The 57,671-nt window shown below is 72.6% G+C and carries 42 protein-coding genes (2 of these 42 cut by a window edge); 24 read left to right on the forward strand and 18 right to left on the reverse strand.

The genetic code is table 11. The features are described 5' to 3' along the window. The 8 genes in view from ACN27G_RS15695 to ACN27G_RS15730 are tightly spaced (at most 49 nt apart) and all read right to left on the reverse strand, a layout consistent with a single transcriptional unit that may run on beyond the window. Positions 1 to 2,793 carry the 5' portion of an amino acid adenylation domain-containing protein gene (locus ACN27G_RS15695; RefSeq protein WP_421493549.1) on the reverse strand. The gene continues 1,629 nt to the left of window position 1, outside the view, so 2,793 of the gene's 4,422 nt are visible here — the first part of the coding sequence; it begins with the start codon at positions 2,791 to 2,793; its stop codon lies beyond the left edge, outside the window. Positions 2,794 to 2,809: 16 nt separating this feature from the next. Next, positions 2,810 to 6,505 carry an ATP-binding cassette domain-containing protein gene (locus tag ACN27G_RS15700; protein ID WP_421493550.1) on the reverse strand — a complete coding sequence of 1,232 codons (3,696 nt, stop codon included), beginning with the start codon at positions 6,503 to 6,505 and terminating at the stop codon, positions 2,810 to 2,812. Positions 6,506 to 6,554: 49 nt separating this feature from the next. Next, positions 6,555 to 7,115, reverse strand: coding sequence for a DUF6817 domain-containing protein (locus ACN27G_RS15705; protein ID WP_421493551.1), 561 nt, complete (start codon positions 7,113 to 7,115; stop codon positions 6,555 to 6,557). Continuing rightward, positions 7,112 to 8,119: a TauD/TfdA family dioxygenase gene (locus tag ACN27G_RS15710; RefSeq protein WP_421493552.1), complete on the reverse strand. Its 1,008-nt coding sequence runs from the start codon at positions 8,117 to 8,119 to the stop codon at positions 7,112 to 7,114. The genes ACN27G_RS15705 and ACN27G_RS15710 overlap by 4 nt, the downstream gene beginning before the upstream one ends. Next, on the reverse strand, positions 8,116 to 8,352 hold the full coding sequence (locus tag ACN27G_RS15715; protein WP_421493553.1) for an MbtH family protein: 237 nt from the start codon (positions 8,350 to 8,352) through the stop codon (positions 8,116 to 8,118). Before ACN27G_RS15715 ends, ACN27G_RS15710 begins: the two co-directional genes overlap by 4 nt. Beyond that, positions 8,349 to 9,590: a cytochrome P450 gene (locus ACN27G_RS15720; RefSeq protein WP_421493554.1), complete on the reverse strand. Its 1,242-nt coding sequence runs from the start codon at positions 9,588 to 9,590 to the stop codon at positions 8,349 to 8,351. The genes ACN27G_RS15715 and ACN27G_RS15720 overlap by 4 nt, the downstream gene beginning before the upstream one ends. Further along, positions 9,587 to 11,374: a non-ribosomal peptide synthetase gene (locus tag ACN27G_RS15725; protein WP_421493555.1), complete on the reverse strand. Its 1,788-nt coding sequence runs from the start codon at positions 11,372 to 11,374 to the stop codon at positions 9,587 to 9,589. The genes ACN27G_RS15720 and ACN27G_RS15725 overlap by 4 nt, the downstream gene beginning before the upstream one ends. A 32-nt stretch (positions 11,375 to 11,406) precedes the next feature. Next, the gene (locus ACN27G_RS15730) at positions 11,407 to 12,102 is read right to left on the reverse strand and encodes a thioesterase II family protein (protein ID WP_421493556.1); all 696 of its coding nucleotides are present in this window, start codon (positions 12,100 to 12,102) and stop codon (positions 11,407 to 11,409) included. 236 nt (positions 12,103 to 12,338) lie between these two features. Between ACN27G_RS15730 and ACN27G_RS15735 the strand changes: the two genes are divergently transcribed. From ACN27G_RS15735 to ACN27G_RS15775, 9 genes are all read left to right on the forward strand, one after another. Then, complete coding sequence (locus ACN27G_RS15735) at positions 12,339 to 15,353, forward strand: BTAD domain-containing putative transcriptional regulator (RefSeq protein WP_421493557.1); 3,015 nt, start codon at positions 12,339 to 12,341, stop codon at positions 15,351 to 15,353. A gap of 284 nt (positions 15,354 to 15,637) precedes the next feature. Next, on the forward strand, positions 15,638 to 22,726 hold the full coding sequence (locus ACN27G_RS15740) for an amino acid adenylation domain-containing protein (protein WP_421493558.1): 7,089 nt from the start codon (positions 15,638 to 15,640) through the stop codon (positions 22,724 to 22,726). A 33-nt stretch (positions 22,727 to 22,759) separates the two neighbouring features. Beyond that, a complete protein-coding gene (locus tag ACN27G_RS15745) occupies positions 22,760 to 22,957 on the forward strand; it encodes an MbtH family protein (protein ID WP_421493559.1) in 198 nt (65 codons plus the stop codon). A 2-nt stretch (positions 22,958 to 22,959) separates the two neighbouring features. Beyond that, the gene (locus tag ACN27G_RS15750) at positions 22,960 to 26,085 is read left to right on the forward strand and encodes a non-ribosomal peptide synthetase (protein ID WP_421493560.1); all 3,126 of its coding nucleotides are present in this window, start codon (positions 22,960 to 22,962) and stop codon (positions 26,083 to 26,085) included. After that, the gene (locus ACN27G_RS15755) at positions 26,082 to 27,350 is read left to right on the forward strand and encodes a Zn-dependent hydrolase (protein WP_421493561.1); all 1,269 of its coding nucleotides are present in this window, start codon (positions 26,082 to 26,084) and stop codon (positions 27,348 to 27,350) included. The genes ACN27G_RS15750 and ACN27G_RS15755 overlap by 4 nt, the downstream gene beginning before the upstream one ends. 65 nt (positions 27,351 to 27,415) lie before the next feature. Further along, on the forward strand, positions 27,416 to 28,495 hold the full coding sequence (gene hppD, locus ACN27G_RS15760; protein WP_421493562.1) for a 4-hydroxyphenylpyruvate dioxygenase: 1,080 nt from the start codon (positions 27,416 to 27,418) through the stop codon (positions 28,493 to 28,495). A gap of 13 nt (positions 28,496 to 28,508) precedes the next feature. Next, positions 28,509 to 29,843, forward strand: coding sequence for a PLP-dependent aminotransferase family protein (locus ACN27G_RS15765; protein WP_421493563.1), 1,335 nt, complete (start codon positions 28,509 to 28,511; stop codon positions 29,841 to 29,843). After that, entirely contained in the window at positions 29,812 to 30,921 is a 1,110-nt protein-coding gene (locus ACN27G_RS15770) for an alpha-hydroxy acid oxidase (protein WP_421497335.1), read from the forward strand. Before ACN27G_RS15765 ends, ACN27G_RS15770 begins: the two co-directional genes overlap by 32 nt. 17 nt (positions 30,922 to 30,938) lie before the next feature. Continuing rightward, complete coding sequence (locus ACN27G_RS15775; RefSeq protein ID WP_421493564.1) at positions 30,939 to 31,397, forward strand: hypothetical protein; 459 nt, start codon at positions 30,939 to 30,941, stop codon at positions 31,395 to 31,397. 86 nt (positions 31,398 to 31,483) lie between these two features. Here the strand turns inward: ACN27G_RS15775 and ACN27G_RS15780 are convergent, their stop codons facing one another. Together ACN27G_RS15780 and ACN27G_RS15785 are read right to left on the reverse strand one after the other, a co-directional pair. Continuing rightward, positions 31,484 to 31,900 (reverse strand): YeeE/YedE thiosulfate transporter family protein, encoded by a 417-nt coding sequence (locus tag ACN27G_RS15780; protein WP_421493565.1) that lies wholly within the window; start codon positions 31,898 to 31,900, stop codon positions 31,484 to 31,486. Next, positions 31,900 to 32,592, reverse strand: coding sequence for a YeeE/YedE thiosulfate transporter family protein (locus ACN27G_RS15785; RefSeq protein ID WP_421493566.1), 693 nt, complete (start codon positions 32,590 to 32,592; stop codon positions 31,900 to 31,902). Before ACN27G_RS15785 ends, ACN27G_RS15780 begins: the two co-directional genes overlap by 1 nt. Before the next feature lie 613 nt (positions 32,593 to 33,205). On the opposite strand from ACN27G_RS15785, the gene ACN27G_RS15790 reads away from it, so the two are divergent. Beyond that, a complete protein-coding gene (locus tag ACN27G_RS15790) occupies positions 33,206 to 33,721 on the forward strand; it encodes a DUF421 domain-containing protein (protein WP_421493567.1) in 516 nt (171 codons plus the stop codon). Positions 33,722 to 33,866: 145 nt separating this feature from the next. Continuing rightward, positions 33,867 to 34,247 carry a DUF1622 domain-containing protein gene (locus tag ACN27G_RS15795; protein WP_421493568.1) on the forward strand — a complete coding sequence of 127 codons (381 nt, stop codon included), beginning with the start codon at positions 33,867 to 33,869 and terminating at the stop codon, positions 34,245 to 34,247. 24 nt (positions 34,248 to 34,271) lie between these two features. Here the strand turns inward: ACN27G_RS15795 and ACN27G_RS15800 are convergent, their stop codons facing one another. Genes ACN27G_RS15800 through ACN27G_RS15815 form a run of 4 tightly spaced genes read right to left on the reverse strand, consistent with a single transcriptional unit; the run spans position 34,272 to position 37,443 of the window. After that, positions 34,272 to 35,381 (reverse strand): ABC transporter ATP-binding protein, encoded by a 1,110-nt coding sequence (locus ACN27G_RS15800; protein ID WP_421493569.1) that lies wholly within the window; start codon positions 35,379 to 35,381, stop codon positions 34,272 to 34,274. After that, entirely contained in the window at positions 35,378 to 36,220 is an 843-nt protein-coding gene (locus ACN27G_RS15805) for an ABC transporter permease (RefSeq protein WP_421493570.1), read from the reverse strand. Before ACN27G_RS15805 ends, ACN27G_RS15800 begins: the two co-directional genes overlap by 4 nt. A 3-nt stretch (positions 36,221 to 36,223) precedes the next feature. Further along, entirely contained in the window at positions 36,224 to 37,021 is a 798-nt protein-coding gene (modA, locus tag ACN27G_RS15810; protein WP_421493571.1) for a molybdate ABC transporter substrate-binding protein, read from the reverse strand. Continuing rightward, positions 37,018 to 37,443 carry a TOBE domain-containing protein gene (locus ACN27G_RS15815; protein ID WP_421493572.1) on the reverse strand — a complete coding sequence of 142 codons (426 nt, stop codon included), beginning with the start codon at positions 37,441 to 37,443 and terminating at the stop codon, positions 37,018 to 37,020. Before ACN27G_RS15815 ends, modA begins: the two co-directional genes overlap by 4 nt. 180 nt (positions 37,444 to 37,623) lie before the next feature. Between ACN27G_RS15815 and metG the strand changes: the two genes are divergently transcribed. The 3 genes from metG to ACN27G_RS15830 all read left to right on the forward strand — a co-directional run bounded on the left by metG (position 37,624) and on the right by ACN27G_RS15830 (position 40,955). Beyond that, the gene (metG, locus tag ACN27G_RS15820) at positions 37,624 to 39,174 is read left to right on the forward strand and encodes a methionine--tRNA ligase (protein WP_421493573.1); all 1,551 of its coding nucleotides are present in this window, start codon (positions 37,624 to 37,626) and stop codon (positions 39,172 to 39,174) included. A 218-nt stretch (positions 39,175 to 39,392) separates the two neighbouring features. Continuing rightward, the gene (locus ACN27G_RS15825; protein ID WP_421493574.1) at positions 39,393 to 40,157 is read left to right on the forward strand and encodes a GNAT family N-acetyltransferase; all 765 of its coding nucleotides are present in this window, start codon (positions 39,393 to 39,395) and stop codon (positions 40,155 to 40,157) included. A gap of 69 nt (positions 40,158 to 40,226) precedes the next feature. After that, positions 40,227 to 40,955 carry a tetratricopeptide repeat protein gene (locus tag ACN27G_RS15830; protein ID WP_421493575.1) on the forward strand — a complete coding sequence of 243 codons (729 nt, stop codon included), beginning with the start codon at positions 40,227 to 40,229 and terminating at the stop codon, positions 40,953 to 40,955. Between the two features lie 161 nt (positions 40,956 to 41,116). On the opposite strand, the gene ACN27G_RS15835 is transcribed toward ACN27G_RS15830, so the two are convergent. Further along, on the reverse strand, positions 41,117 to 41,407 hold the full coding sequence (locus ACN27G_RS15835; RefSeq protein ID WP_421493576.1) for a flavin reductase: 291 nt from the start codon (positions 41,405 to 41,407) through the stop codon (positions 41,117 to 41,119). Between the two features lie 3 nt (positions 41,408 to 41,410). Then, positions 41,411 to 41,734 (reverse strand): hypothetical protein, encoded by a 324-nt coding sequence (locus ACN27G_RS15840; protein ID WP_421493577.1) that lies wholly within the window; start codon positions 41,732 to 41,734, stop codon positions 41,411 to 41,413. 248 nt (positions 41,735 to 41,982) lie between these two features. On the opposite strand from ACN27G_RS15840, the gene ACN27G_RS15845 reads away from it, so the two are divergent. The 7 genes from ACN27G_RS15845 (at position 41,983) to nrfD (ending at position 50,321) form a co-directional block, all read left to right on the forward strand. Then, positions 41,983 to 42,801, forward strand: a complete 819-nt coding sequence (locus ACN27G_RS15845) for a helix-turn-helix domain-containing protein (RefSeq protein WP_421493578.1) — start codon at positions 41,983 to 41,985, stop codon at positions 42,799 to 42,801. Continuing rightward, positions 42,761 to 42,952 carry a DUF397 domain-containing protein gene (locus ACN27G_RS15850; protein ID WP_421497336.1) on the forward strand — a complete coding sequence of 64 codons (192 nt, stop codon included), beginning with the start codon at positions 42,761 to 42,763 and terminating at the stop codon, positions 42,950 to 42,952. Before ACN27G_RS15845 ends, ACN27G_RS15850 begins: the two co-directional genes overlap by 41 nt. Positions 42,953 to 43,421: 469 nt before the next feature. Next, the gene (locus tag ACN27G_RS15855; protein ID WP_421493579.1) at positions 43,422 to 44,528 is read left to right on the forward strand and encodes a cellulose binding domain-containing protein; all 1,107 of its coding nucleotides are present in this window, start codon (positions 43,422 to 43,424) and stop codon (positions 44,526 to 44,528) included. 195 nt (positions 44,529 to 44,723) lie between these two features. Then, positions 44,724 to 45,062, forward strand: a complete 339-nt coding sequence (locus tag ACN27G_RS15860; protein ID WP_421493580.1) for a hypothetical protein — start codon at positions 44,724 to 44,726, stop codon at positions 45,060 to 45,062. A 25-nt stretch (positions 45,063 to 45,087) separates the two neighbouring features. Continuing rightward, positions 45,088 to 48,327, forward strand: coding sequence for a formate dehydrogenase (fdh, locus tag ACN27G_RS15865; protein ID WP_421493581.1), 3,240 nt, complete (start codon positions 45,088 to 45,090; stop codon positions 48,325 to 48,327). Between the two features lie 3 nt (positions 48,328 to 48,330). Then, the gene (locus ACN27G_RS15870) at positions 48,331 to 49,302 is read left to right on the forward strand and encodes a 4Fe-4S dicluster domain-containing protein (protein WP_421493582.1); all 972 of its coding nucleotides are present in this window, start codon (positions 48,331 to 48,333) and stop codon (positions 49,300 to 49,302) included. Continuing rightward, a complete protein-coding gene (gene nrfD, locus ACN27G_RS15875) occupies positions 49,299 to 50,321 on the forward strand; it encodes an NrfD/PsrC family molybdoenzyme membrane anchor subunit (protein WP_421493583.1) in 1,023 nt (340 codons plus the stop codon). Before ACN27G_RS15870 ends, nrfD begins: the two co-directional genes overlap by 4 nt. 192 nt (positions 50,322 to 50,513) lie before the next feature. Here the strand turns inward: nrfD and ACN27G_RS15880 are convergent, their stop codons facing one another. Then, entirely contained in the window at positions 50,514 to 50,990 is a 477-nt protein-coding gene (locus tag ACN27G_RS15880) for a hypothetical protein (RefSeq protein ID WP_421493584.1), read from the reverse strand. Between the two features lie 310 nt (positions 50,991 to 51,300). After that, a complete protein-coding gene (locus tag ACN27G_RS15885; protein ID WP_421493585.1) occupies positions 51,301 to 52,980 on the reverse strand; it encodes a B12-binding domain-containing radical SAM protein in 1,680 nt (559 codons plus the stop codon). Positions 52,981 to 53,271: 291 nt separating this feature from the next. Here ACN27G_RS15885 and ACN27G_RS15890 point away from each other — a divergent pair, with 291 nt between their 5' ends. The 3 genes from ACN27G_RS15890 to ACN27G_RS15900 all read left to right on the forward strand — a co-directional run. Then, positions 53,272 to 54,393, forward strand: coding sequence for an enolase C-terminal domain-like protein (locus tag ACN27G_RS15890; protein WP_421493586.1), 1,122 nt, complete (start codon positions 53,272 to 53,274; stop codon positions 54,391 to 54,393). 342 nt (positions 54,394 to 54,735) lie between these two features. Further along, positions 54,736 to 56,403, forward strand: coding sequence for an alpha/beta hydrolase (locus tag ACN27G_RS15895; protein ID WP_421493587.1), 1,668 nt, complete (start codon positions 54,736 to 54,738; stop codon positions 56,401 to 56,403). A 232-nt stretch (positions 56,404 to 56,635) separates the two neighbouring features. Continuing rightward, positions 56,636 to 57,671 carry the 5' portion of an MSMEG_0569 family flavin-dependent oxidoreductase gene (locus tag ACN27G_RS15900; protein ID WP_421493588.1) on the forward strand. 353 nt of this gene lie beyond the right edge of the window, so the window shows 1,036 of its 1,389 coding nt (coding positions 1–1,036); it begins with the start codon at positions 56,636 to 56,638; its stop codon lies beyond the right edge, outside the window.

Genomic DNA, 57,671 nt, shown 5'->3' on the forward strand with positions numbered 1-57,671 from the left:
CTGCCGCGGTTCGTCGTCACCGTCGACGACGAACCAGGTACGCAGCGACGGGTGCCGCCGCACGAGGTCCTGGACGGCGGCGCCGAGACCGGGCACGTCGAGCCGGCCCTCGAGCGTCAGGACGAGCGAGACGTTGTAGAGGGGATTACCCCGCGCGAGCCGGTCGAGGAACCACAGGCGCTGCTGTGCGTGGGAGAGCCGCCACGGGCCCTCCCCGGACGTCACCAGCGGCGGCTGCGTCTCCGCCCTGCGCGCCGTACGCAGCCGGGTGGCCAGGCCGGCCACCGTGGCGGCGTCGAAGAGGTCCCGGATGCCGAGCCGCACCCCGAGCTGCGCACCGAGGTGGGCCACGACCCTCGTCGCGAGCAGGGAGTTGCCGCCGAGCGCGAGAAAGTCGTCGGTCGCCGAAACCGACGTGACGCCGAGAGTGTCGGCCCAGACCCGGGCGACGAGCTCTTCGGTCGCGTCCCGGGGTGCCACGTGCAGTTCGGCGTGGACGGCGTCCGCCTCGGCCGGCGCGGGGAGCGCCCGGCGGTCCACCTTCCCGTTCGGGGTGAGCGGCAGCTCGGTCAACGGCACGTACCAGGTCGGGACCATCGCCTCGGGAAGCACGGCGGCGAGGTGGCCGCGCAGCACACGCGGCGCGACCGCGCGTCCCTGCTGCGGTACGACGTAGGCGGCGAGCCGCTTGGCGGCACCCGTGCCCCGCGCCTCGACGACGGCGGCGCGCACGTCCGGATGCGTGCCGAGGACACTCGCGATCTCCTCCGGCTCGATCCGCACGCCGCGGATCTTCACCTGGGTGTCGAGGCGACCGAGACACTCGAGCACACCGTCCACCCGCCAACGGGCCAGGTCTCCGGTCCGGTACAGCCGCTCCCCCTTGCCGAACGGGCTCGGCACGAAGCGCTCGGCCGTCAGGTCGGGCCGGCCGGCGTAGCCACGCGCGAGACCGCTGCCGCCGATGTACAGCTCGCCCGGCACCCCGACACCCGTCTGCCGGCCCCTGCCGTCGAGGACGTACAGGGTCGTCTCCGGGATCGGGCCGCCGATGGGCAACCGGGCCGCGGCGGCGTCGACGTCTCCGGCGGTGAAGGTGCTCGCGAAGGTCGTACACTCGGTCGGCCCGTACCCGTTGACCAGGCGCACGCCGGGCGCGACCGCGCGCGTCGCGGCCACCCGCCGGGCGTCGGCGGGCTCGCCGCCGAAATAGAGCGCACGCAGCGGCGCGAAGGTCTCCGGCGCGATGTCCGCGTGCATGTGGAACACCGATGTCGACAGGAACATCGCGGTGACGGCACGCTCCCTGAGGCGCTCGCCGAGCAGGGCGGTGGAGAGCACGTCGTCCTTTGCGATACCGGCGAGCCGGGCGCCGTTCAGCAGCGCTCCCCAGATCTCCAGCGACGCCGCGTCGAACGCGGGGCTCGACGCCTGTGCCACCACGTCCGTGTCGTCGCAGGCGAAGAAGGGTGCGTCGCAGACGAGGCGGACGATGCCGCGATGGGTGGTCGCGACGCCCTTCGGCCGTCCGGTGGAGCCCGACGTGTAGAGCACGCACGCCCGCTGGTCGGGATGCACGTCCCGGTGGTCGAACCGCACGGCTGCGGCCCCCTCGGTCAGCCCGGCCATCCGTAGCACCGGCGCCGGCGGCGTCCAGGACAGCTCACCGCCGGTCAGCACCAGGCACGCGTCGCTGTCCGCGACCATGAGCGCGAGCCGCGCTTCCGGGTACTCCGGGTCGAGCGGCAGGTAGGCGGCGCCCGCGGTGACGACGGCGACCATGGCGACGACGAGCGCCGCCGACCGCTCCATCGCCAGCCCCACCGTGGACTCCGGACCGACACCGGCCCGGACGAGCGCGGCCGCCAGTTCCTCGGAACGGCGGAGCAGCTCGCCATAGCTGAGGGTCTCGTCGTCGAAGACCAGCGCCACGGCGTCCGGCCTCTCCCGCGCCTGGCGGTGGAAGCCCTCCACCAGGTTGCGCGGGCGGTCCGCGCTGGTGTCGCCGCCCCACTCGGCGAGTTCCGCCCGCTCGCCGGAGGTCGTGCTCACCAGATCGTCCACCGGAGTCTCCGGAGCGGCGAGCGCCGAGCAGAGCAGCGCGGTGTAGTGACTCGTCAGTTGCTCGACGGTCGCGCAATCGAAGAGCGTGCCGTCGTACCGGACCGTGCCGCGCAGCCCGCCGGGACCGTCGGGCCGCCAGGTCACCGCCAGGTCCAGCGCACCCAACGGCACGTCCGCCATCGCGAGCGCCACCCGCCACGGCGGCTCCTCTGCCGGCTGCCCGGCGGCGGCAGCCATCCCCTCGGGCGGGAGGCCGCCGTGCTTCTCCGCGTCGAGCACCGCCGCGCGGACGCGGCCGAGGAACGCGGCGAAGGTCGGCCCGTCCGCCCAGGAGGCCCGGATCACCGTCATGTTCGCGGCCGCACCGTCCGGCAGGTCCGCGAGGGACCCGTCCGACAGCCCGGTGGCGGTCCCGTCCGGTCCCGGTCCCGGTCCCGGTCGACCCGGGCTGGCAACGCCGACGTCGCGTACGTTGCCGTAGCGGCCCATCAGCAGCTGCCACACCGCGACGAGTGCGGTGAACCGGCTCACCCGGTGCTCGGCGCAGAGGCCGTCGAGCCGCGCGGTCACGCCGGGATCCAGCGTCAGTGCGACGCTCGACTCCACCGGTCGCCGTCCGGCGCCGCGTGCGCGATCGGTCACGAGCTCCAGTACGGGCAGGCCGTCGAGACGCTCCCGCCAGTACGCCACGCCGGCGTCGTCCATGTGTCTGTGTCGGTCACTGCTCATGACGCACTTCCTCGGCCTAGACGGTTGCCTTGCGGGGTTCGACCGGCGTGACCGTGGCGACCCGCCCCGCGTCGAGCGTCACGACGCGGTCGGCGTCCACGAGCGTGTCGCGCCGGTGGGCGATGCAGAGCACGGTGGCGCCCGCGAGTTCCGACCGGAGAGTCCGCTGGACCCGCGCGTCCGTCTCCATGTCGAGGTTCGCGGTCGCCTCGTCGATGAGGACGACCTTCGAGTTGTGCAGCACGGCCCGGGCCAGGCAGAGCAGCTGCCGCTCTCCCGCGCTCAGCCGCGCCCCGCCGATGGTGAAGACGTGCTCCAGCCCGCCGGGCAGCGCGAGCAGCCTGTCGTCGATGCCGACCGTCCCGAGGGCGGCGAGGATCTCGCCGTCGGAGAACTCCGTGAAGGGATCCAGGTTCTCCCGCAGCGTTCCGGGGAGCAGCACGGGATCCTGCGGGATCACCGCGACCCGGCTCCGCAGGTCGGTCAGGCGGATCGTGGCCACGTCGACGCCGTCGACGAGGATGCGGCCGCGGTCGCACTCCACGAACCTCAGCAGCGCGGCGAAGAGGCTCGACTTGCCGCTGCCGGTGCGGCCGACGATGCCGACCTTCGTCCCCGCCGGAACGGCGAACGAGACGCCGTCCAGCGCGGGCGGCAGGTCGTGGGCGTACCGCAGCACGACGTTCTCGAACCGGACCTCGCCCGCCGCCGGCCAGCCGGGCGGCGCCGGATCGCCCGCGGTCGTCTCGACCGGCAGCTGGGTGTAGGCGTGGACCCGTTCGAAGCCGGCCAGCCCGAGGTCCAGCATGCGGAGGCTGAGCAGGCTCATCGCGAGCGCGCCGACCAGTGCGTACGCGAAGGTGATGCCGGCGCCCGCATAACCGGGGCCGACGCCCTCGACGACCAGCAGGCCGGTGACGCCGAAGAGCACGACCGCGCCGAGCAGGTCGAGCCGCAGGTTGAAATAGCGCGACAGCGAGTTGACGGTGTAGTCGGCATGGTGGGCGACCCGCACGCGCTCGCGGAACTCGTGTTCGTATCCCGCCACACGCCGGGGCCTGCCCTCGATGGAGGTGGCGCCCTCGACGACCTCGGTGAGTGTGGAGATCACCGGCTCACGTGCCTGCTTCGACAGGCGGGAGGCCTCGACCGTGCTCGACCGGGTGCGCCGCTGCCAGCGCAGGTAGACCACCAGGACCAGGACGGTGACGATCACGGTCGGCGGTCCCAGCAGGACCAGGGCGACGGCGGGGACGACGAATCCGACGACGACCTTGAGCAGGTCCATCGTGAACTTGGGGAGTTCGAGGTCGACGGTCTCCATGTCCGCGGAGAACCGGGTGAGGATCCGCCCCGACGGCGTCCGGTCGAAGAACGTCAGGGGTGCCCGCAACACGCGCCGCAGCATGCCGTCGTGCAGGGTCATCCCGGCCGTGACGCCGCGCGAGAACGCGAACGAGAAGAGGTTGCGGTCGAGGACCAACGCGGTCAACCCGATCGCGGCGTAGACGCCCGCGTAGAAGAGGGTGTTCTCCTCCGGTCGCTCGGTCCATCGACCGAGCCACAGCGATCCGGAGCTGAGCACACCCTCGGCGAGCAGCGCCAGCCCGATCAGCACCGCCAGCAGCAGGCCGGGGGCCAGCACCCCCAGATAGTCGCGATAGGTCTGGTTGGTGATCCGCCCGGTCCGCACCGGCTCCTCGGCCGGGGCCGGCGACGCGACGGCGGCAGGCGTCTCCGGTGCCGGCGCGACCGCCGGCGCGGTCTGCGCGGCCTGCGCGGCGATGACCGGCAGCAGCTGCGGTGCCGTCGCCACGATCTCGTCGTAGCGACCCACCGCGACCACCCGGCCCTCGTCGAGCACGACGACCCGGTCCGCGCGACGGGCGTAGTCCAGCCGGTGGGTCGCGATGACCCGGGTCCGGCCGTCGAGCACGCCGGTGAAGAGCTCGTCGAGCATGGTGGTGGCCACGGCATCGTCCACCGCGCTGGTCGGGTCGTCGACGAGGTAGACGTCGCCGTCCTCGTAGCCGGCCCTGGCGAGCGCGACCCGCTGGCGCTGGCCACCGGAGAGGTTCGCGCCCCGGTCGCCGACGATCGTCGCGTCACGCGCGGGCATGACCGAGAGGTCGGCGTCGAGCGCCGTCGCGCGCAGCACCGCCGCGTAGCGCTCCGGGTCCTCCGGCGAGAAGCACCGGATGTTCTCCGCGATGCTCGCCTGCATGGTCCAGGGCCGCTGCGGGACGTGGACCACGCTGCCCGGCACCCGTAGCGTGCCGGCGACCTGGCGCAGTGTCCCGGCGAGGGCACCGAGCAGGGCGGACTTGCCGCTGCCCACCCGACCGAGCACACAGACCAGCTCGCCGCGCCCGATCGTCAGGTCGACGGGGCCGAGGCAGGGCTCGGCGTCCGATCCGCCCGGCCAGGTGAAAGTGGCGCCGGAGAGCGTGACGGACCCGGCCTCGGCACGCCCGCCCCCGGCGCGACCCACCGCTTCCGGCGCACCGAGTTCCGGCGCACCGAGTTCCGGCGCACCGAGTTCCGGCGCACCGACTTCCCGCGCATCGATCTCCGGCGCGTCGAGAAACGCGGCCACCTTGCCGACCGCCACCCGCCATTCGTTGCGCATGTCCAGATAGCGGACGAGCTCGGGCAGCTGCCCACGGAGGTTGGTCAGTACGGTGATCGCGGCGAACACGTCGGCGGCGCGCAGGGTGTTGCCGAGCGCGACGTACGTCACCAACGTGCTGGTGATCATCAGTATCGGGGCGGCCGCGTTGACGAGATAGAGCGTCGCGAGACGTCGCTGCCGCCGGATCAGGAGCTCGTTGAGCACCGCCCGCTCCCGCGTCACCACCCGCTCGGCAAAGCCCTCCCAGGCGTGCGAACGCAGACCCCGCGCCGCGCCGAGAAGCTCGGCCACCAGGCCGATGCGGGTACCGTTGGCGGCCCGGATCTTCGGCACCAGCCGGTAGACGCGGTTGTTCACCACGTTCGACAGGAACACCCCGCCGATCAGCACCGCGATGCCGACCAGCCCGGCCCAGCCGAGCAGCAGGCAGAGGATCGTGCACGAGCCGGCGATGCCCAGCGGCACCGCCCAGCCCATGTGGAAGAAGGACGTCTGCCCGACCCGGGGCGTGTCCGCGGTCGCCAGCGTGATCACCTCGCCGGACGGGTACGCGGCGCGCGCCGACCGGTCCATCCGGAGGTACTTGCGGAGCACCTGGGTACGCAGGAGCGCGGTTGTCGACTGGGCGGACTTCCACGCCTCCGACCACTGATGCTTGTGCGCGACGCCCTCGGCGACCTGGTAGGCGCCGAGGCCGGCGGCGATCAGCAGGCCCTGGGCTATCGCGGTACCGTCCTCGAACCACGAGATGAGCCAGCGGATGAGCAGCGGCCCGGCCGTCGACAGGGCGGTGTAGGCGAGGAAGACCAGCGCCGCCCACCAGAACCGCCGCCGGTAGGTGTCGTAGAGCGCCCTGCGCAGCCCGTCCCTGCCCGCGCGCCGCTCCCGGTACGCCCGCTCGAACGCGGGCCCGGTCCGCTCGAGGTGGTCGTACGGCGGCGGCACCAGGCTGTCGGAGAGCTCGATGCTCCGCCTCGTCCCCGTGTCGACCAGGGCCGACGGCCACCGGATGAAGACCCGCGAGAGAATGCCCGCGGTTCCCTCCCGGCTCGCGCCGCCGTCCATGCCCGTGTGCACCATGGACTCTCTCTTCCGTTTTCCGCGTTCCGGCACGTCAGAACCCCGCGGCCTACTCCGTCGGGCCGGTCAGCGGGGCGAAGCCGTACGCGTCTTCGAGCGCGTGCCGCGCCGCCGCAGACAGGTAGCCGCGCATCACCCCGAACTCCCGCTCCCGGCTGCGCCGTCGCGACTCCGCGAACCGGGGACGCTGCTCCAGCCAGTTGGCGACGGTCACGGCGGCGAGGTCGGCGTACTGCGCGTCGGTGACGCCGACGGTCTCACCCGCCCGCGACTCGAGCAGGAAGGGCGGGCCGTCGAAAGCGGCGTCGAAGATGCTGCCCCGGGTCAGGGTCCCGAACAGGTAGGCGATGATCTCCGCCTCTTCCCCGATGAGAGCACGGACCTCGGGCCGCTCCCCGTGCTCGACCGTCCCGGTCGGGAAGATGTCGGTGCCGTACACGGAATGGAAGAGGCCGGCGTCGCACAGTGCCGCCCGCTCGCCCCAGCTCAGCAGCAGGTCGTGCACCCCCTTGAGGTGTGCGAGGAGGTCGGCGCCCGAGTGCGCAGTCTCGCCCGTACCGTGGCGTTCGAGAAACGCGATCTTGTCCGGGTAGCTCGCGGCCGTGGTCACGTCGTCCCCGGTGCCGCGGCGGCGGACAGGTTGTCGTAGCAGGCCGCTCCCATGGCGACCAGCAGTTTGCGCGGGCCGACGAAGCTCGACCGGCCGTGCGACATCGCCATGTTGTCCACCAGCAGGACGTCCCCGGTCCGCCAGGGAAAGGCGACGGTCTCCTCCGCGTACGCCTGCCGGATCGCCGCGAGATCGGCCGCGTCGATCGGGCTGCCGTCGCCGAGATAGGCGTTACGCGGCAGGTCGGCCTCGTCCATCATGTCGAGCAGGGCGACGCGGGTCGCCTCCTTCAGGTTCGACACGTGGAAGAGGTGCGCCTGGTTCATCCACACCGGCCTGCCGGTCTCGGGATGGGTGGCGACGGCCTGGCAGGTCTCGACGGTGCGCAGCACGCCGTCGTCGAGCCACTCGAAGGCGATGTTCCGCCGGCGGCAGAAGTCCTCCACCTCGGCGGGCTCGCGGGTGGCGAACGCGTCCTGCCACGAGACGCCGAGACCCGCACGGTAGTTGCGCACGTAGCGCACGCCGTGCCGGGTGAACCGCTCCCGCACGCCGGCCGGGATGCGGTTGTGCACCGCGTGGCTGTCGGCCAGCGGCGTCTCGCCACCGCCCCGGGCCGGAAGGACCGAGTAGAACCAGATCCGCAGCGGCCACGTCGTCGTGTAGCTCATCTCGTTGTGCTGCGGGATGACCTCGCTCGCCGGGTACTCGGTGGAGGTGTAGACGTCACCGACCTTGCTGCGCGGCGTCGAGCCGTAGGTGTACTCGGCCAGTTCGTCGTCGAAGACCCGGACCACCCGGGCGAAGACCGACTCGTCCGGTACGTCGAACCCGCGCAGCAGGCAACCGCCCGCCGTACGCAGCCGGTCGCGTACCAGGTCGGCGTGTGCCGTGGCCCACCCGACGGGGTCCGTCCCGGGCCCGATCGCCTCGAAGACGGCCACCCTCCGGCCCGGAAAGAGGAATGATTCGCGCACGGTGTGCGCGTCGCCGCCACCGGTCACGACTCTTCCCCGGATCCGGTCGAACCTTGCGCCGCCATGTGCGCCACGAGACTGCGCGGCCGCATGTCCGTCCAGTTCGCGTTGATGTAGTCGATGCAGGACGTCCGGTCGGCCGCACCGTGCACGACGGTCCAGCCCGGCGGAACCGGCCCGATCTGGGGCCACAACGAATGCTGACCCTCGTCGTTCACCACGACGAAAAACTGTCCATCCGGATCGTCGAACGGATTCATGACGACGCCCTACCTCGTTTCGGGATCAACTCGACAGGCAAGCTGCCGTAGCCACGAAGAAATGTGGAGTACAGCGGTGTGGGTTCGCCGCGCGACTGGACGCTGTCGACGGTCCTGCGCAACGTCGTGAGCACGGCGCCTACCTCGGCCCTGCCGAGGTAGGCGCCGAAGCAGAAGTGCGGGCCGTATCCGAGCGAGAGGTGCGGGTTGGGTGCGCGCCCGAGATCGAAGGTGTCGGGATCGGCGAACACCTCGGCGTCCCGGTTGGCCGAGGTGTTCCACCCGGTGACGATGTCGCCCTTTCGCACCGTGTGACCGCCGACCCGGACGTCGGTACGGGCGATGCGCCCGACGTGCATCACCGGTGTGGTCCAGCGGAGCACCTCGTCCACGGCGGTCGCCATCCGCACCCGTCCGGAGCCGAGCGACTCCCACTGCTCGGGGTGGCCGGTCAGCGCGAGTACCCCACCGACCATGGCGAGCCTGCTGGTCTGGTCGCCGGCGAGGATGAGTCCGTAACAGTTGACCACCAGTTCGTCGATGGTCATCGGCCGGCCGTCGACGACGCAGCTCGCCATCGCGCCCATGAGGTCGTCCGTCGGACGGCGGCGGCGTTCGTCGGCGACGTCCTGGCAGTACAGCAGCAACTCGTTGCGCGCGGCCCAGGCCTGTTCGTCGGTCTGGTCGGCCTCGTCGGAGCTGAGCGCCTCCCGGCTGAGCCCGAGCAGCATGTCGTGGTCGGCGGCCGGGATCCCGATCAGGTCGCAGATGGTGCCCATCGACACCCGTTCCGCGACGTCCCGGGCGAAGTCGACCTCGCGCCTCTCCGCCGCCTCCCGGAGCAGCGCGTCGACACGATCCTGAAGCCGGTTGACGATGAGTTCGCGGCTGCGCGGGCTGAACGCCTTCACCAGGATCGCGCGCATCGCGCTGTGCCGGGGCGCGTCGGTGAGCGCCAGCATCATCCCGGCGGCCGGATCGCCGTGCGGCTTGTGCAGGGAGGTCAGCATGTTGCCGTGGTGGGAGCTGAACCGCTCGTCGTCCTGGTAGAAGGCCCGGACGTCCGCGTGCCGCGAGAGCACCCAGAACGGCGGGCCGTGCCCGGTCTCCGGGTGCAGGTGGACCGGGGCCTCGGTCCGGAACCGGCGCCACATCTCGTCGGTGTCCGAGCGGACGAACGTCTCGGGATCGGCGAGGTCGATCGCGGAGAGATCCCCGTCGAGGAGGCCGGGTGTCATACCGGGTCCCCCTCTCCCGCCGACGACAGCACCTGTGCCGGGGTCGGCGCCGTGAACAGGCTCCGTACCGGCAGCTCCAGGCCGATCTCCTTGCGCAGCCGGCTGACCAGCCGGATCGCCTTGAGGGAGTTGCCGCCGAGGTCGAAGAAGTTGTCGTCGATGCGGACCTGTGGCACCGCGAGCACCTCCGCGAAGATCTCGCAGAGCGCGGCCTCGCGGGGTGTACGCGGCAGCCGGCCCGACGCCGGTGACGGGGCGGCCCCGGTCGGCTCCCTCCGGAGGCCGGGCAACGCCCGGCGGTCGACCTTTCCGTTGGGCGTCAGCGGAAGCCGATCGAGCCGGACGACCGCGGTGGGCACCATCCACTCGGGAAGCGTCGCGCCGGCATGCGCCCGCAGCGCCTCGGTCGGCAGGCCGGCGCCCTCCGCGGCGACGACGTACGCGACGATCTGCCGCTCGCCGTCGACCTCCTCGGCGAGCACGGCCACCTCCCGGACGTCGGGGTGCCCGGCGACCACGGTCTCGATCTCGCCGAGTTCGACCCGGTAGCCACGGATCTTGATCTGGTCGTCGGCCCGCCCGAGGAACTCGAGCTCGCCGTCCGGCCGGGTCCGGGCAAGGTCGCCGGTGCGGTACATCCGCTCGCCGGGCGGCCCGAACGGATCCGGCACGAACCGTTCCGCGGTCAGCCCCGGCCGGTTGAGGTAGCCGCGGGCCAGGCCGGGACCGGCGAGGTACATCTCGCCCGGCACGCCGACCGGGACCCGGGCACAGGACGGGTCGAGCAGGTACACCCGCATGTCCTGCCTCGGGCGGCCCAGCGGCGCGGGCCGGTCGGGCCGCCACTCCGGGGTCAGCACCGCATGCGTCACGATCAACGTCGTTTCGGTCGGCCCGTACATGTGCCGGATCACCGTGTCCGGGCATCGTTCGCGCACCCGGGCCAGCGCGCCCGGATTGACCACGTCGCCGCCGGTCGAGACCTCGCGCAGCGGAGCGAACACCTCGGGCGCGGTGTGCGCGACGGCGGCGAAGAGGCCGGCGGTGAGGCTGACGGCGGTGAGCCGGTGTGCCTCGATCAGCGACCGCAGCACGTTGGCGTCGACGTATCCGGGTGGAGCCACCACGACCTGCCCGCCGTTGAGCAGCGGAACCCACAGCTCGTAGGTGGACAGGTCGAACGCGTGCGGGGAGTGCAGCAGGACGCGCCCGTGGCTGCTGCTCGGCTGCCAGCAGGGGTCGGCGGCGAAGTGGGCGACCGCCGCCTGGCTGATCGCCACCCCCTTCGGCGAGCCGGTCGAACCGGAGGTGTACATGACGTACGCCAACTGGGCGGCTGCCGCCCGGCCGTGCGGGCGGGGCGGGACGGTGCCCTCGGGCACGGTGCCACCGCACTCGTCCACCTGGCACAACCGTGCGGAGTGCCGGGGAACCGCCGGCAGCATCGCGCGGTCGACCAGCAGCACCTCGGCGCCGACATCGGCGAGGATGAACTCCATGCGGGTCGCCGGATAGTCGGCGTGCAGCGGCACGTAGACGCCGCCGGCCTTGAGGATCGCGAGGAGTGACACGACGAGGTCGGCCGAGCGCTCCTGGAGCACGGCGACCATCGACTCCGTACGGACCCCGAGGGTGGCGAGCCTGGCTGCCAGCAGGTCGGCACGGGCGTCGAGCTCCCGGTAGCTCAGCGTGACGTCTCCGGCGACCACCGCGACCGCGTCCGGCGTCCGGCGGACCTGAGCCGCGAACGTCGCGGCCAGTCCGGCTTTCTCGCGCGTACGCACCGATGCTCCGTCGCCGGCCGGTGCCACGGGGCTCACGTGCCGACCGCCTTCGCGATCACGGTGAGCAGCTCCTCCGCCTCGTCGATGAGGTACATGTGCGGACCGTCGAACTCGATCAGGGCGAAGCTCCCGGTGCTGGCCCTGCTCCAGCCGCGCGCCTCGCCGGCGCTCACCACCGGGTCACGCCGACCGCGCAGCGCGGTGACCGGGACGCCGAGCGGCTCGCCCGCCGGGGCGACGTACCTCTCGTGGCTCTCCATGTCGGCCCGCAGCGCGGGAAGGATCAGCTCGCGCAGCTCCGGCACGGCGAGGGCCTCGTGGTCGTAGCCGATGTCCTCACGGACCCGGCGCACCAACTCGTCGTCGGAGCCGGTCGCCCACCGTGCCCGCGGCGCCCACGGGCTCTGCGAGCCGCTCGGGAACAGGTGCACGAGCTGCGGACCGTCGGCACGGGACAGCCGCCGGGCGAGTTCGAACGCCACGATGGCGCCGAAACACTGCCCGAAGAGCGCCACGCGCTGCCCGGCACCTGCCGAGACGACCTCGGGGAGCAGCATCTCGACGGCTGCCCCGACATCGCCGGGTGGATCCTCGTCGATCCGCCACTCGCGCCCCGGCAACTGCGGTGCGAGTATCTCCAGGCCGTCCGGGGCGATCTTCCGCCAGGGATGGAAGAACGACGCACCCGAACCGGCAAATCCCAGGCACACAAGGATCGTGTGACTCAATCCTGCCCCCGTTGTACTGTCGAAATGCCTTACCGTGATCGTGGCGGCGACCTTGCCCGCACGGATCCGTGTGTGCGGCACCGTTGCACGGCGCTCTAACAGATTCCTAACAACGCACCCCCGGACGCGTTAAAGATCGTGATCCCGCCGCAGGGGCACACACGGACGCAGGTTGGGGTATAGGCTCCCGACCCCGAAACCTCAGGCGATCTATTTGATCTTCAGTGGAGTTACCAGTGCGTTTCGGTCTGCTGGGGCCTGTCGAGGTTCGACGTGAGGGACGGCCGGTTGCCGTGGGGCGGGGGCGGGAACGCTCGGTGCTCGCGGCGCTGCTGCTCGACGCCGACAGGTTGGTCCCGACCACCCGTTTGATCGACCTCATGTGGCAGCGGCCACCCACCGCGGCCAAGGCCCAGGTACACAACATCATCAGCCGACTGCGTCAGCGCCTGGGTGTCGACGAGTTGATCGTGTCCCGGCCGGGCGGCTACGAGCTGCGGCTGGGCCGACACGAGCTCGACCTCGTCGAGTTCCGCCGCCTGGTCGAGCACGGGCGGCAGGCCGGCGAGGGCGGCCCGCCCGATCGGGCGGTCACCGTCCTGGGCGAGGCCCTGTCCCTGTGGCGCGGCCCCGCTCTCGCCGACGTGGTGGAGGAGTTCGCTGCGGACGTCCGGGACGCGCTCGCGGAGGAGCGACTCGCCGCGCTCGAGACCTGGCTGGGCGCGAAGGTGGCCATGGGCTCCTACGACGAGGTGATGCGGGTGATCGCCCCGTTGCTCCGTGAGCACCCGTACCGCGAACGGCTGCACGAGGTCAACATGATCGCACTGGCCGGCGCCGGCCGGCGCGCGGACGCGCTCGCCGCCTACCAGCAGGCGTACAGCACCCTGACCGAGGACCTCGGTGTGGAGCCGGGGCAGCCGTTGCAGGCCCTTGCCCGGCGGATCCTCTGCGGGGAGAACGTCGTACCGTCCGACACTCCCGAACGGCCGGTGCCCCGCCAGCTTCCGCCGGCAGCCGCCGCCGTCGCCGGTCGCGACGCGCTGATCGACGAGGTGTGCGGTGCGCTGCGACGGCCCGAACCGGCAGGGCCGGCGGTGGTGCTGGTCGGCCCGGGTGGCGTGGGCAAGACGACGGTGGCGCTGGCGGTCGCGCATTCGCTCGGGGACCGCTTCCCGGACGGCCAGCTCTTCGCCGACCTGCACGGGACCCGGCAGTCGCCGGCCGACCCGCACGACGTCCTCGGCCGGCTGCTGCGCGCCCTGGGGGTGGACGGGACCGACCTCCCGGACGACCGCGAGGAGCGGATCGCGACGTACCGCAGCCATCTGGCGGACCGGCGGATACTGGTGGTGCTCGACGACGCGGCCAGCGAGGCGCAGGTCCGGCCGCTGCTGGCCGGCGCATCCGGGTCCGCCACCCTGGTCACCTCCCGGCGGCAGCTCGGCGCGCTGGTCGGTACGGCGCGGTGGACGGTGCCGATGCTGTCACCGGAGTCCGTCATTCGGTTGCTCGCCCAGCTGATCGGTGTGGAGCGGGTCGCCGGTGCGCCGGAGACCGCCGCGGCGATCGGCAGGCTGTGCGGGCACCTTCCGCTGGGGATCTGCGCCGCCGCCGCCCGGCTCTCGCTGCGTCCCGAGTGGACGCTGGAGGACTTCCGGCGCCGGCTGGCCGGGCAGCACCGCCGGCTCGACGAGCTGACCGTCGGCGATCTGAACGTGCGGGGCAGCATCGAACTCAGCTACCGGGCGCTGGACGCGCCGGTACGCCGCCTGTTCCGGCTGCTCGGACTCGTCGAGGCGCCGGACTGGCCCGCCTGGGTGGCGCGGCAGCTGCTCGGGGCGGAGGCCCCGGTACCGATCGAGATGATGCTGGACACGCTGGTCGACGTGCATCTGGTCGAGCCGCTCGGCCGCGACGCGGTGGGCCAGCTGCGGTTCCGGCTGCACGACCTGGTCGCGGAGTTCGGCCGGGAACGTGCCATGGCCGAGGAGGGCCCGGCGGTGCTCGCCAGGGTGCAGTCGGCGCTGCTGTGCGGCTGGCTCCCCCTGGCCGCCGACGCCGACGAACGCGTGGACCACGGCGTGGCGCTGGACCACGGCGTGGCGCCGGCCGGCGGGCTGGCCTGCCCGCCCGCGTCCGGGGTGACGCGCGCCGAGGCCGCGGCGCCCCGGGAGATGCCGGCCGAGTGGTTCGAGGTCGAGCGGGTCAGCCTGGTCGCGGCCGTCGATCAGGCGTGCCGGCTCGGCGACGCCGGCCTCGCCGCCGGGCTCTCGTTACGGCTCGCCGGCTTCCTGACGATGCGGTCCTACGACGACGACCTCGAGCACACGCTCTGTGCCGCGGTCGCCTGCGCTCGGGCCAGCGGCCAGAACCGCCTCCTGGTACGCCTGCTCGGTGCCCTGTTCGTCATGCGGTCGCGGCGCCACCAGTACGGCGAGTTGCCGGCGATCGCCCTGGAGGAGCTGAGCATCGCGCGCCAGCTCGGTGACCGGGGAAGCGAGCTGCGGGCGCTCAACCACGCCGGGCTGGCGGCGCGGATGCTGGACCGGTTCGCCGAGGCCGCCGACTGGCTGCACCAGGCCCTGGAGGTGTCCCGCCGGGCCGACGTCGCGCCACGGCTACGGTCCGAGGCACTGGACGCCCTCGCCAGCCTGCACGCCGACCTCGGCCGGCCGGAGCGGGCGTTGCCGCTGCTCGAGGAGGCCCTGGCGCTGGGTTCGGCCACGAGCAGCCGGGCCATGGCGACCCACCTGCGCGACTACGGCCGCAGACTCATGGACGTCGGCCGCTTCGCGGACGCCGAACGCGCCCTGGCGGACGCTCTCGCCGCCAGCCGCAGGCTCGCGGACGACCGGGGTTCGGCGTGGGTCGAACAGGCGCAGGCCGACCTCGACATCAGGCTGGGGCGGTGGGCGGCGGCCGCGGCCCGGCTCGACCGGTCGCTGCGGGTCCAGCAACGGGTCGGCGACCGCGAGGGCATGGGAGAGGTGCTGCGCTCCAGCGGCGACCTCGCCGCCGGTCAGGGGGAGCCTCGGCGCGCCGTCGAACCCCTGCGCCAGTCCCTCGGGATCTGGCGCCGGCTCGGTGCCTCCCTCCAGGAGGCGGGCACGCTCGCTCGGCTGGACCGCGTCTTCTCCGCCATGGGAGAGCGGGAGGCGGCGACCGTCTGCCGCCGCGACTACCGGGACATCCTCGCCCAGCTCGGCCTCGACCAGACCGTGCTGCGCCTGCCGGCGCTGCCCGGTTAGCGAGGTCAGCCCCGCTCCGGCCGGCCTGTTAGCGCGCTGTTAGCGGCGCTGCGTAGCGTGCCGTCCCGTTGATCCACGAAGATCGCTAGTAGTCACGGGGTGTACGACGCGATGATTTCGTTCGATGGGTCCGGCGGCAGCGTGCGTGCCGTCCCGACCGCTTCCGCCCGACCCTCCTCGTCGCCCGACGTCCCGGGCACGACGAGGGAAAGCGCCAGATGACCGCCGGGCCGGAGGCGGAACCCACAGCTCCATCGCCCGCTTCGCCATCGCCCTCTCCCGGGGTGGGCCCGGACGCCCGGCTCGACGCCATGTCGCCGGCGAAACGGGCACTCTTCGAGAGGCGCCTCGCCCGCCGCCGTACCCGGCCGGACGACGAGATCGTCCCGGTGCCGAGAAGCGCGGAGATTCCGCTCTCCTCGGCGCAGCGGCGCCTCTGGTTCATGGACCAGCTCAGCCCGGGCAGCGCGATGTTCAACGTGCCGGTGGCGCTGCGCCTCACCGGGCCGCTGCGGCTCGACGTCCTCACCGACGCCCTGCGGACGCTCTTCGCCCGGCACGAGTCGCTGCGCACCGTCTTCGCCACCGGCGCCACCGATCCCGTCCAGCGGATCCTGCCCGAGCTGGAGGTCGACCCCACACCGGTGCCGCTCGATCCGGGCGCCGAGCTCGAGACCGTGCTGGCGGCGGAGGCGGCCCGGCCGTTCTCCCTGGAACACGGGCCGCTGGTGCGCACCAGGCTGATCCGCCTCGCCGACGCCGACCACGTCCTCCTGGTGACCCTGCACCACAGCGTCTGCGACGGGCTCTCCGTCGGCATCGTCGTCGGCGACCTGCTCGCCCTCTACCGGGCCGGCGCGACGGGCGCCGGGGCCGGGCTGGCCACACCACCGGTGCAGTACGCCGACTACGCCGGGTGGGAGGCGCGCCCGTCCCGGGCCGCGGCCCTCGCCGAGGATCTCGAGTACTGGCGCGGCAACCTGCGCGGTGCCCCGCCCGTCATCGAGCTTCCGCTGGACCACCCACGGCCGGCGACGCAGAGCTTCCGCGGCGCCTGCCACCGGTTCACGCTGCCGTTCGAGGTCTGGAAGCCCGTCCAGCAGCTCGCACAGAGCCGGCGGACCACACCGTACGTGGTGCTGCTCGCCGGGTTCGCGGGACTGCTGTCGCGCTATTCGGCCGACGACGAGGTGTGCGTGGCGACGCCGGTCGCCAACCGGCCGCGCGTCGAGCTGGAAAAGGTGGTCGGCTTCTTCACCAACTCGATCGCGCTGCGCGTCGACACCTCCGGCGACCCGACGTTCGAGGAGCTGGTCGACCGGACCCGCGAGGTGGTGCAGCACGGTCTCGCGCGCAGCGGCGTGCCGTTCGAACGCGTCGTCGAGGCCGTCGACCCGGTCCGCAGCCTCGGTCATGCGCCGGTGGCGCAGGTGAGCTTCGCGATGGTCGACGACCCGGCCTTCGACACCGAGGTCGGCGGCGTGCGCATCCGCCCGGTCGCGGTGCACACCGGTGCGGCCAAGTACGACCTCACGCTCGAGCTGTGGCCCGGCGCCGACGACAGGCTGCACGGCACCGTCGAGTACGCCACCGACCTGTTCGAGGAGGCGACCGTCGCCCGGCTGGTGGCGCACTTCGGGTCGCTGCTGGACACCCTTGCCGCCGCGCCCGACATGCCGGTCCCGCACGCCCGCCTGGTCTCCGACGCCGACATGCGCGAGCTGGTCGCCGCCGCCAACCGCGCGGTCGCCGGCACCGGACCCGCCGGCACCGGACCGTCCGCCACCGAGCTGATCGAGCGGCAGGCGCGGGAGACACCGGAACTCGCCGGGCAGCTCCGCTCGGCGGACCGGCTCGCGTGCGCGTTGCGCGCCGAGGGCGCCGGGCCGGGCACCAGGGTGGGTCTGCTGCTGGAGCGGGACACGAGGCTGGCGGTCGCCGCGCTCGCGACGCTCCGCGCGGGCGCGGCGTACCTCTGGATCGACGTCGCCGATCCCGAGGCACGGCGCGCGGAGGCTCTCGCCGACGCCGACGTACGGGTCGTGGTCACCGACCGTGCGCACGCCGGGTCGCTCCGCACGGACGTCCGCGTGGTGCCGGTCGACCACGTCGGCGACGGCGTGGTCGGACCGCCGGCACGGCCGCTTCCGGCACACCCGGCACACCTGCGGCACGTGCCGGGATCCGGGGCGCTCGTCAGCACCCACGGAGAACTCGCGCGCCACGTCGCGGAGGTCATCGGCACCGGAGACCTGCTCACGGCTCTCGTGCCACCGGGCCGGCTCGCCGGCACGTCACGCCTGGTGCTCGACCCGACGCTCACGCCCGTCGGCCCCGGCATGGTCGGCGAGCTCCACGTCGGTGCCGCAGGTGGCTACCACGACCGGCCGGCGCTCACCGCCGAGCGGTTCGTGCCCGATCCGTTCGCCACGACTCCGGGCGGCCGCCTGTACCGCACCGGCGAGATCGTCCGGCTGCGGGCCGACAACGGGATCGAACACCCGCCACGACCGGAGCGCGCCGCCGGCCCCGCCGACAGGACCCCGGTCGCCGGCTTCACGGCACCCGCGACGCCCCTCGAAGAGCGCATCGCCGCGGTCTGGGCGGAGGTGCTCGGCGTGCCCTCGGTGAGCCGGGACGCGAGCTTCGGCACGCTGGGCGGCCACTCCCTGCTGGCGACCCGCGCGGTGGCGCGGCTGCGCGACGCGCTCGGGATCGACCTGCCGTTGCGGGTGTTCCTCCGGGCCGACACGCTCGCCGACCTGGCGGCGGCCATCGACGGTCTGGAGGGCCGGCCGGCACGGCCGGCGATCGGGGCCGCCACGCGGCCGGGACCGGCACCGCTGTCGTACGCACAGGGACGCCTCTACTTCCTCCACCGGCTGGCCGGGGAGAGTTCGTTCTACAACGTGCCGATCGCCTTCCGGCTCGACGGTGCACTGGACCGCGACGCCTTCCGGGCGGCATTCGCCGCGCTCTGGGAGCGGCACGAGGGGCTGCGGACCCGCTTCCCGGCGCCCGACGGCGACCCGGTGCAGGAGATCATGTCCGCGTCGGGCGCCCCCTACACCGAGCTGGACCTGCGCGCCGAGCCGGATCCGCACGCCCGGCTCGACGGGATCCTCGACGAAGAGGCCCGGCAGCAGTTCGACCTCGCGGCCGGGCCGCTCGCGCGCGGCGTCCTGGCGCGGCTCGGCCCGGACGCGCACGTGTTCGCCCTGACGCTGCACCACGTCGTGTCGGACGGCTGGTCGGTCTCGGTCCTCCTGGACGAGCTGATGACGCTCTACCGCGCCTTCGCCGCGGGCGAGCCGTCCCCGCTCACGCCCCTGCCGGTCACCTACGTCGACTACACCCACTGGCAGCGCTCCTGGCTCACCGGCGCGGAGCTGGAGACGCAGCTCGACTACTGGCGCACGCAGCTCGCGGATGTGCCGACACTGCACCTTCCGACCGACCGGCCGCGCCCCGCGGTGCAGACCTACCGGGGCGCGCGCCACCGGATGACCTGGTCGCCGGAGCTGTCCCGGGCAATCGGCGAGCTGGGCCGGCGCGAGGGCGTGTCGCTGTTCATGGTGCTGCTGGCCGGGTTCGACGTGCTCCTGGCGCGGAGCAGCGGGCAGCGGGACGTCACCGTCGGCACCCCCGTCGCCAACCGCACGGCGACGGAGCTCGAGGGACTCGTCGGGTGCTTCGCCAACACCCTCGCGCTGCGGGTGGACCTCTCCGGCGACCCCGACTTCGCCGAGGTGCTCCGGCGGGTCCGGACGACCGCGCAGGACGCGTACGCCCACCAGGACGTCCCGTTCGACCTGGTCGTCGACGCCGTCGCGCCCGAGCGGAGCCTGAGCCACTCACCGCTGTTCCAGGTGCGCTTCGCATTACAGAGCCAGCCTCGTGACGATCCGGATCCCGGGTCGGGGCTGCGGCTGGAGATGCTCCACCGGGAGCAGCGGACCGCGCGCTTCGACCTGGTCGTGGACGTCTGGGAGACCGGGGCCGGCCTGGAGGGCGTCGTCGAGTACAGCACCGATCTCTTCGACGAGGCGACCGTCGCGGCCCTGATGACCCGGTACGAGGTGCTCCTCGAACGGCTCGTGCACGACCCGGCCGGGCGCGTGTTCGGCGTCGACCTGCTCTCCCCCGCCGACCGTCGGCGGCTCGACGCGCTCAGCCGTGGCCCCGAGCCGGCCGCCGGGGCGGACGAGCTGACGTTCGTGCGGCGGTTCCACGAGCAGGCGGCCCGACGGCCGGACGCGCCCGCGGTGACCTGTGGCGAGGTGACGCTCTCGTACGGGGAGCTGCGGCGGCGGGCCGGTGGGCTGGCACGCGTGCTCGCGGCCCGGGGCGTCGCACCGGAGGCGCTGGTCGGCGTCCACCTCGACCGGGGCGTCGACCTCGTCGTCGCGATCCTCGCCGTGCTCGAGGCCGGCGGCGCCTACCTGACGCTCGACCCCGGATATCCGGACGAGCACGTCGCGGCGATCGTCCGCGACGCGCGGCCGGCTCTCGTACTCACCTCGCGGACCCGCGCCGGGTCCGCCCCGGCCGGCGCGCTCCCGCTGGAGGACGTCGCCGGGGGGCCGGGTGCGGACGTGATGGTCGCCGTGGCACCGGACCATCCGGCGTACGTGGTCTACACTTCCGGCACCTCCGGCACGCCCAAGGGCGTCGTCGTGACACACCGGGGGCTCGCCGGCTATCTCTCGGCGCTGCCCACCGCCCTCGAGCTACCCGCCGGGCCGGCCTTCCTGCACACCGCCTCGTTCGCGTTCTCGTCATCGGTGCGGCAGCTCGCGGTCCCGCTCGCGCTCGGCGGTCGGGTCGTCATCGCCGAACGGGAGCATCTCGCCGCCGCCGACCGGCTGCTCGGCCACGCGGCCGCGCACGACGTCGACGTCCTGGACCTGGTGCCGTCCCACCTGCGGGCCGTCGAGCCGGCGATGGCGCGCGGCGACTGGCGGCCGCGTGTCCTGCTGACCGCGAGCGAGCCGCTCCGCACCGACCTGGCGGAGACGGTCCGGCGGGCGCCGGGCGAGTCGCCGCGGTGGGTGAACATGTACGGCCAGACCGAGACCACCGGCATCGTCGCGACCGCCCCGGTCGGGGCCGAACGGGAGGGTCGCGGCGCGGTCGTGCCGCTCGGCCGGCCGATCCCCGGCGCGCGGGTGTACGTCGTCGACGACGACCTGCGGCCGGTGCCACCCGGCCATCCCGGTGAGCTCCTCGTCGGCGGTACCGGCCTCGCCCGCGGCTATCTCGGCGACCCTGCCCGGACCGCGGAGCGCTTCGTCCCCGACCCGTTCGGCCCGCCCGGCGGGAGGCTGTACCGCACCGGTGACCGGGGACGGTTCCTGCCGAGCGGGAAGGTGGAGTTTCTCGGGCGCGTGGGCGACCAGGTGAAGGTGCGGGGCCACCGGGTCGAGCCGCAGGATGTCGCCTCGGTGCTGTCGGCGCTCGACGGCGTCGGCGAGTGCGAGGTGCTCTGCGTCGAGGAGAGCGCCGACGACCGGCGGCTCGTCGCGTACACGGTGCTGCGCGGCACCGCGACGGCGACGAGCCTGCGGGCGGCGCTGCGGGAGCGGCTCCCCGGCTACATGGTGCCGACGCTGCAGCCGGTCGACGCGCTGCCGAGGCTGCCCAACGGCAAGGTCGACCGCGGGGCGCTGCTCGCCGGGTCGCGCCCGCGGCCGGCGGCGGAGGCTGCCGGGAAGGCGGTCCGGCCGTCCGGTGCCGCGACCCGGGCCAGGGTCGCGGAGACGCTGACCGCCATCTGGCAGGAGGTCCTGCACCGGCAGGACGTGCACCCCACCGACGACTTCTACGAGCTCGGCGGCGACTCGCTGCACGTCATCCGCGTCGTCGACCGGGCGCGCAACGCGGGCATCTCCATCACGCCGGCCCAGTTCATCGCCAACCCCACCATCGCCGGCCTCAGCAGCCTGGTCGCCGGGAGGGCCGGGGCGGCGGCACCGGAGACCGCGCGGGCCGGCGAGGATGCGGAGATCCCGCTGCTGCCGACGCACCACGCCTTCCTGCGGCGGAACTTCGAGGATCACCACCTCTACACCCACGTGTTCATGTTCGAGCCCGCCACTCCCCTCGACCCGGCGCTCATGGAACAGGCCGTGCGGCGCCTGGTCGCGCACCACGAGGCGTTGCGGATCAGCTTTCCGCGCGACGGCGGGACCTACCGGATCGCCGTACGGGAGCCGTTCGACCCGGCGCCGTTCACCAGCGTCGACCTCTCCGCCCTCGACCCGGCCGCCCAGGACGCCGCGTTCACGCGCCTGGACCGGACGTTGCACCGCAAGCTCGACTACGGCAACGGGCCGCTGCTCCAGTTCGCGCTCGTACGCTTCGGGCGGGGACGGCCGGACCGGTTCGTCGCGATCGTCCACCACCAGCTGATGGACAACAGTTCCTGGGGTGTGCTCCTCGACGACCTGCAGGCCGCCTACACCGCGCTCGCCGCGGGGACCGAACCGGCGTTGACGCCGGCCACCGCGTCCTTCGGGGCGTGGGCGCGCAACCTGGCCGCGCTCGCCCGTTCCCGCGAGTTGGACGCCGACATCGCCTACTGGACCAGGCTCGCCATGCGGCCCGTACCCCGGATGCCGCTCGACTTCCCCGACGGCGGCAACCGGATGCCGGCGGAGCAGACCGTCACCGTCCGGCTCGGCGCGACCGACACGGCGGCACTACGCCGGATGATGCCGCGCCGGTACGGGTTGTCGCTCAACGACGCGCTCCTCGCGGCCGTGCTCCGCGGTTACGGCGAGTGGGCGGGACAGGACGCCATCCTGGTCGACATGGTCGCCCGGGGCCGCGAACTCGGCGGCGACCTCGACCTGTCCCGGGCCATCGGCCGCTTCTCGGTGACCGCGCCACGACTGCTGGAGCTGCCGCAGGGCGCCGGCCCCGACGCCCTGCTCGCGTCGGTCGCCGAGCAGGTCCGGGCCATGCCGCGTGGTGGGCTCGGCTACGGCCTGCTCCGCCACCTCGACGGCTTCCCCGCGATCGGCGAGCTCCTCGGCCCCCTCGACGGACCGGACATCCTGCTGAGCAACTGGGGCGAGCTCGACCAGATCTTCGACGAGTCCGCGCTACTCGGCCCGCCGGCCGACGACCTGTGGCGCTCGCCGGGTAACGGTGGGGCACAGCCGGACCTGGCGCGGATGCACCGGCTCGTGATCAACGCCGGCATCACCGGCGGCGAGCTCGAACTCAACTGGCGTTACAGCGCCGACCTGCACCGCCGGGAGAGCATCGACCGGCTCGCCGCCCTCGTGACGCAGACCCTCGCGGAGTTCGCGCGAGTCGGGTCCGGCGACGGCGTCGTGCCACCGAGGCCCGACGGGCGCACGGTCTGACCATCCGCACCGGACACACCCGGAGAAGACACCATGAACGAACTGCCCTTCAAGGTCGTCCTCAACGAGGAGGAGCAGTACTCCGTCTGGCCTGCCCAGCGCGCCAACCCGGCGGGTTGGCGTGACGAGGGCACCCGCGGGACCCGGGACGAGTGCCTCGACCACATCGAGTCCGTCTGGCGGGACATGCGCCCGCGGACCGTCCGGCTGCGCGCCACGGACGGGGCCTGACCGTGGCTGATCTCCTGAGCGACGAGTTGCCCCTGCCCGCCGGGGTGGCGGACGCCTATCCGCTGTCGGTCGCGCAGGCCGGGATGGTGCACCACGCGCTTCTGGACCCGGGTGCGCTCCCCTACCACAACGTGCACGGCTGGGGCGTCGACCTCCCCGTCGACCTCGAGCTGCTCCGACGCGCCGTGAACGACGTCTCGGCCCGGCATCCCGTGCTGCGTACGTCGTTCGACTTCACCTCCCACGACGAGCCGGTCCAGCTGGTGCACCACGACGCCGTGCTGCCGCTCCTCGTCGTGGACATCCGCGGGATGGCCGACGAGGAGGCCGAGCGGACCCTGCACGCGTTCTGGCGTGCGGAGCTGACCCGGCCGTTCGACCTCGCCCGGCCACCGTTGCTGCGCCTGGGCGCGCACCGGCGCACCGATCGGATGTTCTACCTGACAATCACCGACCACGCGATCCTCGACGACGCGAGCCGGGAGGCGGTGCGGGCCGAGATCGTCGGCCGCTACCGGCGCCTGCTGGCGGACCCGGACGCGCCGGCCGACCCGCCGGCGCCGGCCGCGTTCCGCGAGTTCGTGGCCGTGGAACGGCAGATCGCCGCCGACCCGGCCGAGCGGGACCACTGGGTCGAGCGGCTGGCCGGTCACGAGCCGGTGGGCCTGCCGCGCTGGCCCGGGACCGGCCGGGCGGGCGTGCCGGGCACGATCGAGCATCCGATCCCGGCCGGTCTGGCCGATCGGCTGGCCGCGCTGGCCGACCACCTCGGTACGCCGGTGCGGACCATCCTGCTCGCCGCGCACCTGAAGGTGGTCGGCGCGGTCGGCGGGCGCCACGACGTGGTCACCGGCATCGTGGCCTGCGGCCGCCCGGCCGGCGTGCCCGACGCGGCCGGGATCTTCGTCAATGTGCCGCCGCTGCGGCTCGACCTCGCCGGTGGCAGCTGGCGCGACCTGGTCCGGCGGGTCGACGAGGCGGAGCGGGACGCCCGGGCGCACGCGGGCTACCCGCTCGCGAGCATCCAGTGGGCGCTCGACGCGGGCGCGCTGTTCGACACCACCTTCGCATACGTGCCCTCCGGTGAGCGGGCCGCGTTCCGGGCCGCGCCGACCCACCACGCGCTGGGCACCGCCTTCCGGCACGATCCCCACGGGTCGGGGCTGGCGCTGCGGCTGGACTACCACAGCGCGCGGATCACCGACGAGCAGGCCACGGCGGTGCGTGACGCCTATCTGGCGGTGCTCGACGCGATCACCGAAGCCGACGCCTGGCACGACAACCTCTGCCCGGTCGGCGCCGACGCCTACCGGCGGATGCTCGTCGACTGGAACGGCCCGGCCCGGCGCTACCCGGTGGACCGCTGCGTACACGAGCTGATCGCGGAGCAGGCGCACCGGACACCGGACGCGCTCGCGGTCACCGACGGCGTCGTAGGGCTGAGCTACGCGGAGCTGAACCGGCGGGCGAACCGGCTGGCGCGGCACCTTGTCGCGGAGGGCGCGGCGCCGGAGAAGGTGCTGGCCGTGATGGCCGAGCGCAGCGTCGAGATGGTGGTCATCCTGCTGGCGATCCTCAAGGCGGGTGCCGCGTACGTCCCCCTCGAACCGCAGTATCCGGCCGAGCGGCTGCGCTACCTGCTGGAAGACTCCGGGGCGGGGCTGGTCGTCGTCCAGCCCGCGCTCGTCGCGCGGATACCGGACGGGCCGTGGACGGTGCTCGACTCCGCCGCCGCGGCCGCGGCCGCGCAGGCCCTGCCGGACGGTGACCTCGGCCGGACCAGTGCGCCGGAGAACCTCATGTACGTCATCTACACGTCGGGGTCCACCGGCAGGCCCAAGGGCGTGCTGGTGCCGCACTTCGGCGTGGTCAACTACCTCGGCTGGTGCGTGGAGGGCTACACGGCGACGGGCTCCGGCGGCGCGCCGGTCTTCTCGTCCATCGCCTTCGACATGATCGTGCCCAACCTCTACACACCGCTGCTCGTCGGCGAGCGGCTCTGCATGCTGGAGGACTCGCTCGACCCGGTGGCGCTCGCCGACCGGCTCGACGAGCTGGCGCCCTTCACGTTCATCAAGCTCACCCCCGGCCACCTGGCCCTGCTCGACCAGTTGCTCGCACCCGAGCGGGCCCGCCGGCTGGCGACGACGCTGGCGGTCGGCGCGGACGCGTTCCCCACCCGCGTCCTGAACTCCTGGCGGGCCAAGGACCCGGCCAGCGTCGTGTTGAACGAGTACGGCCCGACCGAGGCCTCGGTGGGCAACACCGTGTACTTCGTCGACAGACCGGTGACCGCCGACCAGGTGCCGATCGGCCGGGCGATCCCGAACACGACGATGTACGTCCTGGACCACGCACTGAACCCGGTGCCGCTCGGCGTGACCGGTGAGCTCTACATCGGCGGCGACTGCGTCGTGCGGGGCTACGCCGGCCGGCCCCGGCTCACCGCCGACCGGTTCATGCCCGACCCGTTCGGCGCCAGGCCCGGTGCGCGGATGTACCGGACCGGTGACCTCGGTCGCTGGCTGCCCGAGGGCGCACTGGAATTCCAGGGCCGCCGCGACGACCAGTTCAAGGTGAACGGATACCGGGTCGAGCTCGGCGAGATCGAGTCGGTACTCGTCGGGCACCCGGCGGTCGGTCGGGCCGTCGCCGCGGTCGTCGGCGACACGAGCGACCAGGCCCGGCTGGTCGGCTACTACGTGCCCGACACACCGGTCTCGGAAAAGGACCTCCTCGGCTACCTGGCCGAACGGCTGCCGGCCCATCTGGTGCCCAGCACGTTGCTGGCGATCGACACGGTTCCGTTGAACGCCAACGGCAAGGTCGACCGCAGGGCGCTGCCGAAGCCGGCCGGGCCGACGACGGCGGCCGACGAGCGACCGCCGGCGGGCCCGGAGACGACGGTCGCCACGGCCTGGCGACGGTTTCTCTATCTCGACGACGTCGCCCGCACCGACGTCTTCCCCGCCCTGGGCGGAAACTCGCTGCTCGGCACCCAGGTGGTCCTCTGGCTGCGCGAGCAGGGCGTCGAGATACAGCTGGCCGATCTCATGCGGGGAGCGACCCTCGCCGATCTGGCCGCGGGTGCGGGGCGGCCGGAGCACACCACGGGGAGCGGGTCATGACGACGGGTTCGATCGCGCACCCGCCTCGGGAGAAGATGGCGATCGACGGAGCGCGGCTACTCGATCGGATCGAGCGGTTCGCCGCCATCGGCCGCAACGCCACCGGCGGCCTCGACCGGGTCGCGTTCGGCGACGACGACCTCCGGGCCAGGGCGGAGTTCCTGCGCGAGGCCGCCGCGGCGGGGCTCGCCGGGTCCGTCGACGCCGCCGGCAACATCCTGGTACGCCGCCCGCCCGGCCTGGCCCGGCCGGACCTGCCCGCGCTGCTGGTCGGTTCCCACCTGGACACCGTGGTCAACGGTGGCCGGCTGGACGGGGCGTACGGCGTCCTGGTGGCGCTCGAGATCCTGCAGACGGTCGTCGAGCACGGTGTCGAGCTGTCGTACGAGCCGGTGGCGGTGGTCTTCGCCAACGAGGAGGGTGCCCGGTTCCCACAGCCGTTCTGGGGGTCCAGGGCGCTCGCCGGCCACCTCGACGAACTGCCCGCGGAACCGTGCGACCACGACGGCGCCCCGCTGCGCGGGCCGCTCGCGCGGGCCGGCGGCGACCTCGACCGGCTCGCCACGGCGGCGTGGCCGCCGGGTTCGGTGGCGGCGTACCTCGAACTGCATGTCGAGCAGGGTCCGGTGCTCGAGGCCGGCGGCGAGCGGATCGGAGTGGTGAGCGACATCACCGGCCGCACGCTGCTGATCGCCGTCGTCCGCGGCGGCGCGGGGCATGCCGGCACCACCCCGATGGATCTGCGATGCGACCCGCTGGCCGCCGCGTGCCGGATGGTGCTCGCGATCGAGTCCCTGTCACGCGAGCAGCGGCTGTGCCGGGTCTCCACCGTCGGCCGGCTCGACGTGCGCCCCAACTCGCCGAACACCATCGCCCGGGACGTGACGCTCACCATCGACCTCCGGGACGGCGACCCGGCCCGACTGGCCGGGGCCGAGCAGGCCGCGCGCGACCTGGTGGCGTCGATCGCCGCCGAACGGGGCGCCGAGGCCGAGGTCTCGGTCGGCACGAGATCCGGACCGGCGCACGCGGACGCCGGGCTCATGGCGGCCATCGCCGAAAGCGCGGCCGAACTCGGACACGCCCACCGGACCATGCCGAGCGGCGCCGGTCACGATGCCCAGATCATCTCGTCCATCGCCCCGTTCGGCATGATCTTCGTCCCCAGCGTCGGCGGCGTGAGCCACGTCCCCGAGGAGGACACGGCGGACGCCGATCTGATCGCCGGGGCCGAGGTCCTGCTCCACACGGCCCTCCGGCTCTGAAGCCGCCGAAGCGTTGTCAGCCGCCGTGGCGAGGAGACCCGCGGCAACCCATCGGAGGAAACTGTATGCCGTCCCAACCCGACACGTCGGTCGCCGCCGTCGGGCTCGACCACGTCGAGCTCTACGTCGCCGACGCCGAGAAGTACGCCGAGGCCCTCGTCGACCAGTGGGCGTTCCGCGTCGCCGCGCGGAGCCCGGAGGATCGGGCCGCGTCGAGCGTGTCGATCGCGCTCCGGCACGGCGAGATCCTGATCGTGCTCACCCAGCCCCTGCACGACTCCCACCCCGCCGCGACGTACCTACGGCGGCACGGGGACGGCGTGGCCAACATCGCCCTGCGTACCAGCGACGCGGCGGCGTGCCTCGCGGACGCTCTCGCCCGGGGAGCCCGGATGGTGCCCGGGCCCGCGGCCGGCGGCGTGCCGGTCGCGCGGGTCCAGGGCTTCGGCGACACCCACCACACCATCGTGGAGCGGTCCGGCGCCGACGACTGGTGCCCGCCGGGACTGGTCCCCGTCGCCCCGGCCCCGACCGGCGACGAGCTGGGTCTGCTCCGGGTCGACCATTTCGCCGTCTGCGCCGAGGCCGGGCAGCTCGACGCCTGTGTCACCTACTACGAGACCGCGTTCGGCTTCCGCGAGATCTTCGAGGAACACGTCGTCGTCGGCGAGCAGGCGATGAACTCCAAGGTGGTGCAGTCGCCGTCGAAGGAGATCACGCTGACGATTCTCGAGCCCGACACCAACCACAAACCGGGGCAGATCAACGACTTCGTCAACCAGCACGGCGGGGCCGGCGTCCAGCACGTCGCGTTCAGCTCGTCGAACGTGCTGCGCTCGGTCGGCGGCCTCCGGGACCGCGGGGTCGAGTTCCTCTCCAGCCCGGGGGCGTACTACGACCTGCTCTCCCGGCGGATGGACGTCGTCGGGTACGACGTGGACGCCCTCCGTCACCTGGGCATCCTCGTCGACAGGGACCACGCGGGGCAGCTCTTCCAGATCTTCACGCGCTCGCAGCACCCGCGCCGTACCCTGTTCTTCGAGGTGATCGAGCGTCACGGGGCGCAGACCTTCGGCAGCGGAAACATCAGAGCGCTGTACGAGGCCGTCGAGCAGGAACGGATCCGGCTCGACGACGAGGAATGAGGAACACGCCACCATGCGGCTCGCGTCGGCCGACCTCGACCTCGCCGGGCTCCATCCGGCACTGAGCGACCCCACCATGCGGTCCATGACCTTTCTCAACGAGATCGCCGACCGTCACCCCGGGGCCATCTCCTTCGCGCCCGGCCGGCCGTACGACGGCTTCTTCGAGCTGCCGGCGCTCGACCGCTACTTCCAGCTCTTCGTCCGCCACTCGATCGAGCACAAGGGACTGACCTCGGACCAGCTCGCCCGGCAGATGTTCCAGTACGGGCGCACCAAGGGAATCATCCACGACCTGATCGCGCGGCACCTCGCCGTCGACGAGGGGATGCACGTCGACCCGGAGTCGATCGTCGTGACGGTCGGATGTCAGGAGGCGATGCTGCTGGTGCTCCTTGCCCTGCGGTCCGGCCCCGACGACGTCGTGCTCGCCGTCGAGCCGACCTACGTCGGGCTCGCCGGTTCGGCGGCGCTTGCCGGCCTGCCGGTGATGCCGGTCCGCGACGGTCCGGACGGCATCGACCTCGAGCACCTCGAAGGCCAGATCGGCGCTGCCCGGGCGGCCGGCAGACGCCCACGGGCCCTCTACGTCGTCTCCGACTTCGCGAACCCGTCGGGCAAGGTGCTGCCGCTCCGGGCCCGGCACGGCCTGCTGGAGGTCGCGTCGGCCAGCGGCGTGCTGGTCCTGGAGGACAACCCCTACCGCCTGTTCGGCGACTCCGACGGTGCACTTCCCACGCTCAAGGCCCTCGATCGTGACCGGACGGTGGTGCACCTCGGCTCGCTCTCCAAGAGCTGCCTGCCCGGCGCCCGGATCGGCTACGCCGTCGCCGACCAGGAGATCGTCCAGCCGGGAGGCGCCCGTACCCTGTTCGCCGACGAGCTGGCCAAGGTCAAGAGCATGGTCACGGTGAACACTTCGCCGATCGTCCAGGCGATCGCCGGGGGCAGGCTTCTGGAGCACGGCTGCAGCCTCGTCGCGGGCAACGCCCGCGAGATCGAGGTGTACCGGCGCAACCGCCGCGTCCTGTTGGACGCCCTCGCGGCGTCGTTCCCCGCCGGTGGCTCCACCGGCGTCACCTGGACCGCTCCCGAGGGAGGCTTCTTCGTCGTACTCAGCGTCCCCTTCGAGGCCGACGCGGAGGCGCTGGACGAGTCGGCTCGCGAGTTCGGCGTGCTGTGGACACCGATGCGGGACTTCTACCGGTTCGGCGGGGGCGCGCGGCAGCTGCGCCTCTCCTGCAGCACCCTGGAGCCGCGCGGCATCACCGACGGGGTCCGGCGCCTGGCCGCGTTCGTCGAGCGCCGCACGGCGCATCTGGGCGGAGGGCGCTCCGTTGCTACCTGAGTGGAGCGTGCCCCAGGTCGCCGAGCTCGCCCGTCGGCGGCTGCCGCCGCACGTCTGGGACTTCGTCGCCGGAGGAGCGGGGCAGGAGCTCACGATCGCGGCCAACCGCGCGGCGCTGGACGCCGTCCGGATCGTGCCGCGCGCGCTGCGCGACGTGTCGGCCTGCGACATCTCGAGCACGCTGTTCGGGCGAGCGACATCGGCACCGATCGCCATCGCGCCGATCGCCTACCACCGGCTGGTGCACCCGGACGGCGAACTCGCCACGGCGCGCGCGGCACGCGACTGCGGGGTACCGCTCTGCGTCAGTACGCTCAGCAGCCGGTCGATCGAGGCGATAGCCGAGCACGGGGCGACGCTCTGGTTCCAGCTCTACTGGCTGCGCGACGAGCGGACCCGCGACGAGTTGGTGAACCGCGCCGAGGCGGCCGGCTGCGACGCGCTCGTCGTCACCGTCGACGTGCCGTGGATGGGCCGCAGGCTGCGCGACATGCGCAACAGGTTCGCCGTGGGGCCGGAGGTCGTCGCGGCGAACCTGTCCGGCGCCGACCGGTCCGGCGCCGCGACGTCGTCCTCCGGGTCGGCCGTGGCGGCGCACACCGCCGACCTGGTGAGTGCGGCGCTGACATGGCGGGACATCGAGACCCTCCGCGCCCGGACGAGCCTGCCGATCGTCCTCAAGGGGATCCTCTCCGCGGACGACGCGCGACGCGCCGCCGACTGCGGCGCCGACGGCATCGTGGTGTCGAACCATGGCGGCCGGCAACTGGACGGTGCCGCGGCGAGCGCCGAGTGCCTGGCCGAGGTGCGCGCGTCGGTGGGGCGGCGATGCACCGTGCTGTTCGACAGCGGCGTGCGGTCCGGCGTGGACGTGCTGAAGGCCCTCGCGCTGGGTGCCGACGCGGTGCTCGTCGGACGTCCGGTGCTCTGGGGTCTCGGTGTGGCGGGCGAGGCGGGGGTCCGGCACACGCTCGAGCTGTTGAAGCGGGAGTTCCGCGACGCCCTCGGCCTGGCCGGATGCGCCGGGGTCGCGCAGGCACGCGAGCTGCGTACGATGCCGCCGGCCGGTGGTCCGTAGCGTCTACTGTTCGTCGTGTGCTGCCCACCGGGACATCGATCGACTGGGCGTCGGTGGAGATCGCGGTCCCGCGCGCGATCCGTCCACCGCCGGGGATCAGCATGGCCGGGTTCTGCCAGCGTGTCCCGGCGGTCGTGGACCTCGCCATGGTCGCGCACCCGGACGTCACCCTGCTCATCGACCTGAGTCGGGGAAATGCCCTCGGCTACGACGTCGGGGGCCGGCGCGAGTACGGCAGCGTCGTCGTCGGGCTCCACCCCGGCGAGTTCCGGGCGACCGGCCAGGGAACCGGCGAGTGCCTGCAGATCCGGCGGGAACCGGTGACGGCTGCCGCGGTCTTCGGCGCCCCGGCCGAGGTCGGCGGGGCCGTGGCTCGCGATCGACGACGTCGCGTGGCCGGCCGCCGCACGGGCCCGGCTCGGTGCGAGGGACGGCAGGTGCCGCACCGACCCTCGCTGACCGGCATGCGTGTCTGATCGGCACTCCCGTCCCCGCCGCGCAGCGGCCGGACCGTCGTCCTGTCCGCTCCGGTGATTCCCGGGTGGACGCGGCCCCCCCGTCGTCAGCGGTTGCACGATCCGGTGTCGAGGTGGAGGTACCTGGCATTGACCCAGCGGTGCAGTTGGACACCGAAGACGATGCCCCCGATCGTGACCAGGGCCGGCAGGTATCCGCTCGCGACCTGGATGATCGGGATCGCCGGGCACCCGCCGGAGAGTGCCCACCCGCTGCCGAAGAGCAGCGCGCCCGGTACCACGCCCGCGTGGATCCGGCCCGGTGTGCGGCGGACCCGGAACAGGACGAACACCACGGCGATGAGCGCGACGCCACCGCCGAAGGCGAACAGCATGCGCGGATCCTGGAAGGTGAACATCCGGTTCAGTTCGGCGTAGTCGCCGAAACCGATGTTCGTCACGGTGTAGCCGAGAGCGAGCCCGGCGATGATGTTGGCGAGAAGAAGTCCGCCCCGGGTACGCATCAGATCACCTTCCACAGCAGTAACGAGACCACGACGGCGGCACCGAAGAAGACGGCCGTCGCGACCAGGCTGTCCGGATGCAGCCGCCCGCATCCGTTGAGTCCGTGACCGGAGGAGCATCCTCCGGCGAGACGGGTACCGAAACCGACGAGGATGCCACCGGCGAAGAGGACACCGACCATCTGGAGTGGACTGTCGGTGACAATGTCGCGGAAGCCGTCGCCCATGTCCAGACGGAGGTCGAACCGCCCGGCGGTGACCGCCGCCAGCAGTCCACCCAGAAAGATCGAGAGCAGCAGGGCAGCCTGGGTGACCAGGGGTGCCGGGCGTGGGCTCGCGCTCGCGGTCGATGCCGGCGTACTCGTGGCCGGTTCGCCGACCGGGGTGGCTGGCTGCGCCCCGGCGACGGTGGCGTCGGCAACCGTGCCGTCGGCGACCGCCGTGGCCGACGCGGCGGGTCCGCCGGTACGGCTCCCGAAGTGCTCGGCGGTGGCCGCTACGAGCGCCTCGGCGAGGGCCCGATCGTCGGTGAACTGGGCTTCCATCCGTTCGACCCGGCGCTCGCTCCGCCAGTGCAGCACGCGTTCCCAGGCCGACGAGACGCCGAAGGACCGATCGGTGCTGACGGTGTAGTTGATGGTGACGAGGGCAAGGCCGAGTGCGCCTGCCCACCAGGGCCAGTAATCGCTCATACGGAGCCTGAGATCCAATCAGTGAGGCGGGTCCACCAGCGCCGCCGCGGTTGCGGCGACACCGCGTTGCTCCCGGGTGTCTGCACGGTGTGCGGAAACAGCGGGTGCGCCGGCCGCGCGGCCGGTGCCGAGGTCTGCTCGAAGGAGGCGGGTGCCGCGCCTGCCGTCTGTCGGGCATCACCCGGCCGACCCGGCTGCGGGAATCGGGCCGCTCCGGCCCGCCCCGCCCCCTTGGTCTTCAGATGCTGGGCGGTGGCGCCGTTCGGCAACAGGATGATGGGCACGACGGCGCCGGTCAGCGACAACTGGTATCGGGCACAGTCCCGCCAGCCCTCCCCGGTGTCACAGTAGTACTCCCGCCAGCTGCGTAAACTGGCGTTGAGTAGCGGAAACAGCGGGCAACGTTCCGCGTGTGGGCAGCCCATATCGCTCCAGTCTGACCGGCTCCGCCCCCGGCGGACCCAGCGGTCGAGCGCGGTCCCTGCTTTCAGATCCAGCGGGCAGCATAGAGCATTCACAGTGCGATGACATTCGATGGTTTGTCCTAAACCGGAAAGACCTGTTCACCTCGGCGCGACGGCGTACGGCGCCGCCGTCGGGGTACGTCCCGGGCATGTTGCCGAACACCCCTGCCGACCTGCTGCGCCTGCTCGCCATCGCCCTGCTCGTCTATCCGGCGCTGGTGGCGATTCTGCGGGTCTCCGGAAAACGGACACTGTCCAAGCTCAACGCCTTCGACTTCGTCGTCACGGTGGCGCTCGGTTCGACCCTGGCGACGATCCTGCTCTCGCGGGACGTCTCCGTGGTCGAGGGCATTGTCGCGCTGGCCCTCCTGGTGGCGTTGCAGTACGCGGTCGCCCTGCTCGCCGTGCGCTGGCCACCGTCGCAGCGGCTGCTCAAGGCCCGACCGACCGTACTGCTCCGCGACGGGCGACCACGACCCGACACCATGCGCGCGGCCCGGGTGACCGAGAGCGAGATCCGGCAGGCGGCGCGCAGCCACGGCGCCGGTGACCTGAACGATCTTGCTGCGGTGGTCCTGGAGACCGACGGAAATCTGAGCGTCATCACCCGGAGCCGGATCGGTGACGGCAGTTGCCTGGTCGACGTACGCGACGAGGGGCGGTGAGGCGCCTCGACGTCCGCCGTTCGCTCCGCGCCGGAACTCGACGGCCCGGGGATGGCGGAGCAACCGGCCACGGGGCCGGCGTTGTTCACGGATAGTGATGGTGTGGCCGGATCGGTCGGGACCTGGCAGCGGGGGTGTGGCGGGAATGTCCAGCAAGGAGATCATCGAACGGGTCGGAACGCTCCTGGATCTGGCTGGTGTCCTGGTCATCGCCGGCGGCGTGGTCGTCGCCACCGGCTACTTCCTCTACCGGTACTGGCGGACGCGCCAGCTCGTCGAGCTCTACCGCCCCTACCGCCGGACGGTGGGCCGGGCGATCCTGCTCGGACTGGAAATCATCGTCGGCGGCGACATCATCCGGACCGTGGCCGTCTCACCGACCTTCGAGAGCGTCGGGGTGCTGGCGGTCATCGTGCTGGTCCGGACCTTCCTCAGCCTGTCGCTGGAGGTCGAGCTGGAGGGCCGCTGGCCCTGGCGGTCCAGGCGGACCCGCTCGGCGCCGGCCGGGTCCGACCAGCCCGGTTGAGCCGAGCGGCGGGCCGGTGACGAGCTATCCGGACGCCGCGGGGTAGACACGGGTCTCGGTGGCCTTGACGGCGGCCCAGACCGGCTGGCCGGGGGTGAGCCGGAGATGCGCGGCGGCCAGCGGGGTGACGTCGGCGGCCGCCCGGACCGGACCGGTGAGCTGGATCCGGAGGTTGTCCCCGTGCCGCTGGACCCCGCTGACCGTGGCCGGCCAGGTGTTGCGGGGGCTGCCGTCGGGACGGTCGGGGTGCAGGGCGACGGCCGAGGGCGGGAAGGCGACGAAGACGTCGCCGTGGTGCTGCTCACCCGCGGTCAGCCGGAACCCCTCGGTGAGCAGCACCGTGTGCCCGTCGGCGTGGCCCCGGTAGAGGTTGAGCCCGACCAGGCGGGCGACGTAGTCGGTGCGGGGCTGGGCGGTGATGGTGGCGGCGTCGCCCTGCTGTACCACCTCGCCGCCTTCGACGATGACGAGCCGGTCGGCGAGGACCAGGGCGTCGAGCGGGTCGTGGGTGACCAGCAGGGTCGCCCCGGGATGCGCCGCCAGGTGCCGTTGGAGCTGGGCGCGGGTGTCGAGCCGGGTGCCGGCGTCGAGGGCGGCGAGCGGCTCGTCCAGGAGCAGCAGGGCGGGCTCGACGGCGAGGGCGCGGGCCAGGGCGACCCGTTGGGCCTGGCCGCCGGAGAGTTGCCGGGGCTTGCGGCGGGCGTGCCCGGTCAGTCCCATCCGGTCCAGCCAGTCGGACGCGCGTCGCCTGGCCTGGTGCCGGTCCAGGCCGCGGCGGCGGAGCCCGAAGGCGACGTTGTCCAGCGCGGTGAGGTGCGGGAAGAGCAGGTAGTCCTGGAAGACCACGCCGATCGGCCGCCGCTCGGTCGGGGTCCGGATGCGCCGGCCCGGGTGGTCGAGGTGGCGGCCGGCGAGCCTGAGGTGTCCGGCCGAGAGGGGCAGCAGGCCGGCGAGGGTGCGGAGCGCGGTGGTCTTTCCGGCGCCGTTGGGTCCGAGGAGTGCCACGACCTCGCCGGGTTCGATGGTCAGCGGCAGGTCGAGCCGGAAGGTGCCCCGGTCCACGACGAGACGGGCGTCGAGCAGCGGCCCCCCGATGTCGGGCTCGCTCCCGTGCACGGTCGGGCCGGCGGTCACGGGCTGCCGATCCAGCGGTCGCGGAGGCTGGCCAGGATCACCACGGAGACGGTGAGCAGGACGAGGCTGAGCACGATCGCCGCCTCCAGGTCGGTTTCCAGGGCGAGGTAGACGGCGAGCGGCATGGTCTGGGTGCGCCCCGGGAAGTTGCCGGCGAAGGTGATGGTGGCGCCGAACTCGCCGAGCGCGCGGGCCCAGCAGAGCACCGTTCCGGCGGCGATGCCGGGTGCGACGAGCGGGAGCGTCACGTGTGTGAACGTGGTCCACCGGTTGGCACCGAGGGTCGCCGCCGCCTCCTCGTACCGCACGTCGGCGCCGCGCAGTGCTCCCTCGACGGCGATGACCAGGAACGGCATCGCGACGAACGCCTCGGCGAGGACGACCCCGGCGGTGGTGAACGGGAGGGTGATCCCGAGGGTGCTGTCGAGCCAGGAGCCGAGCAGCCCACGGCGGCCGAAGACCAGCAGCAGGGCTACGCCGCCGACCACCGGCGGCAGGACGAGGGGCACGGTGACGAGGGCGCGTACCAGGCGGCGGCCGGGGAACCCGACCCGGGCGAGCAGCCAGGCCAGGGGTACGCCGAGGGCGAGGCAGAGCAGGGTGGCGAGGGTGGCGGTCTGCACCGACAGCCGCAGCGCGGTGAGCACGCCCGGCTCCGCCAGCCGCTGCGGCAGGGTGCTCCACGGGGCCCGGCTGAGCAGTCCGGCCAGGGGCAGGACGAGGAAGAGCAGCCCGAGAGCGGCGGGCAGCAGCAGCGCCACCGGTATCCGCCCGGTGTGCCCGGGGCGGGCCGGTGGGGTGGCCCCGGAGCGCACCACCGGATCGTCGGGCCGGGACATCGGCTACGGGGCCTGGAACCCGGCGGCGGTGAGGACGGCTCGGCCGGTGTCGGAGAGCACGTGGGTGACGAACGCCCGCGCCCCGGACTCGTTGGGCGCGCTCTCCAGCACGGTGATCGGGTAGTCGTTCACCGCTGCGGCCGATTCGGGGAACTCGATCCCGTCGACGTCGTCGGCGGCGGCCCTCACGTCGGTGCGATAGACCAGCGCGGCGTCGACCTCGCCCAGCCTGACCTTGGACAGGGCGGCCTTGACGTCCTGCTCCAGGGTGACGGGGTTGAGCCGCACGCCGGCGGCGTCGAGGGCCTTCTTCGCCGCCGCCCCGCACGGAACCTGCTCGGCGCAGAGCGCGACCTTCGCATCCGGCCCGGTCAGGTCGGCGAGCCGGGTCACCCCGGCCGGGTTGCCCCTCGGCACCGCGATCACGAGCTGGTTGCGGACGAAGACCGTGGGCGTCCCCTCGGCGTTGCCGGCGTCGACGACGGCCGCCATGTTGGCCGGGGCGGCGGAGGCGAAGACGTCCGCCGGCGCGCCCTGGTTGATCTGGGTGGCCAGGGCCGAGCTGCCGGCGAAGCTGAAGGTGACCCGCACCCCCGGGTTGGCCCGCTCGAAGTCCTTGCCGAGCTGCGTGAACGACTCGGTAAGCGACGCGGCGGCGAACACCGTGACGTTGCCGCCCACCGCGCCACCGCCACCGCCCGGTTGCCGGCCGGCCACGTCGCCACCGCCGCACCCGGCCGACCCCAGCACCGCCAGCACGGCGACGGCGACCAGGGCGGTACGGGATCGTCCTGCTCTCACGGGCTGCTCCTTCCTCGACCTCCCGCGACCGCCGCCGGCCGCTCCACGACGACCGTGGTCGACTTGATCACTGCGATCGCCACCGATCCGACCGCCAGGCCGAGGTCGTCGACCGCCTCGCGGCTCATCAGCGACACCACCCGGAACGGGCCGGCCTGGATGTCCACCTGTGCCATCACCGCGTCCTTGGTCACGGCGGTGACGATGCCCCGCAACCGGTTGCGCGCCGACGACTCGTCGGCGCGTTCGTCCGGGTCGTCGGCGTGCGTCCGCACGAACGCGGCCAACTCGACCCCGTCGATCACCCGGTGGCCGTGCCCGTCCCGGATCGCGGTGAGCCGCCCGGCATCCACCCAACGCCGCATCGTGTCCACGCTGACGCCGAGCAACTCGGCCGCCTCACCCATCCGGAACACCGTCACGACGGTCACCCTAGCGGACCGCACCTGCCGGCATGAAGTGGCCGAACATGCCGTATCTGCAATCTCTCTCTCCACGCACGGACCGCAGCTGCCGGTCCGGCTCGAAATATCCGCGCTCCGGTCCCGGGGTCCGGCTAGGCTGGCCGGGCCGGTTCGCAGTGGGCGGAGGTCAGGACTCGGATGCCCCGGACGTCGTTCATCTCGACCACCATCCCGTACGTGAACGCGCGCCCCCATCTCGGCCATGCGCTGGAATACGTCCAGGCCGACAGCTACGCGCGGCACATGGCACGCCGGGGTGACGACGTCTTCTTCATGAGCGGCTCCGACGAGAACAGCCTCAAGAACGTCCTCGCCGCCCAGCGGGCCGGGCTGACGACCAGGGATTTCGTCGACGGCAACGTCAAACACTTCGCAGGGCTGATCGAGGCGCTGGACCTACGGGTCGACCACTTCGTCCGGACCAGCGTGGACAGTGACCACATCGAGGGCGCGACCGAGTTCTGGCGGCGGATGCGGGCCAGCGGCGACATCTACCTCAGGGAATACGAGGGGCTGTACTGCGTCGGCTGTGAACAGTTCTATCCGGAGGGCGACCTGCTCGACGGCAGATGTCCCGAGCACCTCACCGTGCCGGAGACGGTGAGCGAAACGAACTACTTCTTCCGGCTGTCGAGATACCACGACCGGCTGCTGGCGGCACTGACCAGCGGCGAGATCTCCGTCGTGCCGCACACCCGGCTCAACGAGGTGACCAGCTTCGTGCGCCGCGGCCTGGCCGACATCAGCGTCTCCCGCTCCGTCGGGCGGGCCCACGGCTGGGGCATCCCCGTCCCGGGCGACCCGGGCCAGGTCATGTACGTCTGGATCGACGCGCTGACCAACTACGTCAACGGCCTCGGCTTCGTACGCGACGACGACCGCTACCGCCGCTACTGGGCGGAGGCGGCGAGCCGGGTGCACGTGATGGGCAAGGGTGTGACCCGCTTCCACGCCGTCTACTGGCCCGCGATGCTGCTCGCCGCCGGCCTCCCGCTGCCGACCGAGATCGTCGTGCACGGCTACGTCACCGTCGACGGCGGCAAGATCAGTAAGTCGCTCGGCAACGCGGTCGACCCGGGCGAACTCCTCGACACCTACGGACTCGACGCGGTCCGCTACCTCCTGCTGGCGGACTTCTCGCCCTTCGGCGACGGCGACTTCAGCGAGGAACGGCTGATCGGCCGCTACAACACCGACCTGGCCAACGGGCTCGGCAACCTCGTCGGCCGGATGACGAGCATGGTGATCCGCTACCGCGACGGCGTCGTCCCGGCCGGCGGCCCCATCGGCGAAGCCGACCGGGCCCTCGCCGAACAGGTCCGGACCACCGAGTCGGAGGCGACCGCCGCCATGGACCGCTACGACCACCGCGAGGCGCTGGCCCGCGTCGTCGACCTGGTCCGACGCAGCAACGCGTACGTCGACGAACGCGCCCCCTGGCACCTCGCCCGGTCGGGCAGGGCGGCGGACGCCCACCTTCTCGACACGACCCTGCACCACCTGGCCGCCGCGGTCCGCCAGCTCGGCTATGCCGTCGGCCCGTTCCTGCCACGGGCGGGCACGCGCATCCTGGCGACCCTGGGTGCCACCGAGTCCGACGTCCCCGGCGCCGGGGACTGGCTCGACGGCGTCGCCGGCCGCACCGTCACCAAGCCCGAGGCCCTCTTCCCACGGCTCGCACCGAGATAGCCGCGCCGAAAGCGACCATTTCGCCGGCCGTGGGCGGCATCGGTGGTGACCGCAACCACATCCGTCCGGTCCTCGTGGCGCGGGAGGCGGCCGAACTCTATCGTCCGGGGCGGCAGGCCGGGCCCGACCGGCCGCCGGGCATCGGGGCAGCTGAGCATCGGGGCAGCAGCCCGGTCCGGCTACGGGACATGTGAGCGGGACATGCGAGGGAGAGACCTGTGACCACCACCGCCGATCGGATGGCGGCGGCGTACTTCGACGCCGTCGAGCTGCTCTGCCGGCTGACTCCGAAGGGCTGGTACGCCGAGCAGGGCACCGCCCGCGCGGCGGTGACGCACGCCGGCATCCCGACCATGAACGCGGCCTACGACACGACACCGGAACCGGACATCGACTCGCTCGACGAGATGGCGACCGAGGTCGCCAGGCAGGCCGGAGCCTGGTCGATCATGGTGCGCGGCGAGGCCGGCGGCGAGGTCGCCGACCTCGCGGCCCGGCACGGCCTGGCCAGGCGCAGCGACCTGCCGTTGCTGGCCTGCGCCGCCGACGACATCGTGTTCCGGCAGGGCGCGGCACCGCGGACCGTGGTACGCCGGGTCGGCGCGGCCGAGAGCGAGCTCTACACCGAGGCTCTCGCCCGGGGCTTCGACGTGCCCGCGGACGCCTTCGGTTCGCTCTTCGGCGGCGGCCTGCTCGACACCGAGCCGGTCACCGGCTACCTGACCGGGGAGTCCGGCCGACCCACCGGCACCGGCCTGGGGATACGGACCCACGGCGCGGTCGGCGTCTTCAACATCGCCGTCGTCCCGGCAGCCCGCCGCCGCGGCCTGGGCCGGACGATCACCGAGGCCGTACTGCGCGACGGCGTCGCGGCCGGCGCGGACGCGGTCTACCTGCACGCCTCCGCGATGGGCCGGCCGCTCTACGAGTCGATGGGGCTGCGACACGTGGAGACCTGGACCGTGTTCGACGCGGGGTCATGACCCCGGACGCATCGACATGCCACGAGACACGTCCGGGACAGGCCGCGACACACGTCTGAGAGATGAGCCGTGAACTTCAGTGAGAGGGTGCGCTCGGCCTTCCGGCGCGGCGAGACCGACGTCGTCGTCCGGATGAGCGAGGCCGAGATCGCGCGGGCCCGGGCGGCCGGCGACCCGGCGGGCGAGGTGGAGGCCCGGTACAGCCTGGCCCGGGTCGCCATCCGTGGCGGCGACCTGGCGGCCGGAGAGGCCAGGGCCCGGGAGGCCCTGGCCATCGCGCTGCGCTCCGGCGACCGCAGCCTCGAGGAGCGGCCGAGACACGTACTCGCGGGCGTGGCGCGGATGTCCGGCGACCTGCTCCGCGCCCGGGACCTCTACCGGGAGAGCATCGCCCTCAACGAGGCACTCGGACAGCCGAGGACGGTCAACTCGGAATACCACAACCTCGCCTTCTGCGAGCTGGGCCTGGGACATCTCGACGTGGCGGGGAGGCTCTTCGCCGAGGGCCGTGCGCAGGTGTTCGGCAACAACTGGGACGACTTCGTGCCGTACGTCTGCGTGGCGGGCGCCGCGCTCGCCTCCGCCGGGGCCGACCACGCCCGGGCGGCCCGCATGGTCGGTGTCGCGGACGCCGCGTTCGCGTCGCTCGGCCAGGTGCCGGATCCCGACGACGCGGCCGACCTCGCCAGGGTGCGCACGGCGGCGACCGAGGCGCTCGGCCCGGCCGCCTTCGCCGACGAGTACGCCCGGGGCCAGCTTCTCGACCCCCGCGCGGCCTTCGCCGACGACCGGCCCTGACACACCTCGACACACCGGGACCTTGCTTTCCCTTCGCCAGCTCAGCGCCGCAGTGGCAACAGGGGAAAGGGGGCCCGCCCCGGACCCGGGGCAGGGGGTCCAGGGCGGGCCGGCGCGGAAACTCGCCGGAGGAACAGCTTCCGCGTGGGTGATGAGGCAGGTCACTGTCGGCGGCGGGGAACCCAGTAGAGGATCTGTCCGACGATCGTGGCGGGGTGACGGTCGGGAAGTGCCTCCAGTGCGCGGGCGAGGTGCGCGGCGAGGTACATCGTCAGTCCGACCCGGTTGCCGTTGAAGCTGCGCAGTAGGGCCAGGCGGGCATCGTGGCAGGGCCAGTCGTGTTCGCATACCAGGCAGGCGTACCGGTCTCCGGGGAGGTGCTGGCCGGCGCGGGCCGCCGCCAGCCGTCGCCGTGCGGCGTGCCGCTCCCATCGCGCCCACGGCCCGATCACGGTCTACATCCGTTCGGTGTGCCGGGCGCGGTGCTCCTGGGCGGGTGACAGGTTGTCCGCACGTGCTGGCCCTGGCGCGGGCCGGGCCCAGGTGGGATTATTCCAGCCGTCGTACCGGTCGCTCGGGAGTGGGGCGGGCGCGTAGCGCACGACCTTCGGGGCTGACAGCTCCCGGCCCGCCCGGTACTCCGCCTCGGTCATCGGCCGCACGAACAGCTCCGGCGGTGGCGCGGGCACCGCCGGGCAGCGCCATGTGCCGCCGCACCGGCAGCGCAGCCAGAGCCACCACCACGCGCGGTGATGTCGGGAATTGTGGGTCTGTCTCATGTGTGAGCCTCCCGTCGACAGTTGGGACGGGGACGGTGTCACCGGGGGTGTTTCGCCGTGGCCTCAACGCCCCCAAGAGCACCGCCCCCGTGGGCGCCTCGGCCGACGTGGGCGATGAACGTTTGCGACCGCCAACCGGAAGCGCTTGCGATCCACCATGGACGGCAAAGCGCGAACGAGGGAAGATGTTTTGGCGACAGTAAACATGGATATTCCGATGCGCTGGCGATTTAAGAGAGGCACTAGACATGAGTAATCTCCCAGCAAGACTCAAAGAGCTGAGGGCCGAGCGCGGGGTTACTCAAGATCAGGTCGCAGAGGTAGTGCAGGTCAGCAAGTCTTTGATAGCTGCATTCGAGACCGCGAGACATGTCCCCCGGCCGGAAACGGCGGTCTGCCTAGATGATTACTTTGGAACCGGGACCGAGATCCAGGAGGCGTCTGCCGAGGCCAGGGCAAACCGGAAGCCGCCGCCAAGCTGGTTCCGCCCTTGGCGGGACTTGGAGGAAACGGCCTCGACTCTTCGCTACTTCCAGGCAACCCTGATCCCCGGCCTGTTACAGACAGAGGCGTACGCCCGTGCCGTGTTTGCCAGTACGGGGCTGCTCACCGAGGATGAGGTACTTGACCGGGTTGCCCTGCGAATGGAGCGGCAAGCCACGATCATCGACCGTCCCGGCCGGCCGTCCTTCGTGTTCTTCCTGGACGCGTCCACGCTCCGATGCGGCCCGATGGAGATCGCTAAAGATCAACTGCTGGCACTGGCGGACGTTGGCGCCCGGCCCAATGTCTTCGTCCACATCATTCCGGACGAAGCGGGGCTACACGCGGGGCGTAGCGGGTCGTTCGCCCTGGCGACGATGGAGGGCGGGGGGATGATTGGCCTGCTGGAGGACTTCTATGAGGACCGTGTGATCGTCGAGCCGGGCCGCGTGGCTGGCCTCGATCGGACATGGCAGGCTATAGCGGCGGCTGCACTTCCGTGCGCCCAGTCAAGAGACTTTATCTTGAGGTTGGTGGATGACAATGACGACCGAACGGCCGCGCTGGCGGAAGGCCAGCCGTAGCGGTCAGAGCGGCGGCAACTGCGTCGAGGTTGCCGACAACCTTCCCGGCCGGGTGCTGGTCCGGGACACCAAGGACCGGGACGGCGGAACCCTGGCGTTCGTCCCGGCCGCGTGGCAGGCGTTCGTCAACCTGGCCGGGCACGGCCGCTAACGGCGGCACACGCCGCGCGCCAGGGTCCCGCCGACTACCGTGTGGGGGCAGGCGGGCGACCAGCCGCAGGCGGCCCCCGAGGGTCCGCCCGATCGCGGCGCTTGGCCGGTTGAGCGCGCCGTGGCCGGGATTCGGCTCCGTCCGGAATCCGAGCCGCTGTACCTCCCGGTGAAGCTCGCTCGCGGCCAGGGGGTCACCACCCCACCCCCGCCGTCACATCCCCCGGCCGGAGGCTGGACAGCGTCCCGCGTCGCTGCCGTCTCCGCCTGGCTGGCCACGGACGCACGCAGCCCGCCGGGGACGCACCGGGGACGCGACGCTCCCCCGTCGCCCGCACAGCTCGCGGAAATCGACGATTGTCGTGGTGACCCGCCAGTGGCACGATGGTCTTTGTTGGGCAACCAAACTAAATGGCCCACCGGAACCCGGTCGCCGCCCCGGCGGTGACACGACACGTTAGGAGGCCCGCATGAGACCCGTCCACTTGCGCGGGACCAGGCACCGAACGCTCCGTACCGGCCTCGCCGCCGTCGCCGCCCTGCTGCTCGGCGTCGGCGTGACGGCGGCGATCGGTGCCCCGGCCAGCGCCGCCACCGGCTGCCGGGTGAACTACACCGTCAACCAGTGGCCGGGTGGCTTCACCGCCAACGTGGCCCTCACCAACCTCGGCGACCCCCTTAACGGGTGGACGCTGCAGTGGAGCTTCGCGAACGGCCAGACCGTCACGCAGGGCTGGGGCGGCGAGTTCAGCCAGAGCGGCTCCCGCGTCACGGTGACCAATGCGTCGTACAACGCCGCCCTGGGCACGAACGCCACCGTCACGCCCGGCTTCAACGGGACCTGGAACGGCAGCAACACCGCGCCCACCTCGTTCACCCTCAACGGGGTGACCTGCACCGGAGCTCCCTCCACCGGGCAGCCGCCCACCGGTGCACCCACCCCGACACCCTCGCCACCCGGAGGCGTCGCCTGGACGTCGTCCGACCAGTGGGGGACGTGGACCAACGGCGGGTACACGCTCTACAACAACATCTGGGGCAGCGGCGCCGGCAGCCAGACCATCTGGGCCAACTCGTACAGCACCTGGGGAGTCAACGCCAACCACCCGAACACCGGCGGCGTGAAGTCCTACCCCAACGCCACCCGGAACGTGAACCGGAACCTCAGCGCGATCCAGAGCCTGACCAGCAGCTTCAACGTGACCGTGCCGAGCGGCGGGGCGTACGCGAGCACCTACGACATCTGGGCCAACAACCACGCGTACGAGATCATGCTCTGGATGAACAGGACCGGCCCGGTCGGGCCGCTGGGCTCGCTGCAGACCACGGCGTCGGTCGGCGGGCACACCTGGCAGATCTACCGGGGCTCGAACGGCGCCAACGAGGTCTTCTCGTTCATCCGCACTAGCAACACCAACTCGGGGACGGTGGACATCCTCGCCGTGCTCAACTGGATCCGTAACGCGGGCTGGTACGGCGACGTCCTGGTCGGGGACGTCCAGTTCGGCTACGAGATCACCTCGTCGTCGGGTGGACTGACCTTCACCACCAACAGCTTCTCGGTGTCGTACCGCTGATTCCACCCTCCGCCGACCGGGCCCCGGCGCACCCCGCCGGAGCCCGGTCGGCCGTCACGGGTCCGGGCACGCTCCTCCGGAAGCCGGTGCCCACCGGCGCGCGGGTTCGCGGGGACCTCTTTCGGGCGGGATCCCGGAGCGGCCGGGCAACGGCGCGGGCATATGCCACTATTGCGTCGTTAGGGGGCATTCAGCATGCCGGACAAGGGCCAGGTTCTGCGCCTGCTCGAACAGGGACACGACTATCCCGAGATCGCCCGCCGGCTCGGCGTCCCGGCCGGTCAGGCATACCTGATCGCCACGGGCGTACCGGCGGACAACGGCGACGGCGTGACCCGGGAGCAGCGTGACCGGCCGGGGATCCTGCCCTCCCGGACGCAGCGACTGGTCAACGACCGCGAGGTCAACCCGACCTCGTCGCCCCTGGTGCACGAGTGGGTACGCCGCCGGGCCGCCGAGGACCGGCAGATGCAGCAGGCCGCCCACCCGGACCGGCAGACGCGGCAGGCCGCCGATCCGGACCGGCCGGGCTGAACGGCCGAGCGGGAGGAGAGCACGGATGGTCAGGATCTCCCTTGGCGCGTGGCCCGTCTGGCGGCAGCTCACCGGCACCGACCCGTATGCCCGGGGCGCGGCGGCCAGATCGTCGGTGAGCGACTCCCTCGACCCACGCACCGCCGGCGCGGAGCGGGTCGTCAAGTCGATCTGCCCCTACTGCGCCGTCGGCTGCGCACAGAACGTCTACGTCCGGGACGGCCGGGTGGTGCAGATCGAGGGAGATCCGGACTCGCCGGTCAGCCGGGGTCGGCTCTGCCCGAAGGGGGCCGCCTCGCTCCAGTTGACCACGGGCTCCGGCCGGGCGCGCACGGTGTTGTACCGCCCGCCGTACGCCACGCAGTGGCAGGAGCTCGACCTCGCCACGGCGATGGACATGATCGCCGACCGGGTGATCCGGACCCGTCGGGAGACCTGGCGGGCCGAGGAGAACGGCAAACGGGTGGCCCGCACGATGGGCATCGCCAGCCTCGGCGGCGCGACCCTGGACAACGAGGAGAACTACCTCATCAAGAAGCTGTTCACCGCGCTCGGCATGGTGCAGATCGAGAACCAGGCCCGGGTCTGCCACAGCTCCACGGTGATCGGCCTCGGCACCTCGTTCGGGCGGGGCGGCGCCACCACCTTCATGCAGGACGCCCAGCACGCCGACTGCATCGTCATCGAGGGCTCCAACTACGCCGAGGCCCATCCGGTCGGATTCCAGTGGATCATGAAGGCCAAGGCGCGCGGCGCGGTCGTCATCCACGTCGACCCGCGGTTCACCCGCACCAGCGCCCTGGCCGACCTGCACGTGCCGATCCGGGCCGGCAGCGACGTGGCGTTCCTCGGCGGAATCATCAACCACGTCCTCTCCGAGGAGAAAGATTTCCGGGAGTACGTGCTGGCGTACACGAACGCGGCCACGATCATCAACGAGGACTTCCGCGACACCGAGGATCTGGACGGGCTCTTCTCCGGCTTCGACCCGGATGAGCACGTCTACTCCGAGCAGACCTGGCAGTACGAGGGCGTCAGGGTCGTCTCCGCCTCCGGCAAGCGGAACACCGACCACCGGCAGCGCGCCTCCGGCGCCTCGTCCGGGCGGGGCGAGAAGCACGGCTCCGGCGGCGCGGCGCTCAACGGGGAGCCGGAGCAGGACCCCACCCTGCGGCACCCCCGCTGCGTCTACCAGATCCTCAAGCGGCACTACGCCCGCTACACCCCCGAGATGGTCGAACGGATCTGCGGCACCCCGCCCGAGGTCTTCGCGCAGGTGTGCCGGCACCTGGTGGAGAACTCCGGCCCGGAGCGGACCAGCGAGTTCATCTACGCGGTGGGCTGGACCCAGCACTCGGACGGCTCCCAGTTCATCCGGGCCGCCAGCGTGCTCCAGTTGCTGCTGGGCAACATCGGCCGCCCCGGCGGCGGCATCCAGGCACTGCGCGGGCATGCCAGCATCCAGGGCTCCACCGACGTACCCACCCTGTTCAACCTGCTGCCCGGCTACATCCCGATGCCGCACGCGCAGACGAGCGAGACGCTTGACGACTTCGTCGCCGCCGACGCCGCCAAGAAGGGCTACTGGGCCAACATGAAGGCGTACCTGGTCAGCCTGATGAAGGCCTGGTGGGGGCCGGCGGCCACGCCGGAGAACGACTTCTGCTTCGGCTACCTTCCCCGGCTCACCGGCAGCCACTGCACCTACGACACCGTGCTGGAGCAGCTCGCCGGCACCTGCAAGGGTTACTTCCTGCTCGGCGAGAACCCGGCGGTGGGCTCGGCGAACGCGAAGATGCAGCGCCTCGGCATGGCGAACCTGGACTGGCTGGTGGTCCGCGACTTCAGCCTGATCGAGAGCGCCACCTGGTGGCGGGACGGCCCGGAGATCGAGTCCGGTGAGCTGCGTACCGAGGAGATCGGCACCGAGGTCTTCTTCCTGCCCGCCGCCGCGCACATCGAGAAGTCCGGCAGCTTCACCAACACCAACCGGATGCTGCAGTGGCACCACCGGGCGGTCGAGCCGGCGGGTGACCGGCGCAGCGAACTCTGGTTCATGTACCACCTCGGCCGGATCATCCGCGACAAGCTCGCCGGCTCCACCGAGCCGATGGACCGGCCCATCCTGGAACTCACCTGGGACTACCCCACCGACGGCGCGGTGGCGGAGCCCTCCGCCGAGGCGGTGCTCGCGGAGATCAACGGCTGGAACGCCGCCGGCGAGCCCCTGCCTGGCTACGTCGCACTCGCCGACGACGGCTCCACCGCGTGCGGCTGCTGGATCTACTGCGGGGTGTACAAGGACGGGGTCAACCAGGCGGCCCGGCGCAAACCCGCGCAGGAGCAGAACTGGGTCGCCCAGGAGTGGGCCTGGGCCTGGCCGGACAACCGGCGGCTGCTCTACAACCGCGCCTCGGCCCGCCCCGACGGCCGGCCGTGGAGCGAGCGGAAGAAGCTGGTCTGGTGGGACGAGCAGGCCGGCCGCTGGACCGGGTACGACGTACCCGACTTCGAACCGACCAAGCGCCCCGACCACCAGCCGCCGGAGGGCGCCACCGGGGTGGCGGCGCTGCGCGGCACCGACGCGTTCATCATGCAGGCCGACGGGCGGGCCTGGCTCTACGCCCCGGCCGGCATCGTCGACGGGCCGCTGCCCACACACTACGAGCCGCAGGACTCCCCGATCGACAACCCGCTCTACGGCCAGCAGCGCAACCCGGCCCGGCTGATCTATCCGCACGAGCACAACCGCTACCAGCCGAGCGGCCGGCAGGCCGGCGCGGAGGTCTTCCCCTACGTGGTGACCACCTACCGGCTCACCGAGCACTTCACCGCCGGCGCGATGAGCCGGAACACGCCGTACCTGGCCGAGCTGCAACCCGAGTTCTTCTGCGAGGTCTCCCCCGAGCTGGCCGTGGAACGCGGGCTGGCACACGGCGGCTGGGCCACCATCGTCACGGCGCGCAACGCCATCGAGGCCCGGGTCCTGGTCACCGAGCGGATGGCGCCGCTCCGGATGGACGGGCGGGTCGTCCACCAGATCGGCCTGCCGTTCCACTGGGGACCGAACGGCTACAGCCGGGGCGACGCCGCCAACGAGCTCTCCGCCATCTCGCTGGACCCGAACTCGCACATCCAGGAGGTGAAGGCCTTCTCCGCCGACATCCGCCCCGGGCGCCGGCCACGCGGACCGGCCCGGCCCGCGCTGGTCGGCGAGTACCAGGCCCGTGCCGGCATCACCAGCCTGACCGGAACGGAGGCCTAGGCGATGGGAATCGACCTGCGGGAGGCGGCCCGCGCCGGCCTCGACCCGGCCGGCGCCAGCGGGTACGACGCGCACCCGCCCCGGGTGGGCTTCTTCACCGACACCAGCGTCTGCATCGGCTGCAAGGCCTGCGAGGTGGCGTGCAAGGAGTGGAACGCCATCCCCGAGGACGGGCTGACCTTCACCGGCATGTCCTACGACAACACCATGGGACTCGGTGCCGACACCTGGCGGCACGTGGCCTTCGTCGAGCAGCCCCGGCGGCTGGGCCGGCAGGAGTCGAACCTCGCCGACGCCGAACTGTCGGCGGCGATCACCGCGCGGGCGGCGGCCCGCACCCCCGTCTCGCTCGGCATGCCGGAGTCCCGGCCGCCGGACGGGCAGGTGGGCCCGGTGCGGGAGATGGACTTCCGCTGGCTGATGGCCTCCGACGTGTGCAAGCACTGCACCCACGCCGCCTGCCTGGACGTCTGCCCGACCGGGTCGCTGTTCCGGACCGAGTTCGGCACGGTGGTGGTGCAGGAGGACATCTGCAACGGCTGCGGCTACTGCGTGCCGGCCTGCCCCTACGGAGTGATCGACCAGCGCAGGGACGACGGGCGGGTGTGGAAGTGCACGCTCTGCTACGACCGGCTCTCCGTCGGCCAGGAACCGGCCTGCGCGAAGAGCTGCCCGACCGACTCGATCCAGTTCGGGGAGCTGGACGAGCTGCGCGAGCGGGCCGAGCAGCGGGTCCGGCACCTGCGCGACCAGGGCGTGGTCGACGCCCGGCTCTACGGGCACGACCCCGCCGACGGGGTGGGCGGCGCCGGCGCCTTCTTCCTGCTGCTCGACGAGCCGGAGGTGTACGGCCTGCCGCCGGACCCGGTGGTGACCACCCGCGACCTGCCGGCCATGTGGCGCCGGGTCGGGGTGGCCGCCGCCGGGCTGCTGGTCGGGCTGGTCGGCGTGACGATCATCGGAGGGCGCGGATGAACCGGACCGACGTACGCCTCGACGGCCACCCGGAGCTGCCCGCCGAGCGGGAGGCGGCGGTCGGTTCGGCCGGCCGGTGGCGGCGGCACCAACGCGGCGAGCGATTGATGGTGTCCAGGGCCGAGTTCCGCTCGTACTACGGGCTGCCGGTGCTCAATCCACCGACCTGGGAGGCGCCGGACATCGCCGGTTATCTCTTCCTCGGCGGGCTGGCCGGTGCCTCCTCCACGCTGGCCGCCGCCGCCGAACTGACCGGGCGGACCCGGCTCGCCGCCGGGCTCAAGGCCGGCGCCGCGGGCGCGCTGGGCGGCTCGCTCTACTCGCTGATCCACGACCTCGGCCGGCCGGAACGGTTCGTCAACATGCTGCGGGTCTGCAAGCCCAGCTCGCCGATGAGCATCGGATCCTGGCTGCTGGCCACGTACGGCCCGCTGGCCGGACTGGCCGCCGGCAGCCAGCTGACCGGGTGGCTACCCCGGCTCGGCCGGCTCGGCACGACGGGTGCGGCTCTGGTCGGGCCGGCGGTCGCCGCGTACACCGGGGCGCTGATCGCCAACACGGCCGTGCCGACCTGGCACGAGGCGTACCGCGAGCTGCCGGCGATGTTCGTCGGATCCGCCGCCGCCTCCGCCGGCGGGCTCGGCCTGCTCGTCGCGCCGGCCGCCGAGGCCGGGCCGGCCCGCCGCGCCGCCGTGCTCGGCGCCGCCGTCGAGCTGGCCGCCGCCCGGCGGATGGAGCGGCGGCTCGGCCCGCTCGCCGAGCCCCTGCACACCGGCGCCGGTGGACGGCTGCTCCGCCTCGGCAGGGCGCTGAGCGTCGCAGGCGCGGCACTGGCGGTCACCGGCCGGCACAGCCGCGCCGGCAGCGCCGCCGCCGGGGCCGCCATCCTGGCCGGTGCCGTCTGCACCCGGTTCGGCATCTTCACCGCCGGGGTCGACTCCGCCCGGGATCCGGCGTACACCGTCGCGCCGCAGCGGGAACGGCTCTCCGCCCGTACGCGGGAGGCGACCACCTCGTGAAGAAGGCACTCGAGTACCTGCCCCTGGCCGGCATCGTCCTGACCACCTGCCTCGCCGCGGCGCTGGCCGTCCGGCAGCAGCAGCGGCGGACGCCGCGACGCCGGTGACCGGGGCGGACGCCGCCGTCCCGCCGATGACGGGACGGCGCCGCGGCGCCGGTGACGGGTTGGACGGCCGGCACCGGCGGCGCCCTCAGACCGGGCCCGTCCGCCCGGTCCGCCGGGGCCAGATCTTGACCGCCGCCGCACCACCGGCGATCGCGGCCGCGATGGTGACACCGAGCACGAGCAGCGCGACGGCGGCCGCCTCCTGGACGGTGTCGGTCACGCTGCCGGGCACCGCTCCTCCGGGACCGCCGAACCCGCCGGCGCCGTACACGTCGCCGAACGCCCCGAAACCGATGCCGGTGCCGATGCTGGCCAGGATGAGCACCGCGACGACGCTCAGCGCCCACACCGTCACACCAAGCAGCATGCCGTCGAGGGTGCCGCGCCACCGGGCCGAGGCACCGGCGGTCATACCGCCCGCGAAGAGGCCCACGGCGGCCGCGACCAGCGACCACCACCAGGCGGCGCTGTCCAGGCTGGGTGTGGGAGCGCCACCGACCCCGGTGACCCCCACCGCGACGAAGAAGACCTCCAGGGTGATCCAGACGGCCAGGGCGACCACGAAACCGGCCCAGACCGGACCACCGCTGATCCGGTCCCCGCGCGGCCTCTGCCCGGAGGGCGGTGCGGCGGGGGCCGGCGCTCCGGTAGCCGGCGTGGCGGTGGACGGCGTTCGGGTAGCCGGCCCTCCGGTAGACGGTGCGGCGGTGGCCGGCGCAGCGGCCGGCGCAGCGTAGGTCGCCGTCGGGTCTTCGGGGAAGCGTCCCGGTTGCGGACTCCCACCGGTAGCAGCCATGGCGCAACCTGCCTTTCTCTACGGACGCGACGATGGCGCCCTTCGGGCGCAACCCGTCTACCCCCCGCCGCGCCGTTCACGCCTGGTACTCGGGTTCTCGCAGCTCGGGCCCGACCGGCCCGGCCCCGACGGAGCCGGCTCCGGGCGGCCCGCCGCCCGGGTTGTAGAAGCACTTCTCCGCCCGGCCCGCCGCCACGTCCCGGGCGAACGTGATCAGGTGGTGCGAGACCGTGGCCACGTGCACCAGCTTCTCCACCCGGCCGGTACGCAGCAGCGGCCACGCGGTCCGCCAGAACACCCGGCGGTAGCTGCCCCGGATCCCGAGATGCCAGAGCGTCCGGCCCACCACGCCGAGGCCCCGGAGCAGCTGCGCCCGGCCCGGCCGTTGGCGCCGCGGCCGGAGCCGGTGGGGGTAGGTGTGCCGGAGCTGGTGGCCGAAGCGGCGGTAGACGGCCTCCGGTGTGAAGGCGCGGGTCACCGTCGACCGCCAGTCCCGCACCACGTCGTCGTACGGGAGCAGGAAGTCGACGTTCGACTCGCGGTCCCCGGCGTCGTGCCGGATGCGTCCCGCCGCACTCAACCGGTCCCACAGCGGCGTACGCGGAAGCGCGTGCAGCAGATTGATGGTGAGCATCGGGATCTGCGACGCCTCGACGAACTCCAGGATCCGCCGGCCGGTCCCCGGATCGTCCCCGTCGAGGCCCATGATCATGCCCGCCACCACCTCGAGCCCGTACCGGTTGAGCCGGTGCACGGTCTCCAGCAACGGTGTCGCGAGATTCTGGGTCTTGCGCATGGCCCGCAGGGCGTCCCGGTCCGGCGACTCCACTCCCATGAACACCGTCGTGAAGGACGCCTCCCGCATCAGCTCCAGGATGTCCGTCCGCTTCGCCAGGTTCATCGTCGCCTCGCAGGCGAACGAGACGGGGTACTCCCGGGCGCGCTGCCACCGCACGAGGGCGGTGAGCAACTCCACCGCGGCCCGTGGGTCGGCGATGAAGTTGTCGTCGACGAAATAGACGGTTCCGGGGTTGCCCCGATCCAGCATCGCCTCCAGCTCGCCCAGCACCGCCGCGACGGACTTGCGGCGCGGACGCTGCCCGTAGAGCGTCGGGATGTCGCAGAACTCGCAACGGAACGGGCAGCCGCTGGAGAACTGCACGCTGCCGAGCAGGTATTTCGGCAGGTCGATCAGGTCGTAGCGCGGGATCGGGAAGCGCTCCAGCGGATGCCGCTCCCCGGTGACGTACACCTGCTGCTCCGGCGGCGGTCGCGGGTCCGCGTCGAGCCGGGCGACGAGCGCGTCCGTGGCGTCCCCGAGCTCGCCCACGTGCAGCAGGTCGACCGAGGGGTACAGCTCCGGGCTCGCCGAGACCGACGGCCCGCCGAGTACGGTGACGCAGCCGCTGGCCCGGGCCCGGGCTGCCAGGCGTTGGATCTGCTCGCGCTGCACGTGCATGCCGCTGAGCAGCACCACCTCGGCCCAGGCGAGTTCCCGATCCGTGACGTCGCGGAGGTTCTCGTCCACGAAGCGGATCTGCCAGCACGCCGGAAGGTAGCCCGCGATGGTGAGCAGACCCTGCGGTGGCATGAACGCGGCGGCGCCCACCAGCGGGAACGCGTGGTCGAGGGTGCCGAAGGAGCGCGCGTAGCGCGGCGACACCGCCAGCACCCGGCGCGGGTTGCGGCCGACCGCGCGACCCGGACCGGTGCCCACCGGCACGGGTCCGGGGCTCGGCGCAGGCGCTGCGACCATGCCGTTCAGTGACGCGGCCGGTTCAGCTCTTTGACCACGTAGTCGACCATCACGGCCAGCAGGCTGGCCGAAGCGAGCAGCAGCAGGCTGACTCTGGGTTTCCTGCCCATCGATCTCTCCTTCGGGCCATCGTCCCGGTCCGACCCTCGCACCGGGGCGCCGATCTTCCCCACCCGGATCGGGTCAAACCTCGATGCCGAGCATTTGTCCGGCCCCGCACGTGTCGTCCATAGGTCACGGGGAATGTCGGAGAAAGGCGGAGGACCGCAGCACCCGGAGGAGGCGGAGCGGATGCCCGGAACAGCGGGCGAGGTCGTGGGCGTCGACGTGCACGCATTCACCGTGCCGACGGACGGCCCGGACGGCAAGGAACAGGACGGCACGCTGACCTGGGATTCCACCACCATCGTCCTGGTCCGCGCCCATGCGGCCGGCGAGACCGGGCTCGGATACACGTACGGCGACGTCTCCGTGGCCGCGTTCATCGAGTCGAAGCTGGCGCCCGTCGTCACCGGTGCCGACCCGTCCGCCCCGGCAGCCACGTGGCGGCGGATGTTCGCCGAGATCCGGAACGCGGGGCGACCCGGCGCGGGCGCGATCGCCGTCTCCGCGGTCGACGTGGCGCTCTGGGACCTGCGGGCGCGACTCGCCGGGCTGCCGCTGTACCGCATCCTGCCCTCGGTCCACGACCGGGTGCCGGTCTACGGCAGCGGCGGGTTCACCAACTATCCGACCGAACGGCTGGTCGAGCAGTTGGCGGGCTGGGTCGGTCAGGGCATCGGGCGGGTGAAGCTGAAGACGTCCCGGCACCCCGAGCAGGATCCGCAGCGGCTCTCCGCGGTGCGGGCGGCGATCGGTGACACCTGTGAACTCTTCGCGGACGCCAACGGGGCGCTGCGCGGCAAGCAGGCGCTGGCCTGGGCGCACCGCTTCCACGACGAGTGGGGGGTCTGCTGGCTGGAGGAACCGGTCAGTTCGGCCGACCTCACCGGGCTGCGCCTGGTGCGGGAGGCCGGGCCCCCGGGGTTGGACGTGGCCGCGGGCGAGTACGCCTTCGTCCTCCGGGACTTCACCAACCTGCTCGTGCCACGGGCGGTGGACTGCCTCCAGGCCGACGTCACCCGGTGCGGCGGGATCACCGGCCTGTTGCAGGTCGCCGGGCTGGCCGCCGGGCACGAGAGCGACCTGTCGGCGCACTGCGCCCCGGCGGTCTCCGCGCACGCGTTCTGCGCGGTGCCGCAGCTGCGGCACCTGGAGTACTTCCACGACCATGTCCGGGTGGAGTCGCTGGTCTTCGACGGCACCCTCCGCCCCGAGGGAGGATTCCTCGCTCCGGACCCGGACCGGGCCGGCCTCGGGCTGGAGGTCAGGTGGGCCGACGCCGAGCCCTACCGGGTGTACGGGCGGCGCTGACGCGCCGAGCGGGCGGTACGGCAGGGGTGGCGATCGGCGGTGCGCCGGAAACCCGGCGGCCGGAGCCTGTGATCCCGGCCACCTTGACAGGCGGCCACCACCGTCTCCTTTGACAGACCGGCAGGTCCGCTCCGCTGCCGCCCGACCGGTAGCGACCTCAATCTTTTCCTGAACCGGCAGAAATGAACTGCCGGTAATCCTGCCGGCCATTCTGCCGGTCATTTGTCAGCACGGTCCCGCATTCATTTTCGGTGACATGTTCCTGAAACCTGGAAGCGTCTCGGATTGGCTAGCGTCGACCCGACCCCGGCGATGTCCGGGAAAGCGTCTGGGAGAGGAAGCATGCGTAAGCCATTGATCCGAAAATTGATCGCCGGAGTGGCGACGGGACTGGCGGCGATACCGCTCGTCCCGCTCGTCGCATCGGCGGCGCCGGCCGGGTCCGTGCCGGCCGGGTCCGTGCCGGCCGGGTCCGTGCCGGCCGGGTCCGTGCCGGCCGGGTCCGTGCCGGCCGGGTCCGTGCCGGCCGGGTCCGTGCAGTGGGCACCCTGTGCGGAGGACGCCAGCGCTCTCTGTGGCACCCTCGAGGTGCCGGTCGACTGGGCCGACCCGGACGGGCCGACCATCGCGTTGGCACTGGCCAAGCGGCCCGCGACCGACCCGGGCGCGCGACGCGGCTCGCTGGTCGTCAATCCGGGCGGGCCGGGTGGCTCGGGCGTCGACGCGGCGTTGTACAGCGGGTACAGCGACGACCTCCGCCGCCACTTCGACATTCTCGGGTTCGACCCGCGCGGCGTCGCCCGGAGCGCTCCGGTCATGTGTTCGCTGGACAGGATCCTCGCCCTGCCGACCGGGCCGGTCAAGACGCCTACGGCATTCACCGAGATGGTCACCGCGAGCCGTGAACTGGCTGCCGACTGCCGCAGCCACAGCGGGCCGGTATTCGACCACGTGGACACGCTCCAGGTGATCCGCGACATTGACGCCATCCGGTCGGCCGTCGGCGACGAGAAGCTGACATTCTTCGGCATGTCGTACGGCACGCTGATGGCCCAGCAGTACGCGGAAATGTATCCGGACCGGATGCGCGCCATCGTCGCCGACAGCACGATGGACCACAGCCAGGACGCCCGGGGCTTCGCCGTCACCCAGGCGGCCACCGGTCAGGACTCGTTCAACGAGTTCGTGGCCGGCTGCGCCCGGCTGACCGAGTGCGCGCTGCACGGCCGGAACATCCGCCAGTTCTGGCACCGGCTGCTGGACCGCGCCGCCCGGGGCGAGCTGCCGGACCCGGACGACCCGAGCTACAAGATCACGCAGCCTGACCTGGTCGACTTCGTCCTGCGTAACCTGAACTACCAGCCCTACTGGCTCGCCATCGCCAGCGAGCTGGAGCGGATCGACGCGGGTCGTCCGTCGACCGCGAGTGCGGCGGTCCGGCAGTCGGCCGAGGAGGAGCCGACGATCGTACCCTTCGCGTACCAGGCGGTGCTCTGCCAGGACTGGAACCTGAAGGCGCGTGACTTCGCCGAGTGGAGTTCCATCGCCGCCGCCGCGCAGCGGGTGGCGCCGGACCTGCCGGACCCGCCGCGGGCAGCCGTCGGCGCGATCTGCCTGGGCTGGCCGACCCCGGCGAACAACCCGCAGCGCCCGGTCACCCCGACCAACGACACCAAGCTGCTCTTCGCCAACGCGCTGCACGACCCGGCCACCGGCTACAACTGGGCCCTCGGCGCCGCCGACCAGTTCGGCGACCACGCCGAACTGCTGACCTACGAGGGCTGGGGACACATCGTGTACGGCCGGGTGGCCTGTGCCGACAACGCCATCGACAGCTACCTGATCGACCTCGTCGTGCCGGCGAAGGGCACCCGGTGCGCCGCCGCGCCGCCGCCCGGCACCACGCCGGGCGCCGCCCGTAGCAGGGCCGCGAGCCCGGAGGCCGGCCCGCCGGCAGAGCCCCTCGTCCCGCTGCGCGGCGACCGGGAGCTTCCCACCTGGCTCTTCTGAGCGCCGAGCACGGCGAGTCTGGACACCGGGCACGGCAAGGATCCACCAGCACGACCACGCGGCCGGGGCACCATCGGTGTCCCGGCCGCCGCCGCGGCACGAGGGACGTGTGAGGAGCAACTAACGAGGGGTTGTTCCGGATGAAACAGCGGAGAAACGGGCCGTCCCTTCACTGAGGCGATCACCGATCTGCTCCATCGAGGTGACCGGAACGGCCGAGAGGATCCGGGCGATGGCCGAGTACGCGGGACTGGACGGCAGCCGCTACAGCGTGGCGATCGTCGGCGGTGGACAGGCCGGACTGTCGCTGAGCTGGCACCTGTGCCGGCGCGGCGTGCGGCACGTCGTACTGGAGCGCAACCGGGTCGGCTTCGAGTGGCGCGAACGGCGCTGGGACTCGTTCTGCCTGGTCACCCCGAACTGGCAGTGCCGGCTGCCCGGCTTCGCCTACTCCGGCGACGACCCGGACGGGTTCATGACCGGCCCGCAGGTCGTCGACCACCTCGAACGGTACGCGGCCTCGTTCGGACCGCCGCTCGTCGAGGGGGTGGCCGTGACGCGGCTGCGGCGTACCGCCGCCGGCACATTCACGCTGCGGACCAGCGCCGGCACGGTCACCGCCGACCAGGCGGTGGTCGCCACCGGCCCGTACCACGAACCGGCCGTGCCGCGGATGGCCGAACGCCTTCCCGCCGACGTGGTCCAGCTGCACTCGAGCCAGTACCGCAACCCGGCGCAGCTGCCGTCCGGCGCCGTGCTCGTGGTCGGCACCGGGCAGTCCGGCTGCCAGATCGCCGAGGACCTCCACCTCGCCGGCCGGCAGGTGCACCTGGCGGTCGGCGGTGCGCCCCGCTCGGCCCGCCGCTACCGGGGCCGGGACGTCGTCGCCTGGCTCGACGAGATGGGCTTCTACGCCCGGGGCATCGACCAGTTCCCGGACGCCGACGAGGTGCGGCTGCGGGCGAACCACTACATGACCGGCCGCGACCGGGGACGCGACATCGACCTGCGCGCGCACGCCCGGGACGGGATGCGCCTGCACGGGCGGCTGACCGGGATCGACGGCGCGACGGTCGGCTTCGCCGACGACCTCGCGGCCAACCTCGACCATGCCGACTCCGTAGCCGAGAGCATCAAGGACTCCATCGACCGGCACATCGCGGCACACGGCGTCGCGGCGCCCGCCGAGCGGCGGTACCGGCCGGTGTGGCAGCCACCGCCCGGGGCCAGCACACTCGACCTGCGGCGCGAGGGCGTCCGGGCGGTCG

Origin of the sequence: Plantactinospora sp. WMMB334 (assembly GCF_049179095.1) — a bacterium.
Lineage (GTDB): Bacteria > Actinomycetota > Actinomycetes > Mycobacteriales > Micromonosporaceae > Plantactinospora.

Bases quoted from the DNA above. Each gene is read 5' to 3' on its own strand.
- ACN27G_RS15700 (WP_421493550.1), bottom strand. From the start codon at position 6,505: ATGGTGCACACGGGCATGGACGGCGGCGCGAGCCGGGAGGGAACCGCG.
- ACN27G_RS15715 (WP_421493553.1), bottom strand. From the start codon at position 8,352: ATGAATCCGTTCGACGATCCGGATGGACAGTTTTTCGTCGTGGTGAAC.
- ACN27G_RS15720 (WP_421493554.1), bottom strand. From the start codon at position 9,590: ATGACACCCGGCCTCCTCGACGGGGATCTCTCCGCGATCGACCTCGCC.
- ACN27G_RS15745 (WP_421493559.1), top strand. From the start codon at position 22,760: ATGAACGAACTGCCCTTCAAGGTCGTCCTCAACGAGGAGGAGCAGTAC.
- ACN27G_RS15755 (WP_421493561.1), top strand. From the start codon at position 26,082: ATGACGACGGGTTCGATCGCGCACCCGCCTCGGGAGAAGATGGCGATC.
- hppD (WP_421493562.1), top strand. From the start codon at position 27,416: ATGCCGTCCCAACCCGACACGTCGGTCGCCGCCGTCGGGCTCGACCAC.
- ACN27G_RS15765 (WP_421493563.1), top strand. From the start codon at position 28,509: ATGCGGCTCGCGTCGGCCGACCTCGACCTCGCCGGGCTCCATCCGGCA.
- ACN27G_RS15780 (WP_421493565.1), bottom strand. From the start codon at position 31,900: ATGCGTACCCGGGGCGGACTTCTTCTCGCCAACATCATCGCCGGGCTC.
- ACN27G_RS15785 (WP_421493566.1), bottom strand. From the start codon at position 32,592: ATGAGCGATTACTGGCCCTGGTGGGCAGGCGCACTCGGCCTTGCCCTC.
- ACN27G_RS15790 (WP_421493567.1), top strand. From the start codon at position 33,206: ATGTTGCCGAACACCCCTGCCGACCTGCTGCGCCTGCTCGCCATCGCC.
- ACN27G_RS15795 (WP_421493568.1), top strand. From the start codon at position 33,867: ATGTCCAGCAAGGAGATCATCGAACGGGTCGGAACGCTCCTGGATCTG.
- ACN27G_RS15805 (WP_421493570.1), bottom strand. From the start codon at position 36,220: ATGTCCCGGCCCGACGATCCGGTGGTGCGCTCCGGGGCCACCCCACCG.
- metG (WP_421493573.1), top strand. From the start codon at position 37,624: ATGCCCCGGACGTCGTTCATCTCGACCACCATCCCGTACGTGAACGCG.
- ACN27G_RS15840 (WP_421493577.1), bottom strand. From the start codon at position 41,734: ATGAGACAGACCCACAATTCCCGACATCACCGCGCGTGGTGGTGGCTC.
- ACN27G_RS15845 (WP_421493578.1), top strand. From the start codon at position 41,983: ATGAGTAATCTCCCAGCAAGACTCAAAGAGCTGAGGGCCGAGCGCGGG.
- ACN27G_RS15850 (WP_421497336.1), top strand. From the start codon at position 42,761: ATGACGACCGAACGGCCGCGCTGGCGGAAGGCCAGCCGTAGCGGTCAG.
- ACN27G_RS15855 (WP_421493579.1), top strand. From the start codon at position 43,422: ATGAGACCCGTCCACTTGCGCGGGACCAGGCACCGAACGCTCCGTACC.
- ACN27G_RS15860 (WP_421493580.1), top strand. From the start codon at position 44,724: ATGCCGGACAAGGGCCAGGTTCTGCGCCTGCTCGAACAGGGACACGAC.
- fdh (WP_421493581.1), top strand. From the start codon at position 45,088: ATGGTCAGGATCTCCCTTGGCGCGTGGCCCGTCTGGCGGCAGCTCACC.
- ACN27G_RS15870 (WP_421493582.1), top strand. From the start codon at position 48,331: ATGGGAATCGACCTGCGGGAGGCGGCCCGCGCCGGCCTCGACCCGGCC.
- nrfD (WP_421493583.1), top strand. From the start codon at position 49,299: ATGAACCGGACCGACGTACGCCTCGACGGCCACCCGGAGCTGCCCGCC.
- ACN27G_RS15885 (WP_421493585.1), bottom strand. From the start codon at position 52,980: ATGGTCGCAGCGCCTGCGCCGAGCCCCGGACCCGTGCCGGTGGGCACC.
- ACN27G_RS15890 (WP_421493586.1), top strand. From the start codon at position 53,272: ATGCCCGGAACAGCGGGCGAGGTCGTGGGCGTCGACGTGCACGCATTC.
- ACN27G_RS15895 (WP_421493587.1), top strand. From the start codon at position 54,736: ATGCGTAAGCCATTGATCCGAAAATTGATCGCCGGAGTGGCGACGGGA.